General features: G+C 48.4%; 53 protein-coding genes, 1 tRNA gene and 1 pseudogene (1 of these 55 cut by a window edge). 27 read left to right on the top strand and 28 right to left on the bottom strand.

Features of this window, described 5'->3' with window-relative positions:
- A protein-coding gene (locus H6F68_RS22645) for an ABC transporter substrate-binding protein (RefSeq protein ID WP_190562505.1) crosses the window boundary here: on the bottom strand, nt 1-275 show its beginning. 1066 nt of this gene lie to the left of the window's left edge; 275 of the gene's 1341 nt are visible here — the first part of the coding sequence; the start codon lies at nt 273-275; its stop codon lies off the left edge, out of view.
- Between the two features lie 619 nt (nt 276-894).
- On the opposite strand from H6F68_RS22645, the gene H6F68_RS22640 reads away from it, so the two are divergent.
- Genes H6F68_RS22640 through H6F68_RS22625 form a run of 4 tightly spaced genes read left to right on the top strand, consistent with a single transcriptional unit; the run spans nt 895 to nt 4174 of the window.
- The gene (locus H6F68_RS22640) at nt 895-1674 is read left to right on the top strand and encodes a Tic22 family protein (protein ID WP_190562503.1); all 780 of its coding nucleotides are present in this window, start codon (nt 895-897) and stop codon (nt 1672-1674) included.
- 50 nt (nt 1675-1724) lie between these two features.
- Nucleotides 1725-2642, top strand: a complete 918-nt coding sequence (prmC, locus tag H6F68_RS22635) for a peptide chain release factor N(5)-glutamine methyltransferase (protein ID WP_190562501.1) — start codon at nt 1725-1727, stop codon at nt 2640-2642.
- Between the two features lie 47 nt (nt 2643-2689).
- A complete protein-coding gene (locus H6F68_RS22630; protein ID WP_190562499.1) occupies nt 2690-3319 on the top strand; it encodes an L-threonylcarbamoyladenylate synthase in 630 nt (209 codons plus the stop codon).
- 21 nt (nt 3320-3340) lie between these two features.
- The gene (locus H6F68_RS22625; RefSeq protein WP_190562497.1) at nt 3341-4174 is read left to right on the top strand and encodes a sensor histidine kinase; all 834 of its coding nucleotides are present in this window, start codon (nt 3341-3343) and stop codon (nt 4172-4174) included.
- Between the two features lie 37 nt (nt 4175-4211).
- On the opposite strand, the gene H6F68_RS22620 is transcribed toward H6F68_RS22625, so the two are convergent.
- Nucleotides 4212-4676 carry a GNAT family N-acetyltransferase gene (locus H6F68_RS22620; RefSeq protein WP_190562495.1) on the bottom strand — a complete coding sequence of 155 codons (465 nt, stop codon included), beginning with the start codon at nt 4674-4676 and terminating at the stop codon, nt 4212-4214.
- 512 nt (nt 4677-5188) lie between these two features.
- On the opposite strand from H6F68_RS22620, the gene H6F68_RS22615 reads away from it, so the two are divergent.
- A complete protein-coding gene (locus H6F68_RS22615) occupies nt 5189-5821 on the top strand; it encodes a diheme cytochrome C (protein ID WP_190437956.1) in 633 nt (210 codons plus the stop codon).
- 308 nt (nt 5822-6129) lie between these two features.
- Nucleotides 6130-8922, top strand: a complete 2793-nt coding sequence (gene secA, locus H6F68_RS22610; protein WP_190562494.1) for a preprotein translocase subunit SecA — start codon at nt 6130-6132, stop codon at nt 8920-8922.
- Between the two features lie 100 nt (nt 8923-9022).
- On the opposite strand, the gene H6F68_RS22605 is transcribed toward secA, so the two are convergent.
- Complete coding sequence (locus tag H6F68_RS22605; protein ID WP_190562491.1) at nt 9023-11848, bottom strand: GAF domain-containing protein; 2826 nt, start codon at nt 11846-11848, stop codon at nt 9023-9025.
- Between the two features lie 390 nt (nt 11849-12238).
- On the opposite strand from H6F68_RS22605, the gene H6F68_RS22600 reads away from it, so the two are divergent.
- Both H6F68_RS22600 and H6F68_RS22595 read left to right on the top strand, forming a co-directional pair.
- Nucleotides 12239-13402 (top strand): quinone-dependent dihydroorotate dehydrogenase, encoded by a 1164-nt coding sequence (locus H6F68_RS22600; RefSeq protein WP_399314915.1) that lies wholly within the window; start codon nt 12239-12241, stop codon nt 13400-13402.
- 11 nt (nt 13403-13413) lie between these two features.
- Nucleotides 13414-14130: a hypothetical protein gene (locus tag H6F68_RS22595; RefSeq protein ID WP_190562489.1), complete on the top strand. Its 717-nt coding sequence runs from the start codon at nt 13414-13416 to the stop codon at nt 14128-14130.
- A 42-nt stretch (nt 14131-14172) separates the two neighbouring features.
- On the opposite strand, the gene H6F68_RS22590 is transcribed toward H6F68_RS22595, so the two are convergent.
- The gene (locus H6F68_RS22590; RefSeq protein WP_190562487.1) at nt 14173-15126 is read right to left on the bottom strand and encodes a DNA polymerase III subunit delta'; all 954 of its coding nucleotides are present in this window, start codon (nt 15124-15126) and stop codon (nt 14173-14175) included.
- Complete coding sequence (gene tmk, locus H6F68_RS22585; RefSeq protein WP_190562485.1) at nt 15099-15779, bottom strand: dTMP kinase; 681 nt, start codon at nt 15777-15779, stop codon at nt 15099-15101. Before tmk ends, H6F68_RS22590 begins: the two co-directional genes overlap by 28 nt.
- Before the next feature lie 431 nt (nt 15780-16210).
- Between tmk and H6F68_RS22580 the strand changes: the two genes are divergently transcribed.
- Entirely contained in the window at nt 16211-16558 is a 348-nt protein-coding gene (locus H6F68_RS22580; RefSeq protein ID WP_190437942.1) for a hypothetical protein, read from the top strand.
- 78 nt (nt 16559-16636) lie between these two features.
- Here the strand turns inward: H6F68_RS22580 and H6F68_RS22575 are convergent, their stop codons facing one another.
- The 5 genes from H6F68_RS22575 to H6F68_RS22555 all read right to left on the bottom strand — a co-directional run bounded on the left by H6F68_RS22575 (nt 16637) and on the right by H6F68_RS22555 (nt 22651).
- A complete protein-coding gene (locus H6F68_RS22575) occupies nt 16637-17065 on the bottom strand; it encodes an FHA domain-containing protein (protein ID WP_190562483.1) in 429 nt (142 codons plus the stop codon).
- A 169-nt stretch (nt 17066-17234) separates the two neighbouring features.
- Nucleotides 17235-17675: an FHA domain-containing protein gene (locus H6F68_RS22570; RefSeq protein ID WP_190562481.1), complete on the bottom strand. Its 441-nt coding sequence runs from the start codon at nt 17673-17675 to the stop codon at nt 17235-17237.
- 94 nt (nt 17676-17769) lie between these two features.
- Nucleotides 17770-18210, bottom strand: a complete 441-nt coding sequence (locus H6F68_RS22565) for an FHA domain-containing protein (protein WP_190437935.1) — start codon at nt 18208-18210, stop codon at nt 17770-17772.
- A 194-nt stretch (nt 18211-18404) separates the two neighbouring features.
- Nucleotides 18405-20882, bottom strand: a complete 2478-nt coding sequence (locus H6F68_RS22560) for a cation-translocating P-type ATPase (protein ID WP_190562479.1) — start codon at nt 20880-20882, stop codon at nt 18405-18407.
- A gap of 152 nt (nt 20883-21034) precedes the next feature.
- Complete coding sequence (locus H6F68_RS22555) at nt 21035-22651, bottom strand: CPBP family intramembrane glutamic endopeptidase (protein WP_190562477.1); 1617 nt, start codon at nt 22649-22651, stop codon at nt 21035-21037.
- Between the two features lie 389 nt (nt 22652-23040).
- Here H6F68_RS22555 and H6F68_RS22550 point away from each other — a divergent pair, with 389 nt between their 5' ends.
- Nucleotides 23041-24378: a histidine phosphatase family protein gene (locus tag H6F68_RS22550; RefSeq protein WP_399314907.1), complete on the top strand. Its 1338-nt coding sequence runs from the start codon at nt 23041-23043 to the stop codon at nt 24376-24378.
- A gap of 13 nt (nt 24379-24391) precedes the next feature.
- On the top strand, nt 24392-25654 hold the full coding sequence (locus H6F68_RS22545) for a dihydroorotase (RefSeq protein ID WP_190562475.1): 1263 nt from the start codon (nt 24392-24394) through the stop codon (nt 25652-25654).
- 4 nt (nt 25655-25658) lie between these two features.
- On the opposite strand, the gene lepB is transcribed toward H6F68_RS22545, so the two are convergent.
- Nucleotides 25659-26261, bottom strand: coding sequence for a signal peptidase I (gene lepB, locus H6F68_RS22540; RefSeq protein ID WP_190437923.1), 603 nt, complete (start codon nt 26259-26261; stop codon nt 25659-25661).
- Between the two features lie 212 nt (nt 26262-26473).
- On the opposite strand from lepB, the gene H6F68_RS29650 reads away from it, so the two are divergent.
- The 5 genes from H6F68_RS29650 (at nt 26474) to H6F68_RS22525 (ending at nt 30494) form a co-directional block, all read left to right on the top strand.
- On the top strand, nt 26474-26719 hold the full coding sequence (locus H6F68_RS29650) for a hypothetical protein (protein WP_313930215.1): 246 nt from the start codon (nt 26474-26476) through the stop codon (nt 26717-26719).
- Between the two features lie 122 nt (nt 26720-26841).
- Nucleotides 26842-27048 carry a hypothetical protein gene (locus tag H6F68_RS29645; RefSeq protein WP_313930214.1) on the top strand — a complete coding sequence of 69 codons (207 nt, stop codon included), beginning with the start codon at nt 26842-26844 and terminating at the stop codon, nt 27046-27048.
- Entirely contained in the window at nt 27018-27350 is a 333-nt protein-coding gene (locus tag H6F68_RS29640; protein WP_313930213.1) for an amidohydrolase family protein, read from the top strand. Before H6F68_RS29645 ends, H6F68_RS29640 begins: the two co-directional genes overlap by 31 nt.
- Nucleotides 27351-28363: 1013 nt before the next feature.
- On the top strand, nt 28364-29446 hold the full coding sequence (locus H6F68_RS22530; protein ID WP_190562473.1) for a hypothetical protein: 1083 nt from the start codon (nt 28364-28366) through the stop codon (nt 29444-29446).
- A 55-nt stretch (nt 29447-29501) separates the two neighbouring features.
- Nucleotides 29502-30494, top strand: a complete 993-nt coding sequence (locus tag H6F68_RS22525) for a pentapeptide repeat-containing protein (RefSeq protein WP_190562471.1) — start codon at nt 29502-29504, stop codon at nt 30492-30494.
- 20 nt (nt 30495-30514) lie between these two features.
- On the opposite strand, the gene dnaB is transcribed toward H6F68_RS22525, so the two are convergent.
- The 3 genes from dnaB to gloB form a co-directional block, all read right to left on the bottom strand.
- Nucleotides 30515-31870 (bottom strand): replicative DNA helicase, encoded by a 1356-nt coding sequence (gene dnaB, locus H6F68_RS22520; RefSeq protein WP_190562469.1) that lies wholly within the window; start codon nt 31868-31870, stop codon nt 30515-30517.
- Between the two features lie 177 nt (nt 31871-32047).
- Entirely contained in the window at nt 32048-32506 is a 459-nt protein-coding gene (gene rplI, locus H6F68_RS22515) for a 50S ribosomal protein L9 (RefSeq protein WP_190437916.1), read from the bottom strand.
- Nucleotides 32507-32688: 182 nt separating this feature from the next.
- The gene (gloB, locus tag H6F68_RS22510) at nt 32689-33462 is read right to left on the bottom strand and encodes a hydroxyacylglutathione hydrolase (protein WP_190562467.1); all 774 of its coding nucleotides are present in this window, start codon (nt 33460-33462) and stop codon (nt 32689-32691) included.
- A 271-nt stretch (nt 33463-33733) separates the two neighbouring features.
- On the opposite strand from gloB, the gene H6F68_RS22505 reads away from it, so the two are divergent.
- Nucleotides 33734-33940, top strand: a complete 207-nt coding sequence (locus H6F68_RS22505; protein ID WP_190555250.1) for a hypothetical protein — start codon at nt 33734-33736, stop codon at nt 33938-33940.
- A gap of 40 nt (nt 33941-33980) precedes the next feature.
- Nucleotides 33981-35162, top strand: a complete 1182-nt coding sequence (locus H6F68_RS22500) for a glycosyltransferase family 4 protein (RefSeq protein ID WP_199300251.1) — start codon at nt 33981-33983, stop codon at nt 35160-35162.
- A gap of 123 nt (nt 35163-35285) precedes the next feature.
- On the opposite strand, the gene H6F68_RS22495 is transcribed toward H6F68_RS22500, so the two are convergent.
- On the bottom strand, nt 35286-35849 hold the full coding sequence (locus H6F68_RS22495) for an FKBP-type peptidyl-prolyl cis-trans isomerase (RefSeq protein ID WP_190562465.1): 564 nt from the start codon (nt 35847-35849) through the stop codon (nt 35286-35288).
- Nucleotides 35850-35968: 119 nt separating this feature from the next.
- Nucleotides 35969-36292: a phasin family protein gene (locus H6F68_RS22490; protein ID WP_190437905.1), complete on the bottom strand. Its 324-nt coding sequence runs from the start codon at nt 36290-36292 to the stop codon at nt 35969-35971.
- A 284-nt stretch (nt 36293-36576) separates the two neighbouring features.
- Between H6F68_RS22490 and H6F68_RS22485 the strand changes: the two genes are divergently transcribed.
- Nucleotides 36577-36885 (top strand): TIGR03792 family protein, encoded by a 309-nt coding sequence (locus tag H6F68_RS22485; protein ID WP_190437902.1) that lies wholly within the window; start codon nt 36577-36579, stop codon nt 36883-36885.
- Between the two features lie 82 nt (nt 36886-36967).
- On the top strand, nt 36968-37333 hold the full coding sequence (locus H6F68_RS22480; protein ID WP_190562463.1) for a zinc ribbon domain-containing protein: 366 nt from the start codon (nt 36968-36970) through the stop codon (nt 37331-37333).
- 63 nt (nt 37334-37396) lie between these two features.
- Here the strand turns inward: H6F68_RS22480 and nblS are convergent, their stop codons facing one another.
- Together nblS and purD are read right to left on the bottom strand one after the other, a co-directional pair.
- Nucleotides 37397-39352, bottom strand: coding sequence for a two-component system sensor histidine kinase NblS (gene nblS / locus H6F68_RS22475; protein WP_399314899.1), 1956 nt, complete (start codon nt 39350-39352; stop codon nt 37397-37399).
- Between the two features lie 218 nt (nt 39353-39570).
- The gene (gene purD, locus H6F68_RS22470; protein WP_190562461.1) at nt 39571-40863 is read right to left on the bottom strand and encodes a phosphoribosylamine--glycine ligase; all 1293 of its coding nucleotides are present in this window, start codon (nt 40861-40863) and stop codon (nt 39571-39573) included.
- A 425-nt stretch (nt 40864-41288) separates the two neighbouring features.
- Between purD and H6F68_RS22465 the strand changes: the two genes are divergently transcribed.
- On the top strand, nt 41289-42593 hold the full coding sequence (locus tag H6F68_RS22465) for a lipopolysaccharide assembly protein LapB (protein ID WP_199300250.1): 1305 nt from the start codon (nt 41289-41291) through the stop codon (nt 42591-42593).
- Nucleotides 42594-42648: 55 nt separating this feature from the next.
- On the opposite strand, the gene H6F68_RS22460 is transcribed toward H6F68_RS22465, so the two are convergent.
- Together H6F68_RS22460 and H6F68_RS22455 are read right to left on the bottom strand one after the other, a co-directional pair.
- Nucleotides 42649-43095, bottom strand: coding sequence for a pentapeptide repeat-containing protein (locus H6F68_RS22460; protein WP_190562459.1), 447 nt, complete (start codon nt 43093-43095; stop codon nt 42649-42651).
- Between the two features lie 201 nt (nt 43096-43296).
- Entirely contained in the window at nt 43297-44322 is a 1026-nt protein-coding gene (locus H6F68_RS22455) for an ABC transporter permease (RefSeq protein WP_190562457.1), read from the bottom strand.
- 196 nt (nt 44323-44518) lie between these two features.
- On the opposite strand from H6F68_RS22455, the gene H6F68_RS22450 reads away from it, so the two are divergent.
- The gene (locus H6F68_RS22450) at nt 44519-45313 is read left to right on the top strand and encodes a glycosyltransferase family 2 protein (RefSeq protein WP_190562455.1); all 795 of its coding nucleotides are present in this window, start codon (nt 44519-44521) and stop codon (nt 45311-45313) included.
- Between the two features lie 45 nt (nt 45314-45358).
- On the opposite strand, the gene H6F68_RS22445 is transcribed toward H6F68_RS22450, so the two are convergent.
- The gene (locus H6F68_RS22445) at nt 45359-47008 is read right to left on the bottom strand and encodes an ABC transporter substrate-binding protein (RefSeq protein WP_190562453.1); all 1650 of its coding nucleotides are present in this window, start codon (nt 47006-47008) and stop codon (nt 45359-45361) included.
- A gap of 275 nt (nt 47009-47283) precedes the next feature.
- Entirely contained in the window at nt 47284-48300 is a 1017-nt protein-coding gene (locus H6F68_RS22440) for a sulfate/molybdate ABC transporter ATP-binding protein (protein ID WP_190562452.1), read from the bottom strand.
- 334 nt (nt 48301-48634) lie between these two features.
- Between H6F68_RS22440 and chlP the strand changes: the two genes are divergently transcribed.
- The 3 genes from chlP (at nt 48635) to H6F68_RS22425 (ending at nt 51432) form a co-directional block, all read left to right on the top strand.
- A complete protein-coding gene (gene chlP / locus H6F68_RS22435; RefSeq protein ID WP_190562451.1) occupies nt 48635-49858 on the top strand; it encodes a geranylgeranyl reductase in 1224 nt (407 codons plus the stop codon).
- 195 nt (nt 49859-50053) lie between these two features.
- The gene (locus tag H6F68_RS22430; protein ID WP_190562450.1) at nt 50054-51022 is read left to right on the top strand and encodes a hypothetical protein; all 969 of its coding nucleotides are present in this window, start codon (nt 50054-50056) and stop codon (nt 51020-51022) included.
- Nucleotides 51023-51051: 29 nt separating this feature from the next.
- Nucleotides 51052-51432 (top strand): hypothetical protein, encoded by a 381-nt coding sequence (locus H6F68_RS22425; RefSeq protein ID WP_190562449.1) that lies wholly within the window; start codon nt 51052-51054, stop codon nt 51430-51432.
- Nucleotides 51433-51565: 133 nt separating this feature from the next.
- Here H6F68_RS22425 and H6F68_RS22420 read toward each other — a convergent pair whose 3' ends face one another.
- The gene (locus tag H6F68_RS22420) at nt 51566-52306 is read right to left on the bottom strand and encodes a response regulator transcription factor (RefSeq protein ID WP_190438593.1); all 741 of its coding nucleotides are present in this window, start codon (nt 52304-52306) and stop codon (nt 51566-51568) included.
- A 269-nt stretch (nt 52307-52575) separates the two neighbouring features.
- Here H6F68_RS22420 and H6F68_RS22415 point away from each other — a divergent pair, with 269 nt between their 5' ends.
- Complete coding sequence (locus H6F68_RS22415) at nt 52576-53775, top strand: glycosyltransferase family 2 protein (RefSeq protein WP_242065619.1); 1200 nt, start codon at nt 52576-52578, stop codon at nt 53773-53775.
- Nucleotides 53776-53805: 30 nt separating this feature from the next.
- Here the strand turns inward: H6F68_RS22415 and H6F68_RS22410 are convergent, their stop codons facing one another.
- From H6F68_RS22410 to H6F68_RS22390, 5 genes are all read right to left on the bottom strand, one after another.
- Nucleotides 53806-54987, bottom strand: coding sequence for an aminotransferase class V-fold PLP-dependent enzyme (locus H6F68_RS22410; protein WP_190562447.1), 1182 nt, complete (start codon nt 54985-54987; stop codon nt 53806-53808).
- Nucleotides 54988-55014: 27 nt separating this feature from the next.
- Nucleotides 55015-55086 (bottom strand) — tRNA-Asn (locus H6F68_RS22405).
- Between the two features lie 80 nt (nt 55087-55166).
- The gene (locus H6F68_RS22400) at nt 55167-55736 is read right to left on the bottom strand and encodes an NYN domain-containing protein (protein WP_190562446.1); all 570 of its coding nucleotides are present in this window, start codon (nt 55734-55736) and stop codon (nt 55167-55169) included.
- Between the two features lie 140 nt (nt 55737-55876).
- A complete protein-coding gene (locus H6F68_RS22395) occupies nt 55877-56599 on the bottom strand; it encodes an energy-coupling factor ABC transporter ATP-binding protein (protein ID WP_190437872.1) in 723 nt (240 codons plus the stop codon).
- Nucleotides 56596-56859 (bottom strand): hypothetical protein, encoded by a 264-nt coding sequence (locus H6F68_RS22390; protein WP_190437869.1) that lies wholly within the window; start codon nt 56857-56859, stop codon nt 56596-56598. Before H6F68_RS22390 ends, H6F68_RS22395 begins: the two co-directional genes overlap by 4 nt.
- Before the next feature lie 350 nt (nt 56860-57209).
- Here H6F68_RS22390 and H6F68_RS22385 point away from each other — a divergent pair.
- Nucleotides 57210-57322 (top strand): annotated as a pseudogene (locus H6F68_RS22385) (photosystem II D2 protein (photosystem q(a) protein)); the annotation flags it as partial.

The raw sequence follows: 57322 nt of genomic DNA, 5'->3' as shown, positions 1-57322 counted from the left end.
CAGTTGTTGACCGTCTTCACCAGCAACCGAGCACTGTCTTGCATGGGCGAACCATACTGGGCCAAGTCCCCTGTAATTGGTAGCAATGTACCCAGTTTCAGGCCGTTGCTGGATTGAGTAGAGAGCTGACAACTTAATAAAGTCAGCAATAGAGCGATCGCAAATTGGGCTTGTACAATTCTGCTTACAGCCCCATGTCGTATCTCATCTGCGACCCGCTTAACTTTAGACTTCTTGCGATAGGAGCACTCAAAGCTTAACCAGATAAAATTCATAGGGTTAATCTGAGGTTTGTGTCGGTAAAATTTAGTTGCTAACTACAGTTACAATTCAAACGGCACAGTAGTACTAAACGAAAGTTATGTATTTAACCAAGTGTGCACTGATTAAACATCACACTGACGAAGCTAAGTTAGGCGTTTAACCAAGGCAAGGACCTAACTCAGTTTGTGTTAGTATCCTACAAGTCTGCTAGCTCATACCAAGAAAAAGGCTTATTGAACCGATAGAGCCGTTTCCTTACTTTCCCTGGAACCATTTTCTCTAAGGCAAAGTCACCTGTAAATGACATTAGGACCACGCGGATCATTCATCAATGCTTCCGGTTCAACCATTTCTTCTCATGGAGTGAATTAGTGTAGAACTAATCTGTGAAGCTAACTGAGAAACGATAACTTTGCCCGATCTCCAGCTTGAAATTTGGGTGGTGCCAGTGATAAAAGACACCCCAGATTCAGTAAACTTGCAATTGCATAATTAGCAAACAGCTAGCAAACTAATTCATGACAATTGGCAAATAAGCAAACTATCAGCCGCATCTCGATTTCTCACTCGCAAACGCTACTTAAAAGCGTAAATATTAACTCCTTTACAATCTTTTTCCAGGAGCAACTAATGAAGTCTTTTGTCCGTTGGAGTGCAATCCTGAGTCTAGTTGGAGGTGCATTACTGGGCCCCTCTATTGCAGGAAATATGCAAGCCCTAGCACTGCCTAAAGACCAAGTTTTGAAAAAACTTAGTGCAGTGCCTATGTTTACGATCGCTGACGCTCAGGGAGCACCCCTAGTTGCTTCTCCCCCCAATGCTGCGAATGGTCAAAAGAATGCGCCTGTGGCAGGGGTTTTTGTCAGCCAGCAAGATGCTCAAGCTTTTTTAGACCGACTGAAAAGCAAGAATCCTGAGCTAGCCAAGAATGTGAAGGTGATGCCCGTTTCGTTAGCAGAAGTTTATGAATTGGGTCTAGCCAACAAAAATAAACCCAATGGTCTCAACTTTGCCTTTGTACCCACTCAACAGCAAGTTGCCTCAGCTGTAGCACTCTTGAAGCAGAGCGGCCAAAACGTGGAGCGCTTTAATGGCGTGCCTGTCTTTATTGCTAGAGGCGGAAAAAACAAAGGATATTTGACTGTGAAGCGGGGTAATCAACAGATTATTCCTCTGTTCCTGAAAAAAGAGGAATTGCAAAATATGGTGCAGCGCCTCAAGCAGCAGCAACCTGACTTGGCATCCAGCGTGGATATTCAGGTGGTCAACCTTGAAGGTGTGATCCAGACTCTGACAGATAGCAATAACAAGGAGCTGGAAGAAATCGCTATTGTAGCACCGCAAGAGTCAATTGAATTTCTGCGATCGCTCCAGCCAGCCCAGGGTCAAGCTAGGCCCAAAGCTAAGTAACCTCTCAATCTCAACCCCCTTCCCTCGATTGTGATTGTTCCGTGACAAGCATGTATTCCCCCAAGACTTGGGCGGTTTCAGGGCAGGAGCTTTGGCAATGGCGGGATGAAGCTTGTGCCGCAGCGGTAGCTGCGGCAATTTCGTCTGCCGAAGTAGACTGGCTGCTGCAAGAGTTGGCTGGGTTAGATCGTTTAACCTTGCGTCTAGAGTCTTTCAAGCATTGGCCACAAGTTCAATTGCGGCTATCTTTATCAGAACTCACAAAACTGTGGCAGAAGCGGATTGAGGCTCGCGTTCCAGTTCAATATTTGGCTGGAACGGCACCTTGGCGACAGTTCAATTTAACGGTGTCTCCAGCAGTTCTAATTCCACGGCCAGAGACAGAACTAATTATTGACTTAGCAGTTATTGCAGCCCAGTCCTTTAGTCCTGAGCTTGGCAGTTCGGCAGCAGAGATTTGGTCTGACCTAGGCACAGGTAGCGGTGCGATCGCAATTGGTCTAGCAACCGCGTTTCCAAAAGCGACAGTCTATGCCGTAGATTGCAGTCCTGACGCGATCGCTGTGGCACAGCAAAATGCAACTGATCTCGGATTGAGCGATCGCATCCAGTTCTTTCAGGGTGCTTGGTTTCAGCCTTTGAATGGCTTAGAAGGTGAGTTGCGGGGTATGGTGTCAAACCCTCCCTATATTCCTAGTGCGATGGTGTCTAGTCTGCAACCAGAAGTTGCTTGGCATGAACCGCATTTGGCCTTAGATGGAGGGGAAGATGGATTAGACTGCATTCGCCATCTGGTCGCCATAGCCCCCTTGTATCTCAAGTCAGGTGGAATTTGGCTAATCGAGATGATGGCCGGACAGGCAGGGCAAGTCGTGGAATTATTAGAAAGGCAGGGCGACTACGATCGCATTCAAGTTCATGCTGACTTGGCAGGAATCGATCGCTTTGTCTTAGCTCATCGTCGTTAATGCCACTCGTTGTAATTCAGGGTTCCTCGTAGCTCCTCTTCCACGACATGCCTCAAGTTTCCTTAACCGCTTTAGTAACTCATGCCAAAGCGGGCGATCGCGTGATTAGCTTTCCGACCGATACGGTACCCGCTTTAGCCGTCCGTCCAGACTGTGCTGATTTAATCTTTACCGCTAAACAACGGAGCCAAGAGAAGCCACTGATTTTGATGGCAGCAACGCCAAATGATTTGTGGCCGTTTGTCCAGGGTGAGGCAGAAGCGCAACAAATTTGGCAAGAAGTAGCCACCCGATATTGGCCTGGAGCCTTAACGCTCGTTTTACCTGCCAGCGATCGCGTCCCCACCGCCATTCATCCCCAAGACCTAATGAGTATTGGCCTGCGAGTACCTAACCATCCAGTCGCCCAAGCGATTTTGGCCCAAACGGGTCCCTTAGCGACAACCAGCGCTAATTTATCGGGTCAGCCTCCTCTAGAAACCATGACTGCGATCGCCGCTCAGTTTCCAGAAGTGCTGCTGCTCTCACCGGAAGAATTGGCCTACCTAATCCCAGCGGGCCAGGCTGCCGCGAACCACTGGAGCGAATCAGCTTCTGGTGTCCCTTCCACCGTCATCAAGTGGAGTGATTCGACCTGGCAAGTTCTTCGGTCTGGAGCAGTTAAGCTAGAACTTTAAGTCAGTCAGCAGGGCACGTCGATGGCAAACCAAGAGAGTAGCCAAACAATTGCAGCATTGCAACAAGAACTGGAGCAAACACGACTGGCCTATCAAATGGCAGTGGAGATGCACCAGTTTAAGTCTGGCTTTTTGGCTAGAGTTTCCCATGAGCTGCGATCGCCCCTCAACGGCTTGATTGGCATGCATCAACTGATCCTGTCTGACCTCTGCGATGACCCAGCGGAAGAAAGAGACTTCCTTGGCCAAGCAAATCAGTCTGCCCTAAACCTGATGCAGCTACTGGATTTGATTTTGGATGTGGCTCGGTTAGAGCATGGTTCTCGGCAGATGCAGCTTCAGCCGCTAAAACTAGGCCAAATCTTGCAAGAAGTTTACAACCTGACTCATTTACAAGCACGCGATCGCAATATTCGCTTGAAGCTCTTGCCAATTCAGGAAGACATTTATGTCCAGGCTGATCCCAAGTGGTTGCAGCAAACATTAGTGAGTTTGCTGGACACTTCCATTCGTTTAACGCCTGAAGGCACCATTTCGCTGTCAGCGACAGTCCAGCCAGAAACGGAGCAGGTTACGATTTGCATTGAGGCTCCTTACGCTGTAAGCCTCTGGAGTGAACCTGCCCAGCTTTTATCGAATCAGGCTTTACCAACAACGCCCAATACCCCAGCGGCTTTGTCACCCGGTCTTGCTCTCTTGATGCACCAAAGCGTGATTGAGCGCATGCAAGGTCGTTTGGAAATCATCGCTTTGCTCAGTGAACCAGACAGCAACGCAAATCCGACAGACGCGACTGAATCTACTCGTATTCAATGCCTGATGCCCCTAGTGATGCCAGAGACTGATTTAGCCTAATTGCTCATTAGAGCATATAGACCCAGAGATCAAGCACTTACGAGGTTTGAGGCATTTCTACAACTGCAGGAGTGGGTGGTTGCTCCATGGGTTGATTGCACAAAACCATTGTGGTGCTGGCATTGAGTTGAAATCCGATCCGCTCGTAAAACTGTTGTTGATGGGTCGTCATCAAATACACCCGCTCCACCCGATTCATCCGGGGATGAGTTAAAACAGTTTCGACCAACTTCCGACCCAAGCCTGCGCCTTGATAGTCAGGATGAATCACCACATCCCAAATCGTGGCGCGGTAAATGCCATCAGAGGTGGCACGAGCAAAGCCAATCATCTGGTCTTGATCCCAAACACTAATCACGGGGTCGCTGTTGGCGATCGCGATCTCTAGCTCTTCAACCCGTCGGTCCTTGGCCCAGAAAGCTGCGGCTTGAAACAATGCCTGGAGTTGCTGCAAGTTAATGCGAGACCGCTGATGGCAAAACTGAATATGACGACAATCCATCACAACTAAATTTCCTCTCCCTTAGGGAAATAAGTAGTGGTTCTGTAGCGCCTGCAAGAACGGTAGTGGCCTCCGCTGCTTGGGTACGACTGCTGAACAAGGCAGACACCTTGCTGACTTAAGCACGAATGCTTAATCAAAAAGATAATGCCTATTTCCCCAATCTGATGCGGGGCGATTCCTAATTCCGTGGAGAAATGCTGACAAGCCAATCGTGCTGCGCTAATTTGACGGCCCTAATTTGACAACCCTAATTTGACGACCACTTTATTAAGTTTTGCATTTAATTTTAGCAATCGCTCTGCTTAAGCTCTCTATAGCTCTCGGTAGAAATCACCCCGGCCTTTTGGTAGGTTAGTTTTCAGACCGATAGTAGAAATCATTTACCTCTCTAGCCCGCCACATTACTCTGATTGAGGTTCTGGGCTGAGGCAGTCTAGGCACCTGTGAGTTAAAGATAACGTCACGACAACTGTTAACATCCTGAAGTTCTTGGTAGTGAGTTCATAAGCATGTCCCGCCCTTCTCAACCAACCGATGCCAGAGAATCTCATCCCACTTTGGAGGAGAAGCCAAACTCCAAGCGACGACTCCGCAGGCGATCGCCCGTGATTCTCTTGGTGTTAGTTCTATTGTGGAGTGTGGCGTTGGGATGGGGTTTAGCCCAAGCAACAGAAACGCCCCAAGCGGCTCAACTCGCTCAATTTACCCCTAGCGTCGAAAAGCTCACACCTGCCGCAACTCCCGTGGGTACGGTAGACCCAGTACCCGCCAAATACCAACTCGGCCAAGAACTCTATCTAGAAAACTGCGCTACCTGCCATATTGGCTTGTCCCCCGCAGTTCTGCCCACAGAAACTTGGCGGCAAATATTGCAAGACCGCCAACACTACGGCCAGCAGATTAAACCCCTCGTTGACCCACCCCGTCTCTTGGTTTGGGACTACTTACGTACCTTTTCTAGAGTTCAAGATCGAGAAGAAGAAACACCTTATCGCATCGCTGACTCCCGGTACTTCAAGGCTTTGCATCCGCGAGTTCAGTTGCCGCGATCGCTGACGATGGCTAGTTGTGCCAGTTGCCACCCTGCTGCTGCTCAGTTCAACTTCCGCCGCCTGACGCCAGAGTGGGAAAATTCGCCCTAATTTCTTAGGGAATCATCTCTAAACGCGGACTATTTTATAAAGGGTTGAGATTACCACCAAATCAGACGGCGATCGCGCCATGCTATCCCGCCTCAGGCAGGGCCAAAATGATACGATAAATAATGATTTGGGTCGGCAATCTGAGTCTATAAGCACATCGGTTGCTTAGCTGCATAGTTCTGCTGCTTCTATTCACTCAATCAGCCGTTAACTTACAGGTTGGTTGAAACTCCCAGACCTAGCTTTGTTACATTGGACTTTTATCTCGTTAACAAAGCGCTTTCAAGGAAATATCTCTCCCTCCTGCCATGCTTAAGAATCTGCTAGGCGATCCCAACGCACGCAAGCTCAAAAAATATCAACCCATTATTACCGAGATCAACCTGCTCGAAGAAGAAATCCAAGGGCTCTCTGACCAAGAGTTGCGTGGTAAGACAGCAGAGTTTAAACAGCGGGTTAAAAAAGGGGAATCCCTTGACGACCTTCTACCAGAAGCCTTCGCCGTTGTTCGAGAGTCTGGTAAGCGTGTGCTGGGGATGCGCCACTTCGATGTCCAGCTCTTGGGCGGCATGATTCTCCACGACGGCCAGATTGCCGAAATGAAAACTGGGGAAGGTAAGACCCTGGTTTCTACATTGCCAGCTTATCTAAACGCTCTCCTGGGCAGAGGTGTTCACGTCGTCACCGTTAACGACTACCTGGCTCGTCGGGACGCAGAGTGGATGGGGCAGGTGCACCGTTTCTTGGGCTTGAGTGTCGGTCTGATTCAGCAGACCATGACCCCCAACGAGCGGAAACGCAACTACGACTGCGACATCACCTATGCCACCAACAGTGAGTTAGGTTTTGATTATCTGCGCGATAACATGGCTACCTCAATGGTTGATGTGGTGCAGCGGCCATTCCAATATTGCGTCATTGATGAAGTGGACTCGGTGCTAGTCGATGAAGCTCGTACTCCCCTGATTATTTCGGGTCAAGTAGAACGACCCAGTGAAAAGTATATTCGGGCGGCTGAAGTGGCCACTCGGTTGGAAACAGAGACCCACTATGAAGTGGATGAAAAAGCCCGCAACGTCCTATTAAGCGACGAAGGCTTTATTGAAGCAGAAAAAGCCTTAGGGGTTCAGGATTTGTTTGACCCCAAAGATCCTTGGGCGCACTATATCTTCAATGCCATTAAAGCTAAGGAACTCTTTATTAAAGATGTAAACTACATCGTCCGCGATGATGAAATCGTGATTGTGGATGAGTTTACGGGACGGATCATGATGGGTCGTCGCTGGAGTGACGGCTTGCACCAGGCGATCGAAGCTAAAGAGCACGTAGAAATTCAGCCCGAAACTCAGACCCTCGCAACGATTACCTATCAAAACTTCTTCTTGCTTTATCCCAAGCTGGCAGGCATGACTGGCACAGCCAAGACGGAAGAAGTGGAATTTGAAAAAATCTACAAACTCGAAGTTACGATCGTTCCCACCAACCGTAGAACGGGTCGGGCAGACGTGTCGGACGTGGTTTACAAAACGGAAGAGGCGAAGTGGAAAGCAGTTGCGGCTGAATGTGCTGAAATCCACCAGTTGGGGCGTCCAATCCTGGTTGGTACAACCAGTGTAGAAAAATCAGAAGTTTTGTCTCATCTGTTGCATCAGCAAGGCATTCCTCACAACCTCCTGAATGCAAAGCCAGAAAACGTCGAGCGAGAATCAGAAATTGTCGCACAGGCGGGTCGCAAGGGAGCCCTGACCATTGCCACTAACATGGCGGGTCGAGGCACAGACATCATCCTGGGTGGTAACGCGGACTACATGGCCCGTCTGAAAGTACGCGAGTACTTCATGCCTCGGATCGTGCAGCCAGAGGATGAAGATACTTTTGATGTCACCAGAGTTGCAGGCGCGAGTGAGAGCCGAGGCGGCGGCCAAGGCTTTGTCCCAGGCAAGAAAGTCAAAACCTGGAAAGCTTCTCCTCAAATTTTCCCTACTCAACTGTCGAAAGAATCCGAGCAAAAGCTGCGAGCAGCAGTTGACTTTGCGGTGCAACAGTATGGGGAGCGATCGCTGCCAGAACTAGAAGCAGAAGATCTTGTTGCGGTGGCGTCTGAGAAAGCGCCGACTGACAACCCAGCGATTCAGCGTTTGCGAGAAGTGTATAACTTGATTCGCAAAGAGTACGAACAGTTCACCGAACGCGAACATGAAGAAGTGATTCGCCTGGGTGGTCTGCATGTAATCGGTACTGAACGTCACGAGTCTCGCCGGATTGACAACCAACTGCGCGGTCGGGCAGGACGGCAAGGCGACCCTGGGTCTACCAAGTTCTTCCTCAGCTTGCAGGACAACTTGCTACGGATCTTTGGTGGCGATCGCGTGGCAGGCTTGATGAATGCCTTCCGCGTTGAAGAGGATATGCCAATTGAATCTGGCCTCCTGACGCGATCGCTAGAAGGGGCGCAGAAGAAAGTTGAAACCTACTACTACGACATTCGGAAGCAGGTCTTCGAGTACGACGAGGTGATGAACAACCAGCGTCGAGCGATCTATGCCGAAAGACGCCGCGTTCTTGAAGGGCAAGACCTAAAAGAACAGGTGATTAAGTACGCCGAGCGCACGATGGATGACATTGTGGAAGCTTACGTCAACCCTGACCTGCCTTCAGAAGAGTGGGATCTTGGCAGCATGGTGAGCAAGGTGAAGGAGTTCGTCAACCTATTGTCTGACCTAGAGCCTGACCAGTTGATTGACCTAAATATTGGGGAAATCAAAACTTTCCTTCACGAACAGGTGCGGATTGCTTATGACTTAAAAGAAGCCCAAGTCGATCAAATTCAACCCGGTTTGATGCGGCAAGCAGAACGCTTCTTCATCTTGCAGCAAATTGATACGTTGTGGCGGGAACACCTCCAGCAGATGGATGCACTGCGGGAATCTGTGGGACTGCGTGGCTACGGTCAGAAAGACCCCTTGATCGAGTACAAGAGCGAAGGCTATGAACTCTTCTTGGAAATGATGACCGATATTCGCCGTAACGTGGTTTACTCTCTATTCCAATTCCAGCCTCAGGTTCAGCCTGCGGTTGAGGTACCCACCGAAATGGTTTAACCCGTTGCGCTAAACCACTGCATCACTGAACTTAAAGAAAAAGGACAGGTTTAATCGCCTGTCCTTTTTCTTCTCAGAGTTTCTTTAGGAGAATTCGCTTTTAGAGAAAGCCAGTTGTATTGCCTCGATTGGCATAAGTTTTATCTGTGGGCGTTGCAGCCGAAAGGGGAATGACCAGGCGGCTCAAAACGCGGCCATCCTCTAGTTTGTAGAGGTTGAATTCGCCCCCCATTTGCTTAATCAAAGATTGGCATACTAGTAGGTGTAACCCAGGGGGTTGATCCAAAGTAGAGGGAGCCAGCAAGTCTACAGAGCGCCCGGTTTGCAGTTCAGCGACTAACCTCGGCTCAATTACACCATTATCGGTAATTGACAGCTCTAGCCACCGCTCCTCTAGAGTGCGGCACCAGATATCAATGCGCCCACTGGGTTGACAGCGATAGCAAGCCGTCACCAGTAATTCATACAAAATTGCCTCAATTTTGGTGATATCTCCAGCGATCGTGAGGTTGCCTTCGGTGTTATGTACCTGCGACCAAAGCTGGCGTTGCTTGATTAAGTAATCAACCCGTTCTAGCGATCGCTTGAGTAGTGTAGCCAGAGGCACTGTTTCGTAATAGGCCCGTAACCGCCACGGTTCATCTTTAATCAGTTGACCGACAGTATTAAGGGCATCTCCCATCTGGCGGAGGTTTTGTTGCAAGCGAGTGCCCACCAAGGGATCTTTCTGCGTCGAGAGTTCACTCAAGCGCTTAAGGGTCAAGTTGAGCGAACGATACAGTTCTTCAATGCGGCGCTGTTTGTACCAGTTGAGTCGCTCTAAGCTTTCGCGCTGGGCTTTCAAGCTATCAGTGAGCAACAGGTTACGGCGTGACCAGGCTAACTGGCTGACCAGGGTGCCCAAAGCATTCAAATGTCGCTCTGGCCAATGCCGCGATCGCTCATCCGCAACAATCACGATTCCAGTCGGTTCATGCTCTGGTGCGGTGCGGAGTGCTATGACTAGAATTTGACCGATTCCAGACCCAGAGAGCCACTGTCGAGTTTCTGCGGTCAGATCATCCACCGTCAAAGGCAACAGCCCATCGGCTTGAAGCGCCCATTGCACCAGCGTATCTGTCTGCACAGGCACAACTATTTCTGTGTTGAGCATGAACTGACTGTTCGCCATCACTGGAGCCACAATCCGCCCGCCTCGTCGCCCTGGTAGCCAAGTTACCATCATGGCAAAAGGTACTTGAAGAATTTGGGCAATATGTTGTAAAGCTGAGCGCTCCAGTCGGTCTGGTTGGTAGGTTTGCTGGATAGTAGTGAGGCCCCACTGAATCGTTTGAGAGATTTTCTGTTGCTGTTCGGTTTGTCGCTGGAGTTGCCATTGGTGCAAAATCAAACCAATTTGTTGACTCACCACGCGGAGCATCTCTCGCTCTGGACGGCTCCAGGTACGAGTTGCTTCATGGCAAATCACCACCAAACCTTCTAAAGGATGACCAATCGAAGTACTGCACATAAGCAGCGATCGCACGCCAATTTCCAGGAAGACATCCTGCCAAGCCATCAGCTTTAAGTCTTCTTCTAAGTTCTCGATGCCCACCGCCTCAGTGCTGCGCTCCAGCATTTGCCAATCAACATCGTTCAGCATATTTAGCGGTGTGGTTGCAGGCCGACGATTCGCTGGTTGGCTTTGGTAGCAAATTTCAAACTTCTCTTGGTCTTTGTCGTAGAGCAAAACCAGGAAGCGCTCGGCTCGTAACCGTTGGCAGAGCTTATCTGCACAATTTTTTAGCGTACTCTTCCAGTCTTCATCGCTGTAGATGGCATGGGTGATTTCAGCGGTGAGTGCTTGATCCAATCGCGTCTGCTGAATAATCTCCTCCATCTCTTCTAGAGGAGCCGTCAAAGCAATTAGTTGGGCTGCGCCTCGAACATAACTTTTTTCTTCCTCCTCCCAAATTCGAGCTTCATTGCCTTCTACCGCGAGAAACCCCATCAGCTCATTTTGGAATAGGATTGGTGCTGCCAAAAGCGATCGCGCCTTGATTTGCTGCATCAATCGACTCGTTGTATCGGCTTTGAGCGAGCTGTGGGCTTCCCCAATCGACACCAGTTGATCCGCTGCCAGGGCTTGATAAAAACCACTAATCTCTTGAACCGTGATGCCAGAAGCGATTTGATTCGCATCACTAAATCCTGCTGTTTTCTGACGGTTACTGATTCGCCGCCAAAAATAGCGCCGTTCGCGTTCAAACCAGTAAATATTCGTGCGCGAAGGGCCAATAAATTGATGGGTTTCTTCCACCATTGCTTCTAGGCGTTGTCCCAAAGTTGGCAACTGCCGCAACTTAGATAGGAGGGTCAACAATGGCTGTTCTGGACGCTTAGTTTGCTGTCGCTGCCAATCTGCTTCGATTTGATAAAGCGCTGCGGCCAATCCGCCAAAAATCATTGAGAGTCGCGCTTTCTCGTCGGAGCGAGGAGAAACCCCCCAAAGCGTTGACCCTAGTAGAGACACGCCAAAGCAGCGATCTTTGTAGCGAATCGGAAAGAGCATCGTGCCTTGAATATTGAATTTCTGAGCCGCCTTCCGCCACTCTCCGGCTCTTGTTTCTTCTCGCAAATCTGGCACGCCGACGGGACGTTGCTGAATTACCACCTGCTCCAAAAGATCGCCAGGAGACAGCACGAAGCGTTGCCGTAGAAACGAGCTGTCGCCATTGGGCATGACACCGCCTTTACCGAACAGACGATGCTCTAGGCGATCGTAAAGCCCAATCCAAATCAAGCTATAGTCGAATTCATCTTGTAGATAATTGAGCGTGGTTTCAATTAAAACATCGACGCTTTCCTCTTCCCGTAGGGTCTGGAGGACACGACCTAAAGCAACTAATTGTTTTTCGTAGGTTGTCGGCTCTTTCTGCTGACCCATGTTATTTGGACTCCGGTTCCGGGCAGCTTATGCTTTTTGCACCAAGGATGGGAAGAGAGATCCTAGGCACCTTTAGACCTAAAAGGGTACTTGCAGCCTGGATCACCATATTTCTAACTCATTTATCAGGTTGCGACGGATAGTCAACCCATTGTCGATAAGATAGATAGCTGACAACGAGCCAGTTGGTAGACAACAAAAAGAATTATTTTCTCAAGCTCTCAAAATTCTATCTGGTGATGCCCCTTTTCCTCATAGATCTACTCAACCAGTTATTCAAGAGAGCCTGTAATATCTAGGATGCCCATAATATTAATGAGTGTTTGCGTTCGCTCCTAAGCTGGCAATTTTACTCGTCCCTATTTATTTTTGTCGTTCGATCCCTGACAATTGCACCCAAAATTGGACATCTATCAAGTTGGTTTACGTCCCCTTCTTTTCTCTGGACTGAAAGCAGATCCGGAACAGTTGCATCGGCAAGCGCTTCAACTTCTGGGTTGGCTAGACCATACGGGCAACCGTCCACCTGCTAGTTGGGTTCAAGCTCGATTGCAGCAATCTTGTGGCTTCTCGGATTCTCGACTAGAGCGATCGCTGTGGGGGTTAAGCTTCCCTAATCCTGTTGGGTTGGCTGCTGGTTTTGACAAAGATGGCGTGGCCGCCGGCGTTTGGCCTAGTTTGGGTTTTGGGTTTGCCGAAGTTGGCACTGTGACGTTTCAGGCTCAGCCCGGAAATCCTCAGCCGCGTTTGTTTCGCCTACCTCTAGATCAGGCGGCCTTAAACCGGATGGGTTTCAATAACCAAGGCGCAGCGGCGATGGCGGCAATGTTTAAGGCGAGAAGTCAGCGACAAACACAAAAGCCAGGCGCTTCTCAGCTCAAAATTCCTATTGGCATCAATCTGGGCAAGTCTAAAATTACGCCCTTAGAGGAAGCAGCCGCAGACTATTTGGGCAGTTTCCGGTTGCTCAAGAATTGGGGTGACTATTTTGTGGTTAATGTCAGCTCCCCAAATACTCCAGGCTTGCGATCGCTCCAAGCTACCGAACAACTAGAACCGATTTTGGCGGCTTTGCAGCAAGAAAACCAGCGACAAAAGCCGATGTTGATCAAGATTGCGCCTGATCTGGAATGGGAGGCGATCGCGGATGTGATCGCTTTGGCACAAAAACATCACTTAGCTGGGATCATTGCCACCAACACCACCATCCGCCGGGATGGCCTCAAGACAGAAGTGCTGGAAGCTACAGGTAAATCCGTGCAAGACGAAGCAGGCGGCATTAGTGGTGCTCCAGTCAGGCAACGCTCTACAGAAGTGATTCGCTTTATCTATCAGCAAACTCAAGGTCAGTTGCCCATCATTGGGGTGGGGGGCATTTTTACCGCAGAGGATGCTTGGGAGAAAATTACCGCCGGAGCCAGTTTGGTGCAGGTTTACACAGGCTGGATTTATGAAGGTCCGTGGATGGTACGACGAATTTTGACAGGGTTGGGGCAAAAGCTAGAGCAACACGGACTAGCCACTCTAGCAGATGCAGTCGGACAAGAAACCTAGAGGTGTGAAAAATGCCGTTTCTACCTAAAGCGATCGCTAGTCACCGCTACTGGCTCTTACTTTACTTAGCAACGGCAGATGTTGGTTTCACCTTAATTTATCTGGTTAGTAGTCTGCTTCAGAATCAGGCACTGCCTTTATTTAGCTTTGAGCAGAAATTTACGATTCCGGTCGTCTATGCCGCTATTAAGCTATTTTTGATCGGCTGCTTTTTAGTCACCTCGGCTCTTTGGAAATATTGCTTATTTCAGCGCTCCTCTCGCTATCTCCTGCTAACAATGGGAGCAGGATTTCTGTATCTCTCAACAGACAAGCTATTCAAATTTCATCATCTGTTACAGCTTCCTAACTGGATGCCGAGCCTTCCCGGAGGGGGAGGAGCATGGATACTTTTTTACTTATTCATCCAGTTACTCATTGTTACTGTTGGCTTTCGCGACCTCACCAAGCTTTGGCGTTTTTATCCTCAAGGGGCATTAATGATTTGCCTAGGCATTGCTTTGTTTATAGTTGGAGGTCTCGGTACTGAAATTTTCAACCATCTGATCTTACAGCCGCTACTTTGGCACATGGGGCGGGGCGATCGTGCCACTTTCTCAACTCTAAAAAATACAGTCGAAGAGTCCTTAGAACTATTAGGAGAGAGTATTGCGTTGCAAGGCTTGGTTTTATTTCTACTGAAGCAGCAGCATCATTACTTCAACCTGCAAGCTAAAAAACTTAGTTAGCTCCCTGTATTTTTTCAGACAAACTTTTACATCGACTCAATCTTACGCTTGAGCGATCGCCATCAGGGTTACTTCCCAAACTAAGCGAGGTTGGGCATAGCTCAGCAGGGATTGGCGAGCCTTCTCTAAATGTTGCAACAGTTGGGGTTGCCGCCGCGATCGCCAAAGCGCATGTTGCAAATAGTCTATCAACCAGAGTTGCGCCTCTGTATCTAAGGCTTTATCCAAACGCCGGGCCAACTCTAAAGCTTCACGCGCTGCGCGCAGGGGTTGAGTCAGGGTGGCTAGCAGGTCTGGAGGAATCGCTTGCAACTGCTGCCAACTGGCGATCGCTTCTCCAGGACTTCCTTGGGCAATCTCCAATAATTCTGGATGCTGCAAAATCTCGGCATAGCCCGCCTGTTCTAATACTTGCCCTAGTGCTTCCGGGCTCAGCCGATAAAATGGAATCCGCTGGCAACGAGAAACCAACGTCGGCAATAGTACTTCGGCTCCCGGCGCAATCAAAATCAGCGTCGCTGGCCCTGGCTCTTCTAGCGTTTTCAGCAAGCCATTTGCCGCTGCTTCTGCCATCGTTTCTGCCTGCTCAATCACCACAACCGAGCGAGCTGATTCCATCGGTGGACGCCCCAAAAATTGAGCCAGCTGACGCACTTGATCAAGGCGAATTTGAGGAGGGGCTTTGCGTTTCAGCCCTGCTGCGGCTGCTTCCGCTGCTGACAACAATTTTCCCTGATGCAGGTAAGTTGGCTGCACCCAGAGTAAATCAGGATGATTCCCTTGTTCTAGCCGATTTTGCAAGCCCTGTTTTTTAGCGGGGAGTACATCTAGCGCTAACAACGACTCCAGAAAACACCGAGCCGCTAAGCTGCGCCCCACACCCGAAGGGCCTGCAAACAAGTAAGCAGGAGCGACTCGCTGCTGGAGCACCGCTTGATACAGCAATTCTATAGCCTGCGATTGTCCAATTAGGGGTGCAAAAGCGGTTGATACCATTGCGTTAAGCGCTGACTGAGAACCTGTTGAATCTGGTGGGCGACTCCCTGTTCACTCTGACTAGCATCAATGCGAACAATCCGCTCTGGGTACTGCTGATGTAAAGCCTGAAAGCCCTGCTGCACTCGCTGATGAAAGGCTAAATCAGCTTGCTCCATCCGGTCGGCGTTACCTCGCTGTCGCATCCGAGCCAAACCCACGGCGGCATCCACATCTAACCATAAAGTCAAATCACTTTCCAGTCCACCCGTTGCAGCTTGATTGAGTTGATCAATTAAAGCTAAATCTAACTCTCGCCCGTACCCTTGATACGCGATCGTGGAGTCGGTATAGCGATCGCATAAGATCACGGCTCCTCGAGCTAGCTGCGGCTTTAAATAACCATCTACATGCTGAGCGCGATCGGCGGCATACAGCAGCAACTCGGCCCGATTTTGGATTGCTTCTTGACCTTGATAGCCCAGCAATAACTGCCGCAACTCTAATCCCAGCTCTGTCCCTCCTGGCTCCCGGGTTACCAGTATGGGTGGAGCTAAATCTTCTTTGAGTGACTGAAAACATTGATTCTCCAGCAGCCATGCTTGCGATCGCAGCATTTGAGTGGTTTTCCCACTGCCTTCAACTCCTTCAAAAACAATCAATCGACCTTGCATAAGCTGCTATTGAACGACTCCTGCTCCGCACCCAGATTCCGCTCGAAGTGTTACTAGCAGGACCACTCCACGAATTGATTCATTGACCCTTGCCCCGATGCACTCTAACAGAAATTGGGGACCGACAGCGCACGCAAGATCATTCCATCAGAAAAAATTGATTTGATGTTGCTTCGCCTAACCTCGACTTTCTGAATTAGAACCATTCTGTCCGGATCGGAGGCTGGTATGCTAGAAGCTGGTAAAGGCCAAACCAATTCACATTTGGGCTCACTACAAAGCTTCTCGCTTTTACGCAGCCTGAAATCTGAATAGCCCGATTGGCCTTTATGCTTGAGTCTTGTTATAGCTACTAACCTAAGTATGACTTAGCCATGCTTAGCGAACGTTATGATAAGAAGGTCTTAAAACTGCCACGCCTGGGGTTGCCTATGGCTCGCTATACTTGTCTGTTTACCGTTGAAGTTCCTGTTAACAATCTCCAGCATCTGCTGATTGAGATTCTGGAATCCTGCAATCTCGACATCATTTATGACACTGGAGATTACATGATGGCTCGTGAAGTCCCTGGTCATGTTTCCTTCTCTAAATTAGTGACGGTAGAAGTTCTAATTGATAAGTCGGTCGCTGCCGAGCGAGAAATTCGCCTGAATTTTGTAATCAAGAACGAAGAACTACCCTTGCACCTCGACAATCACTGCCACCAAATGTATGAGCTTGTCAGCCGAGCTGTAGCGGAAAATCGGCATTGGCAATTAATTGAAGCCGTTGCTGGGTAGCTTTTCTTAGAGCGGCTAGCCCCAAATCAAACGCTCTGATTAGTCCATTACAACGTCCATTGCGGCTTAGACTCGGCTTCAAGTCAGCTCTTCTGGATCACCGATCATGCCAGGACTAATCAGTGTAATGTCAAACTCATCGGGAGGCACAGTTGACATCCCGTCTTGCTTCAGTAAGTAATAAACGGCTTTAACTTGTGGCCCAAATACAATCTCATCTTCATTTCGCAAATCATGAGCTTGTAGCTTACGACCATTAATTAAGAGGCCATTGGCGCTCGGTTTACCTTTAAGGTTGCCATCAACTACTCGATAATAATAAGTGCCATCTTCATGGGGTAGCTGTACCAAAGTGGCATGACGACGAGAGACAAACTGCGAAATTAAGCGAATGTCACACTTAGCATCTCGACCAATTGAATAAATGGGATTATTAAGAACAAATTCTCGGCGGCCTTTGTCGTCATCAATAATTAATAAATGATTTTGGGGCGGTTCTGGTGCCATTGCCAAGTAAGTGGTGCCGTGAACAAGTGAATAAGTCAGGATTGTGCCTGTATCCTAGCCTATTTTCCCTAATTATCGACCTAATTGAGTCGTAATAGGTCTTTAAGCATGCTGCAACTATAACGAGTCACCGCTGCCAATTTCTTGGGACTACGGCAGCGATCGCCTCTCAATCTTCAGGAGCAACACCCACCATTTTGGGATCAATTAAAGTGATATCAAATTCAGGGATGTCCCAAGTATCGGGGTCAAAACTGTTAATGGTGCCGTCTTCTAGGATGAAGTAGATTACACGGACGCAAGGGCCAAAAACAACCACATCTTCGTTTTTTAGGTCATGGCCTTGAAGCTTATGGCCGTTGATCAGCAATCCATTCACACTAGGCTTACCGTCAAGATCACCATCTACGATTCGATAGTAACAGCTTCCATCCTCATGGGATTTTTGAATCAAGTTCGCATGATGACGGCCTACAAATAAGGAAGAGAGACGGATATCACACCCGACATCTCGACCAATTGAATAAAGAGATTTACCAAGAACAAACTTGCGCCGACCTTTGCCGTCTTCAATGATTAATAAGTGATTTTGGATCGGTTCTGGTGCCATCGCCAAGTTGTGGGTGCAGTGGACGAATTTATTTCAGTTATAACTGGCAAATGACGCCAGGTCCATTCAAAGTGGCAGGGTTTGGAGTTAGCCGTCAATCTTCAGAAGCAACGCCTACCATCCTAGGATCAATCAGCGTCACGTCGAATTCCGGGATCTCTAGATCGTCAGGATCTAAGTTGGCTAGTGCATCTTCTTCCAAAACAAAGTAAATGATCCGAACCGAAGGCCCAAAAACCACTACGTCTTTGTTTTGCAGATCATGTCCCTGTAACTTATGGCCATTGACCAACAACCCATTCACACTAGGCTTGCCTTTGAGACTGCCATCCTGAATCCGATAGAAGTAGCTACCATTTTCCTTGGGCAGCTTTACTAAGGTGGCGTGCCGTCGAGATACAAATAGTGAAGCAAGACAGATGTCACATTTAACATCTCTGCCAATCGTGTATACCGAGCCATCAAGGGTGAAGTGTCTTTGCCCCTTGTCGTCTTCAATAATCAAAAGATGATTTTGCTTAGGTTCGGAAGCCATAACGCTGAATTTCAAATAACTAGAAAAAACTTATAATGCAGAGCCTGACGAAAGTTTGAGAGGTTTGTGCCTAAAAATTACTCATAGTAGCCATGTCTTAATTAGTTTACCCATTTGAATCAATAGATAGAGGTTGATGGCTCTTAAACAAACATTTCAGGTTTTTAACAATCGCTTGTAATATCAGAATTCAATTAAGCTTTGACACCCGTTTCATCCTTGAGAGGAGACTGGGTATAACGAAGTAAAAGCGAATTTGTTACCACACTGACAGAACTAAAAGCCATCATTGCTCCCGCCGCCGCTGGGCTCAGAACAAACCCTGTTGCCACTAGGAAAGTACCCGCAGCGAGAGGAATCCCTAGGATGTTGTAAGCAAAAGCCCAGAACAAGTTCTGACGAATTTTTTTAAAGGTGGCGCGACTCAGGCGAATTGATCTTACAACGTCCATTAGGCGATCGCGCATCAGCACAATTTCGGCGGTCTCGACAGCCACATCTGTACCGGAATACAAAGAAATACCGATATCAGCTTGGGCCAGTGCCGGAGCATCGTTGATGCCATCGCCTACCATTGCAACTTGATGGCCGAGTTTTTGTAATTGAGCGATCGCGGCAGCTTTTTCCGCAGGCTGAATTCCAGACTGTACGTTTTCCGCAGCAATGCCCACAGATTTGGCAATCAGAGCCGCAACCTCGGGGCGATCGCCACTTAAGAGGTGAACCCGCAAGCCCATTTGTTGTAACTGTTTGACAGTGGCATGGGCATCAGGCCGCAGAGGATCAACAGCAGCAATTAAGCCAACTAGTGTGCCTGCGATCGCAACATAGACCACAGTTTTGCCAGCTTGCGCTAATACTTCTGCTTGAGCCTGAGCAACGTCACTCACCACAATCCCTTGGTGTCTCAGCCAGTCGGCATTACCCAACACCACTAAGCGATCGCTGACTAAAGCCGAAACTCCCCGTCCTGGCTCCGTGTAGAAATCTTTAGCGGGTAAAAGATCTAACTTCTGAGTTTGGGCTTGTTGCAAGATTGCGGCAGCTAAGGGATGACGGGCTCCACTTTCCACAGTGGCAGCGAACTGTAATAAATCTTGAGGAGAGAGCGGTTCAAGATTGGCGTTAGCAGTAACTAGAGGTAAGCAATCAGTAACAGTCGGCTGACCCGCAGTCAGAGTCCCAGTTTTATCAAATACGATGGTGTCGAGGTGATGGACTTGCTCCAGAACATCTCCGCCCCGAATTAACAGACCCTGCTCAGCGCCCAAACTAGAACCCACCAAGATTGCTGTAGGAGTCGCCAAACCTAAAGCACAGGGACAGGCAACGACCAACACGGCGATCGCTAATTTGAGGCTTAACAACAATGGTGAGGTCTGCGTCGGCAAGTCTGCTAAGTGGCTCTGCTGCATCAGATGAGCATGAGTCGTGAGGGACGCGATCGCGATGTGGTGGCTTAGCACTTCGGGCCAAACGTGAGTGCCAATCCCGTACCAAAAGACAAAGGTGACAGCCGCGATCGCCATGACTGTATAGGTAAAATACCCAGCCACAGTGTCAGCTAAATGCTGGATCGGGGCTTTGCGAGTTTGAGCCGTTTCTACCAGAGCAATGATTTGCGCCAGCGTCGTGTCCTTGCCTGTGCGCGTGGCTTGGATGGCGATCGCCCCTGATTGATTCAGGGTGCCTGCTGCGACCAGCTCCCCAGGCTGTTTGAGCACGGGTAAAGCTTCTCCGGTCAGCATCGATTCATCGACTGTGGTTTGTCCAGCCACCAACTTGCCGTCTACAGGCATTTTTTCTCCCGGTAGCACTTGCAGCCACTCCCCTACCCGCACTCGCTCCGCCGGAATATCTACACAGGTCTGTGAGGCGATCGCAGTTTGATTGCCCGGATCAATGGTGGGTTGGGGGATCAGGCGAGCAACGCGCGGTTGAAGCGCGATCAAAGCCTCAAAAGCGGCAACGGCTCGGCCTCTAGCTCGCTGCTCTAGCGTACGGCCTAACAAGATAAACCCCACTAACATCACGGGTTCATCAAAGAAACACTCCCAGCCCAAGCTGGGAAAGAACAGAGCAATACAACTAGCGGTGTAAGCAGTGAAGGTGCCCAAACCAACGAGCGTATTCATGTTGGGGGCGTTGCGTCGTAGCCCTCGCCAGCCTTCGACCAAAATGAACCGCCCTGGCCCTACCAGTGCTATTGTTGCCAGTCCCCAATGAAACCAAATATTGCTGAGGATGGGAAGGGTTAACCAGCCCCATTGTCCAACGTGGCCTAACGCAGACAGCAGTAGGAGTAAACCTGCGATCGCAGTTCGGCGGGTTTGTTGTTGAATTTCGAGTTGATGTCGTTCTCTAAAGCTTGTCGAGGTAGAACCAACCCCAGGAGTAGCATCATTCTCGGCGGCTACAAATCTCGGTTGTGTCGGGAAGCCTGCCTCGGTCACTGCTTGAGCCAAAATAGCAGGATCAGCAATGCCTGCTGCACACTCAACTGTTGCGACTTCAGTTACTAAGTTGACTGAGGCAGAAATCACTCCAGGGTGTTGGCTGAGTTGCTGTTCTACCGTTCGGACGCAGCCTGCACACTTCATCCCCGCAACTTCTAAAGTTACAATTTCTGAGGAGTTTGGAGTTGCAACAATTTGGTCTGGAGTCAGTTGCATAAGCTTTTCGATCTACCGCCATCACGGGATACCTAAATGGGTATCTCTTCTTTGAGGGTAGGCGAAGACTCCAAAAATTGCCGTAAAGCCGCTAAGTTTTTTGCTCTCAAGCCCAAATTTGGAATTTTAATTGCTCAGCCGCATGCTTCAGCCTAAGTTGAGCCACTGCCCAGAATAAAGAGACTCAGCAAAGTGCCGCTATTCCAGAGGCTGTGCATCAGCATGGGAGCAAGGAGATTGCGCGATCGCGTGTAGACAAACCCCAGCACCATCCCCAAAACCATCAGCGGTAATATTTCTGACAGGCTCAGGTGAGCCAGGGCAAATAGAAAAGCACTGATAGTAATCGCTCCCCAGACAGGCACGTAGCGGGTCAAGGATGGCAGCAGGAAGCCCCGGAACATCACTTCTTCAAACAAAGGAGCGGCGACCGAGGCGGTCAGGAAAAAGATGATCAAGGCCACATTATCTCGGCCCTCTAACACAATCGGCAAAATGGGATTGCTACCTCCCTGTCCTTGCCAAAACTGTTGGTTGATCAAGGACACCAAAATTACTAGAGGTAGAGCCATGAAATAACCGCCCAATCCCCACCAAAACCAGTTGCCTCCGCCATTGATGCGAAACCAGTCTTCGTAGTCTTCATCAGGCAAGGGTAAGAATGGCTTCAAAGAGCTGTAGAGAACCAGGAGTCCGACAGTTACCAGCAAGGCATACACAGCCAGAATATAAATGGCTTGCGTCCGACTATCAAAGCTAGCAGGGTTGATACCTAAAAGTTGCAGCCCCAAGGGCAAGGCAATTTGACCGACAAAAAATTGCCCTACGAAAAAGAGGACTAAAACTTGCCAAATAGTTTCGCCATTCCAAAGAGTGGGCCAACTCAAGGCTCCATTTTGCACTAACAAGGCTTGCTTACCTTTTACGAGCCATTGCACAACTAAATAGACCAAAATGCCAATGCCAATCAAAAAGCCAAACACTGGAATTCCAGCAATGAGTAACAACTTCAAAGCGGCTTGCTGAGCCAGGTCTTGTTCAGTAGTTTGCAGTTCACTGAGACTCGTTTGGCGTTGTTGCAATTTGTACAATCGCGTCAGAGCTTGGTAGCGAAACCAGCCATCTAATTCTTGTTTGATTTGCAGTTCAGCATCGGGTAGAAGGCTAGAAGGAGTACTCCACAAACCCACTAAAGCCGTTGCTGTCTTACCCAGACTGCTGAATTGGCTACTAGGTTGAGTCCTGTCAATCAACTGATTCCAAGTTGCCAAAGCCGCATCGGTTTGTTCTTGTTGGGCCTGTAAAACCCCTAACCGCAAGTCCAGCTCATGAATGAGGCGAGTCATTTGAGTGATAGGTTCTTGGCTTTGTTGGGCTTGAGTTTTGGGAGCGGGTGTTTCTGTGGCTGGAGCAACTTTAGGCTGCGTTTCTGGCTTCAAGGTGCGGGCTAATGGGCGGCCTTCTAATGTAGGCTGCGATCGCGTTTCCAATTTGGCTAAAGTGCCTGCCACCGATTGGCGAGCTTCTTGGTACTGTTTCAAAGCGGCTTTGACGGGTTCATCGCCAATCAATTTATCTCGTGCGCCTTTGAGATCTACATCGCTATTGGCATCGCCTTGCCACTCGGAAGCGTGCAGCAACAGATTGGTTTGATAGAGTTCTAAACGGCTCTGAACTTGAGGCTGGCTCCAGCTTTGGGCTAAAGATAAGCCAATAAAAGCGATCGCAATAATCGTCAGAACCCCTAAAATCAATTGCTTCAGTTTCATTCCCTTCCCCAGCAGCAAGTGCAGTGATTTCACCCCCAATTTGGAGTGATGAGCCCGTTCAGCTTGATCTAAATGCTTGATCTGAATGTAAGTGCAATGTTAATCAGCCTCAAAGGCATTATCTCATTGCTAGTCCTGCTCCGCGGCCTATCAGCAGTTAGAGCCAGCAGCTTCTCAGGAGAGATAGGCGATCGCGGCTAGTACAAACAGCAGCGTAGACCGTATCTTTCGTGATCCAGCGCGTCTCCTCGACGGGGTAAAATTCTTCTGATCTCTTTTGTATGGGTCTTTAATAAAGACTCTGCATGTTGGCGATCGTTCGCTCTATTTCTGACACCCCTGCCCTGATTTGATTGGAGGATAAAGCCCTGAGTACTCGTGTCATTCTTGTGCGCCACGGCGAGAGTAGCTATAACGTTGAGCGCCGTGTTCAGGGTCATTGTGACCAATCAACCTTAACTGAAGCAGGTCGTGCTGCGGCTCAAAAAGTTGGGGCAGCTTTGAGTGGCCTCACCTTCGATGCAGTGTATAGCAGTCCGCTGAAACGAGCGAAAGAAACAGCTCAGCTAGCGCTTTCCTGCTTTCTGACGGCTACTCATTATCCTCCCGAAATCCAGCTAACCGACAACCTCAAGGAAATTAATCTGGTGCTCTGGGAAGGCATATTGTTTGATGAGGTCGAAGCTAAATTCCCCGAGGATATCCAGTTGTGGCGAGACCAACCGCATAAACTACGGATGGAAATCCCTGGACCGAACGGCACAGTTGATTTCTTTCCAGTCCCAGCGCTTTACGAACAAGCTCGACAGTTTTGGCAAGAAGTTTTACCTCGGCATGGGGACCAAACAATTCTGGTTGTCGCTCATAGCGGCATTAATCGAGCTTTGATCAGCACTGCCATTGGTCTAGATTGCGATCGCTACCAATCTTTGCAGCAATCTAACTGCGGCATCACTGTGTTGAACTTTGCTGGTGGCTTAGACGCGCCTGTGCAGGTAGAGTCTTTGAACTTGACCGCCCACTTTGGTGAACCGTTGCCCAAGCGTCGCTCTGATCAAAAGGGGCCCCGCCTCTTACTGGTGCGGCACGGAGAAACGGAATGGAATCGACAGAAGCGCTTCCAAGGTCAAATTGATGTCCCACTCAATGACAATGGGCGCGAACAAGCTCGACAAGCAGCTGAGTTTTTGCGCTCCATTAGCATTGATGCGGCAGTGAGTAGCTCAATGCAGCGGCCCAAAGAAACAGCAGAAATTATTCTGCAATACCACCCCAACATTGATTTAAAGCTCGACGGTACCTTGCAAGAAATCAGTCATGGTTTGTGGGAAGGCAAGCTAGAGTCAGAGATTGAGGCAGAGTTTCCTGGTGAGTTGCAACGCTGGCAAGCCACCCCCGAAGCCGTGCAAATGCCTGAGGGTGAGAACTTGCAACAGGTATGGGATCGGGCGATCGCAGCTTGGAACGCCATTGTCGAAACAGCGGCTGCATCTCCCACCCCCCAGACCGTATTGGTGGTGGCTCATGATGCCATCAACAAGGCCATTTTGTGTCATGTAGCGGGCTTAGGGCCAGAAAACTTCTGGAACTTCAAGCAAGGGAATGGTGCGGTGAGTGTGATTGACTACCCCAAAGGCCCAGCAGGGCAACCTGTCTTGCAAGCGATGAATATTACGTCTCACCTAGCAGGTGGAGTTTTAGACAAAACGGCAGCAGGAGCTTTGTAAGTACGAAGGCATCATGACTAATGAACTGCTCCAACAAGTCCGGGTCTTAGATCCTGCGGCGATGACCGATCGCGTGGCCGATGTCTTGATTGTCGATGGCAACATTGAGGCGATCGCAGACTCTATCCCTGAGTGGCCCGCCAATACTCAGGTCCGAGATAGCCGAGGCATGATCTTAGGGCCAGGGTTAGTCGATTTATACAGCCACTCTGGCGAGCCCGGATTTGAGGACAGGGAAACCCTACGTTCTTTGCAGCAGGCAGCGATCGCGGGTGGCTTTACGCGCCTAAATATCCTGCCTGACACAACTCCCGCCCTAGATAATCCCGCTGGACTCGCCTGGTTGCAAGACAAACGACAATTTCAGCTTCCAGTCCAAGTTCGGGCGTGGGGCGCTTTGACGCTAGGAGTGCAAGGACAACAAATGACCGAGCTAGCCGAGCTAGCAGCAGGCGTTGTGGGTTTTGCCGATGGCCGAGCTTTATCTAGTTATGGACTTCTGCGGCGACTCTTGGAATATCTCCAGCCATTGCAAAAACCTGTAGCCCTATGGCCTTGTGACCCCAAGCTCGCAGGGAATGGGGTGATGCGAGAGGGACCAGAATCAATTCGCTTTGGCTTGCCTGGAAGTCCTGCGATCGCCGAAACCACTGCGATCGCGGCTCTCCTCGAACTCGTTGCAGCGATCGGCACCCCTGTGCATATCATGCGAGTCTCGACGGCCCGTAGCGTCGAATTGATTCAAGCGGCTAAGGAACGGGGTCTGCCCATTACGGCTAGCACCACCTGGATGCATTTGTTGCTCAATAGTCAGGCGATTCAAACCTACGACCCCAACTTACGGCTGGAGCCTCCATTAGGCAATCCAGCGGATCAAGCCGCTCTAATTGATGGGGTGAAGCAAGGCGTGTTAGATGCGATCGCGATCGATCACACTCCTTACGCCTACGAAGAAAAAACAGTGGCTTTTGCCGAAGCTCCTCCAGGCGCGATCGGCTTAGAGTTAGCACTGCCACTACTATGGCAACGCTTTGGCGCTAGTGGTGAATGGACAGCGCTAGAGCTTTGGCGCGTACTCAGCAGCAATCCAACCAAATGTTTGCAACAGCCTGTCGCTACAGTCGCACCTGGCCAATCTGCTGAACTGGCTTTGTTTGATCCCGGTCAGTCTTGGGTGGTGAACGGGCAGTCTCTTAAGTCTTTATCTATCAACACACCTTGGTTGGGTCAAGAGCTGCTTGGTCAGATTGTGCAAACCTGGTGTCCTAGTTCTTAAAGAATTACTGAGCAGACTTAAGTTCATAAGCTGGCTCTTGGCCTAACTCTCCAACTCGGTTAGGAGGCCAGAAACGCACTACAGCTCGACCAATGATGCGATCGCGAGGGACAAACCCCCAGTAGTGGCTGTCATAGCTGTTATTGCGGTTATCGCCCAGCACTAAATAAGAGTCAGAAGCTACCTGCACTGGTCCCCACTGATAGCTAGGTTTCTCGTCAATGTACTCTTCTCGCAACGGTTGGTCATTGATATAGACTCGCCCTCCCTTAACTTCTACCTTCTCACCCGGTAGACCAATCACCCGTTTGATGAATGCATCCTTAAAGCCTTGGTCTTTTAAGGTTTGAGTTGGAGAGAACACGACAATATCCCCTCGCTCTAAGCTATGGAAGTGGTAGCTTAATTTATCTACAATCAAGCGATCGTTGATTTGTAGCGTTGGCAGCATTGACCCGGAGGGGATATAGCGCGCTTCAGCGACGAAAGTGCGAATTCCCAAAGCTAAAATGACACTCAGCCCAATTGTTTTGAGTCCCTCTAACCAAGGATTTTCAACTTGTGGTTGGGTATTTTCGTCAGACGCTTGATTCTGCACACGAGTCATAGGTGTTTACTTACCAAGGAAAAGAGCGGTATCAATTCAGAGTTATAAGCGTTACTCAGACTACCAGCCTATCAATTCAATCCAACAAATGGGTTTGATACTGCCATGTAACGATGGGGAGCTTGTAAAACTCTGACATAAAAATCGATATTTAGACACGCATCAATTTACGTTATCTTAGCCAGTTGCTTATCTCACAAACGGTTAGCGCCATGCATTCTGCCTCTCATTTACTCATTCGTCAGGCCCAAGTGCTCCTACCCAGCGGTGAACTCATGGTAGGAGATGTACAAATCGAGGGAGGAACTATTGTTCAGGTGGCACCCGACCTCTCCGATACGATTAATAGCGCAGTCAGCCAGGAAATAATAGACGCTCAAGGACTCACTTTGTTGCCAGGAGTGATTGACCCGCAGGTTCACTTCCGCGAACCAGGTTTGGAACACAAGGAAGATTGATTTACCGCCAGTTGTGCCTGTGCCCAGGGAGGCATTACTTCTTTCCTAGAAATGCCCAACCCCCGCCCACTAACTAAGCCGCGCTAGACGATAAACTGCGCCGAGCGGCAGAAAAGTGTTTGGTGAATTACGGCTTTTTTATCGGAGCAACGGGTGACAACCTCACAGATTTACTAGAGGCGCAACCAGCTTGTGGCATCAAGATTTTCATGGGGTCGATGCATGGCCCTTTGTTGGTAGATCAAGAGTCAGCCCTAGAGTCCATCTTTGCTACAGGCGATCGCCTCATGACAATGAGGTGTTATGGCAAGCCTTACTCGATGACGTAATTGACTTTATTGCCACTGACCACGCCCCACACACCTTAGAAGAAAAAGCCCAAACCTACCCCAACACACCTTCAGGCATGCCAGGTGTTGAAACCTCACTGCCTCTGATGTTGACTCAAGCTAAAGCGGGACGCTGTACCGTGGCCCAAGTAGCTCATTGGATGTCCACAGCCGTTGCCAAGGCTTATGGCATTCCGAAAAAAGGCGCGATCGCTCCAGGTTACGATGCTGACCTCGTACTTGTTGACCTCGAAAACTACGCTCCAGTACGGCGTGAAACGCTTCAAACCAAGTGTCGCTAGAGTCCCTTTGAAGGTTGGGAGTTAACAGGCTGGCCTGTAACGACTATTGTGGGAGGCCAAGTGGTTTATGACCACGGGAAGCTGAACACAGAAGTCCGGGGTCAAGCATTGACCTTCAGCGAAACTTAAGAGATTCACTAACAGTCTAATCCAGACAGGGAGCCACAAATTCAGTAGTTGCGGTTTGCACAACCCTGGAAACTTTAAAGAGATGGTGTAGTCAAACTGCAACTGCTAAAGCTGGAGTTAATTCCAGATAAACTCCTATTGGTGACGTACCAAGTTCATCTAAGTAACTGGGCATGCTTAAGGTAAAGAATTCCGTTAAAGTTCTCCCTTGAGCTGTCTCGGCTCGCTTAGGTGCATTTTTCCAAACAGAAATCATGGCAAATACAGAGCTGCTACATTCGATCGCCCATGACCTAGAACAGCATCCAAACTCAATTCGGATTAAAAAGCTAATTTTTTATATTTGCAAAAATGTTTGGGAAAACAATTTAGATATTATCAACTCTCATTCTCTAAAAAATCTCATTCAAGAATTAGTTAGCCTTCATCCGACTTCCAGCGCGCTCAATTCTCATCTAAACAGGGTCGCTCAAGGTTTGAGCAAACCAGCAGAGTACAGTTTAATTGCCAATCTTATTTTCCAAAAAATCAAAAGTCTTTATTCTGAGATTTCATTAGAGTCAAATATTACCTCAAAGCAGCAAGAGGCACTTAGAGTCGCTGATAGGCTTGCTCAAGACAAAAACTCAATTAGAATCAAAAAAATCCTCACTTATATTTGCAAAAATATTTGGGAGAATAACTTAGATCAGCTCCAGCAATATCACTGGCAAGAGTTAATCGAAGAGTCTTTGGAGCTAGCACCAACTCTAGAGAGTCTAGAGTTAATACTTAACAGTATTGTAAGAACCCTTAATCGCCAAACCAAATATTCTCTAGTTGCGAGTAGTATTATTAATTGTTTCAGTACTTTATATCCTGAGAAGTCAGCTTCAACTCAGTTAATGAGTGACAACGGCGATACACAAATAGTTATTCACACTGAGCAGACAAATTTAGTGGTTGAGCCTCAACCAACTCAAAAAGCTTATTCGACAGAGTTAACTTGTTACACACAAGTTTCCTCCCATCTAGAAGCTCAACCGGAGAAGATTCGGATCAAAAAGCTAATTCTTTGCGTCTGTAGGAATTATTGGGAGAATGATCCAAGCAAGCTACAAGCAATACCCCTAGAAGTTTTAATTGGCGAGCTACATGCGATCGCTGCCACCATCACTGATCTAAAACTACTTTTAAGCAATGTTGTTAATACCTTAAACCGGAAAGCAGACTACTTTTTAATTGCTGATACAATCACTCAGACTCTTGAAGCCCTCTACTGCCAATCCATTAATTCAGCCCCAGTAGCTCTGCCTTCAAATAATCAAGCTGAAGCTAGTTTCACTCAACCGATAGATCAACATTCAGCTTCTCAGCTAGCGCGATCGCCAGGAACAGAAGCAGAGCTAGCTCAAAGTGCGTATGATCCCTTTGAACTAAGGCTTGAAATCATGAAATATACCAATCCTCTTCGAGCCAAAATTTTGCTCTTTTCAGTACTTCAGCATAAGTTCTCTTTTAGCGCTTCTGATTGGTCAGCTCTCAAAGCTTGTGAATTTGATTATTTACTACAACAACTATTTGAACAATGTGAAACCCTGTCCACCCTTGAATCTCGGCTAGAGATCATTGCCAGCTGCTTAGAAGATCCTTATGAGTACAATCAGGCAGCGGGAGCCATCATTCAGTGCGTTAAACCCTTTTATTCACTCATACAACGCCAGCCGAAACTAAGTTCAGCTGCGTCTATATCATCACCAATTTACTCAGAGCATTTCTCCCCTGAGCAAACCAGAATTAAGTTCAATTTTGAAGAAACCCTCCTAACTTCTGGCCATGTTGATACCGGTGTGGAGACCGAGCAGACTTGTCAGTTTCTTTCCACAGCAAAACCCGCTTTTAAGAATGAAGCGCGATCGCCAGATGACTTAGATCAAACCTGCGAACTATCGTCTATATTAACTCCCAAAATATCAGCCCAAAGCTGAAATAAAATTGCTAATTAGGATGAGGCTTTGGCATAAATAATTACAAGTAACTTCTATGAACGCAGATGAATTAATTGGGCGATATGCTGCTGGTGAGCTTGACTTTAACGCCTTGAGTTTGAGCGGCATTAACTTAAACGGAGCTGATTTAATTGGAATCAACCTCTCTAAAAGTGATTTGCAGAGTGCATCATTCATTTTTGCGTACCTCAGTCGAGCTAATTTGAGTCAAGCCAACTTAATAGGTACAAAACTGAGTGGGACTAACCTCAACCAAGCAGATCTACACCGAGCTAACCTTCATGATACTGATCTGCATGGTGCTAGCTTGCAAGCTGCGGATCTACGCAGTGCTGACATTACTTTGGCTAATTTACTCGATGCCAATTTAATCGACGCGGATCTACGCAATGCCAACTTAAGCGGTGCGAATCTCACAGGTGCCTGTTTACGAGGAGCTAATTTTCGCCAAGAGAACCGTCAATATGTTGCTAATCTGAGAGGCGCAAACTTAGCTAAAACCGATCTGAGAGGTGTTAATTTAACAGGTGCCGACCTAGCAAGAGTGAACCTGCGCGGCGCAAACTTGAGCGAGGCTATGTTAAGAGGTGTTGATCTGAGTGAAGCAGATCTCACAGGTGCCATTCTCAGTGGCGCTTTTCTCACAGAGGCTCAACTCAGCGGTGCCATTCTAGTCGGAGCAAACTTGGTCAACGCCAAACTGGAGCGAGCTACATTATGCGACGTTGATCTAACAGGCGCAAATCTACACAACGCCATCTTGCCTGATACCAAGCTGAGCAAGGCTAAATTAGAGCAAGCTAATCTCAGTGCTGCGAAGTTGAGTCGAGCCGACTTAAGCCGTACAAACCTTCGCCATGCTAACTTGACTGATGCTAACTTGATTGATGCCTATTTAGCGAGAGCCGATTTGAGTTACGCCAATCTGACAGATGCCAACTTGATCCGGGCCGAGCTCAGTAGCACCAATTTAATGAATGCCAACCTCAAGGGAGCCAAAATGCCTGACGGCAAAGTCAATAGCTAACTTAACTAGAATAGTTGTCCTTACGGGCGGTTAGGGGAAGCCAAGTTACGAAAACAGGTGAACTGCGGCTCAAATAGCAGTTTTACCGTTCCCACCGGACCATTACGATGCTTGGTAATAATCACCTCAGCAATTCCGCGATCGGGCGTATCTGGGTTATAGTACTCATCCCGGTAAATCATCATAATCAAATCCGCGTCTTGCTCAATCGACCCCGACTCCCTCAGGTCGGACATCATGGGTCGCTTGTTAGTTCGAGATTCCACCCCTCGGCTTAACTGCGACAGAGCAATTACTGGAACACCGAGTTCCCGTGCTAAACCCTTTAAGCCACGAGTGACCTTCGACAACTCTTGAACTCGGTTGTCTGAGCCGCTACCCTCCATTAACTGCAAGTAATCGATCAAGATAAGTCCCAAGGGTTTTCCGTTCTCTGCCTGCAAGCGACGGGCCTTGGAGCGCATCTCGGTCACACTGATGTCCGGCGTATCGTCGATGTAAACATTTAGTTGTGACAACGTGCTGATGGCGTGCCCCAAAGGTTCCCATTCAGTCTGGCTGATCCGCCCAGAGCGTAAACGCCCGCTCTCAATGCGAGACTCACTGGAAAGTAAGCGGTAAACCAACTGCTCCTTGGACATCTCCAAACTAAAAACTGCTACAGGTAGCTTGTGAAACGCGGAAATGTTTCGAGCAATATTTAAGACGAAGCTGGTTTTCCCCATTGACGGACGACCCGCCACAATTACCAAATCCGATCGCTGGAAACCTTGGGTCATGGCATCCAGGTCATAAAAGCCACAGGCGATCCCTGGCATCACCATGCCTAAAGAGCGGCTTTCAATGTCGGAGAAAGTGTCTGTGAGAATATCGGAAGTGGGGACTAGACCTTGTTGCGGGCGGTCTTGAGTAATGCTGAAAACTTTTTGCTCGGATTGATCGAGGATCTTGACTAGTTCGCTATTAGTTTCATAACCGAGTTGCGCGATCTCTGTGCCAACTTGAATCAACTTGCGGCGCAAGAACTTATCCATGACCAGGGAGGCATACTGATCAATGTTGACGGCGCTGATCGTGCGATCTACTAGTTGAGCAAGTCGGCTTTGCCCGCCTACTTTTTCTAGCAGGCTGTGATCTTGCAGCCAACTTGTGAGGCTCATGAGGTCGGTCGGCTTACCTTGGCTATGGAGCGTGACCGCTGTTCGATAGATTTCTTGATGCGCACTAATGTAAAACGCCTCAGGCCGCAGAATATCAATCACTCGATTGATAGCTTCTGGGTCGAGCAAGATACCACCTAAGATGGCTTCTTCCGCATCAATGTTTTGCGGGGGCAGGCGATCGCTCAGCGGTTGGAAACTTAAGTCGTGAACCATAACAGGGACAACTGTAAAAAGGTTTGGATCAAATGAGACGGATGAGTAGCTGACTCACCCGTCCTACACTGAAGAACAAAACTGGTCAGTTGCAGCCTCTATGGGGCCTCACACACTAGCCTGTTATGTATATCAGAATTCTACCGACGCCAAGCGGCAAGAATTAGCTAACCAGAATTAGCTAGCAACGACTTCAATCTCTACTACAGCGCTCACATCAGGATGCAGTTTGATTTCTGCTCTGTAAGTTCCAACTTTATTAATGTCGGGTAGAGAAATTTCGCGGCGATCGACATCTTCACCTGTCGCTGCCTGAATTGCTTCTACGACTTCACGAGCTGTAACCGTACCGAAGATGGCATCGCCTTCACCCACCTGCTTCTGAATGGTGAGACGAGTTGCCTTCTCTAGAACTGCTTTTTGCGTTTCAGCTTGCTGCTTTTGTTCCAGCAATAGCACACGCTCTTTCTCTTTACGACGCTCTACTTGCTTAAGAATGCCAGGGTTGGTCTTAACAGCAAAGCCTTGAGGAATCAAGTAATTGCGGGCGTAGCCGGGAGCGACTTCTACCAGATCACCTGTTCTCCCTAGCTTGCTAACATCCCGATTTAAAACTAACTGAACACGTTTCGCCATGATCTTTCCTGTGATTAACTGTGCGTACCTTGGGAGGTGTTGTCGCTGTCGTCAGAACACTTTATCGTATCGAAATGTGAGGAGCGATCGCAAGTTTAGCGACCATCTAATTTCTGTCAACTCCTAGCATCCCCTCACATTTCGTTTTGCCCAGTCACCTTTAGTACAGGTGCCACTATTCTCTAAAACTGCTCCTTAAGTTGCCGTAAACGCGCAAAAGTTTCCACTTGCTCAGCCATCTTGACGGCTTGTTGAATACGGGGCACATCCCAGCGCAGGAAAGGATTTGTGCGTTTTTCCAAACCCAAATTTGAGGGTACAGTCGCTTCCGAACGCTGACGCATTGCTTCGACCTCAGCTAAGCGGGTTTGCAAATCTAAGTTAGCGCTCTCCACGCTTAAGGCAAACTGTAAATTCTTTAGAGTATATTCATGGGCGCACCAAACCCTGGTGTTGTCTGGCAAAGCTCGCAACTTGCTTAAAGATTGCACCATTTGCGCCGGAGTCCCCTCAAACAAGCGACCACAACCGCCTGCAAAAAGTGTATCCCCACAAAATAGCTCTCCTGCGTCCTCGGGGTTGGTAGGTGGAAAGTAATAGGCGATGTGGGCGCGGGTATGCCCTGGCACAAACAACACTTCTGCTTCTTGGTCTCCAAATGGAACACGATCGCCTTCTTGCAGAAACTTGTGTTGTCCTGGAATGCGTCCGCGATCGCCCTCCCCTCCATACACGGTCGAGGTGGGAAATTTGCGTAGCAGTTCTGCATTTCCACCCACATGATCCCCATGATGGTGAGTATTAAAAATCGCTACTAATTCTGCACCAAGCTGAGCCAAGCACTTTAAAACTGGCTGCGACTCTGCTGGGTCTATCACTGCTGCTATCCCCTGGGCAGGAGCATGCAGGACAAAAATATAATTATCGGAGAGGGCTGGGAGTCGATAAACTTGCATCCGTCCATTTTTTCATTGGTTTCCCAGAATTGAAAGACACTTTAGGCTTAAGTGTCCCTCAAGCGACTCAAGGAATTTGACTACTTAACGATGGGCAGCGATGGGCGGCAATTAACTCACACCTTGATGAGAGAGATTTACACAAATTCACTAAGTCTTCATTGTGTGCTCATTGCAGCTTTGCCAAACCGCTGAGATAAAGCTATGACAATAGTTTTATGAGGACTGCCTCAGCCAAACGTTATTAGACGTATCAGGACAAGTCATACTCATGGTGTGGACAGCGCAAAGTAAATCAAGCCTAAGCATAAAAACAATTACAGAGCAAATTATTCAAGCTGGACAGCTAAGCCGCCGAGAGCATTTGCAATTAACTTCTGTAATTCTTTCCGACTCTAAGCTTTCTTCTGAAGACCGACGGCAGATTAACTTAATTTTTGATTATCTGCAAACGGGTCGCCTCAAACTAGCCGACTAAATCTTCTGGTAGCATCACTGTATTCCATCCTTCTACACTCTTGAGCCCCCAACCCGCTAAAAATCGCCAGAAAATTTCTGTCATTACACCCGACCTATCAGGGGGTGGAGTGACAAGGGCTTATTTGTTGAGCCAAGTTCTACAAAAACTTGATTATGACGTAGAAGTTGTTGGGTTTCTCTTTGGTCCATCCATCTACCCCAATCCACCCATTGGCCTCCCAGTTCATGCATTTCCTGGCTGTAATTATCCAAGGCTACTGAGTCCAGCCAAGCAACTGCTTGATCAGGTGAATGGGGATATTATTTACGCCGTCAAGCCCAGGCCCACCAGCTTTGGTATGGCTTTATTGAAGCAATTATTTTCTAAGCGTCCAGTTGTCTTAGATATTGATGACTGGGAGCTAAGCTGGTACGGCGGCGACAAATGGGCTTACCGTCCTACGGTGAAACAGCTGGCGAGGGATGTGTTGAAGCCGGAAGGGGCATTAAGACAGCCAGAACACCCCTTGTATTTGAAATGGAGCGAGAATCTGGTCAGTCGGGCGAATGCCATTACTGTAGACACTCAGTTTCTCCAAAATCGGTTTGGCGGCATCTACCTACCCAATGGGAAAGACACGGCTTTATTTAATCCTGAAAAATTTGACCCTGAGACGAGCCGGGAGCGCTACGGTCTGTCAGGATACCGAGTGTTGATGTTTCCTGGAACACCCCGTCCTCACAAAGGTTTGGAGGATGTTCTCCTGGCCTTAGAGAAGTTGAACGAGCCAGATCTAAGACTCGTGATGGTGGGTGGCCGTAGACCAGACGACTACGATCGCCAACTGGTTGAGCGCTGGGGACAATGGATTATTCAATTGCCGAGATACCCAGTTGAGCAAATGCCTGAAATTGTTGCGGCGGCTCATGTGGTGGTGGTGCCACAGCGGGATACACCAACGGCAAAGGCGCAATTCCCGCTCAAGCTAACCGACGGTATGGCAATGGCAAAGCCAATTTTGTCTACCAAGGTTGGTGATATTCCGACTATTTTGGCTGGAGTTGGATACCTAGTCGAGCCTAATTCTCCAGAACAAATTGCTGAGCAACTTCGAGCCATCTTTCAGGACTGGGAGGCAGCTTGCCAATTAGGTTTGAAGGCGCGGCAAAAGTGCGTAGAACACTACAGCACCGATGCAATGGCCTCTACTCTAGAGGAATTGCTTGGGCAGATGAAGTGATGAAACCAATAGTTTCTCGAAACCTAAAACCTAAACCCCAACCCCTCCCCTAGGCTCGACAGGCTTTTCAGCTTGGGAGAGATTTGGGAAGAGGTCAGCTCAAATGAAAAAACTTGCCAAGAATTAGCTGATTTTCAGCAGCTCAACATCAAAAATCAAGGTGGCGTTAGGTGGAATCACACCGCCAGCACCACGGGCACCATAACCCAACTCGGCAGGAATCACGAGCTTGCGACGGCCACCAACCTTCATAGTGCCTACGCCTTCATCCCAACCCTTGATGACTTGACCAACTCCAATCTTGAAGCGGAAGGGTTGACCGCGATCGCGAGAGCTATCAAATTTTGTGCCGTCTTCTAAAGTGCCTGTGTAGTGCACTACGACAGTTTGTCCAGTCTGAGGAGTTGCTCCAGTTCCTGCTTCTATTTCGGTGTACTGCAACCCTGAAGGAGTTGTGACGACATCATTACTATCCATTACCACCTCAGTATTTTCGGACTTCTCTGCGTTGTTAGATAGGGGATTCTGCGCAATTAAGCTGTTGCTCACTGTTTGTGATACTGCTGGTTGGGGTTGAGTGTTTTGCAACTCCCCAGCGATCGCGGAACTGCGACCACTAATCTGCGTGACGACTAGCAGTACACAGCAAGCTAGCATCAGTCCCAAGCTAATTAAAATCTCTCGCAAAATTCAATTCCTCCTAGCATCGAAAATACAACTAACTTTGCAGCCAGCATCCAGTGCTGTTTCAGGTTAGCGTATGCTTTTCAGTTTAAGCTCTGAGTTGAATACTGCGATCGCCCACTTTAGCGCCACGACTTATTTTCTAAATCCCGCACTTGCCGCTCCAAGCGATCAAGCCGCCCCCGTAGCTCATCCATTTCAGATTGCTTAGGCACACCCAGATCCTGCAAAACGTTACGAAGCTGTCGCTGCATCTGAGCGTCTAAATTGCCCTGCTCCGACTTGAGATGAGTCATCAAGTCATCTGCAAACCTCTTTGCTTGCTCAGGATTGAGTTGTCCTGTTCTCACCCATTCATCGCTGACCTCCCTTAGTTTTTCTGCTACTAGAGAGGTTGTACCTACTCCAATCATCAGTAGCTGCTTAATGAAATTATTGTTGTCCATGCGATTTCTCAGAGTTGTGCGATTGCAAAGTCGTAAATGTAGGCTTTTGTGTAATTAATGAAGTTTTAGTGTTATTCTTCAAACCTGACTGAACCCAGCCTACAGCTTTATTCTGTCAAATCTAAAGCGTTCCTAACCTGCTTTGGCCAACAAAAAACTACTTGCCGTCTTTAGGTGTAGGTTGTGGGACTTGAGTTTGCTAGACTCACTCGTTACTTTGTGGCCATCAACGACGACTTAGATGGATTAAATTACTCTACAGGAAACATTAGACTGGCTTGTTTATGGTGATCGAGTGGCTCAAAATCAAGGTTGCTCCTGAAATGCGAGAGCAGTACATCCAAAAAGATGCCGAAATTTGGACTGCGTTTCTCTCTGAGTATCCTGGGTTTTTAGGCAAGGAAGTTTGGATCAATCCGGATAACTCTACCGAAGTTATTTTGGTGATCCGCTGGGCTAGTAGAGAGGCTTGGAAATCTGTGCCTAGCGATCGCTTAGCAGCCATAGAGCAGCAATTCGCCCAACAACTAGCTGGCAGCTACCCCATCATTGAAGCGGGGGAGTATCAGGTGCGGAAATTTCCGCAGTCATAAGAGACGATCTCCTTCGAATTCCCTCAAGGCGCTGTAGCGCTTAGGCTAGCATACGAAGAAGACCCGAACCTTCTCTGCTCCAATGCCTGAATGCCCTCGCTGTCATCAAACTGTTACTTCACAAGCTATCACCTGTCCTCAATGCCACCTGGCGTTGAAAGCTCACGGACATCCTGGGATTCCGTTATATCGAGCTGATGAAGCTACTTATTTATGTGACACTTGCACTTATCACGACGATGACACTTGCAATTTTCCTCAACGACCTTACGCGAAAGAGTGCACACTCTATCAAGATCGCGCCCAAAGCTATGCCACTCTCAGCTCAAGTAAAAGCTACACCAATCAAACCTCTGGCCTCAGTCAGCTCAAAACTTGGATCAAGCGCAATGCTGGTTGGTTAGCACTCGTTGGTTTAGTGGTGGCTAGCTTACTCCTGTCTTTGTAGGTGATTCAAGATTGAATTCACGTTTCTACGGACAGCACGCTTATCGTAGCCCTAGGAAGGAGTTTAAGGTAGAGTCGCAGGTACAGATGCCACATTCGCATCAGTTGTGTGGTCCACCGCCGGTAAACTTCCAAGTAACGAGGCTGCTTCTTGAAAGACAGCCAAGTCAAACCAGAAGGTCGTTCCCACACCGACTTCACTCACCAGATGTACGGCGCTGTAGTGTTTTTCAATAATATTTCGCACAATCGACAGACCTAAACCTGTCCCTTCCAGAGTGTGAACTCGGTTTTCAACTCGGAAGAAACGGTCGAAAATTGCCTCTTGATCTTCTTGATCAATGCCAATTCCCGTATCAGATATTTCAATCCGAACAGTCCGAGGTTGGTTTTGTAAGGCAACTGATTTCAACCGGAACTGCGACTGAAGCACATAAGCTCGAATCGCGACTTTGCCACCAGATTCAGTAAACTTCAGTGCATTACCGACTAGATTGGCAAACACTTGCAGCAGTAAATCGTAGTTACCCACAACTGCTGGTAGGTCTGGTTCAATTTCGTGGCTGAGTTCGATGCCTTTGTCTCTGGCATTGAGCTGATAAGTTCGTAGGGTCTGCTCAATGGGTTGACTGACATCTACGGCCTCGAAGTGATAGCGTTTACAAGATTCTAGACGCGATAAATCCAACACATCGTTGACCAAACGAGTCAAGCGATCGGTTTCTCGATTGGCAGTTTCTAAGAACTCGCACCGCTCTTCTTCGGTGAGTTCTTCCCCGTACTCATGCAAGGTTTCAATAAACGATTTGATGTTGAATAGGGGGGTTCTCAATTCGTGAGAAACGTTGCTGATGAACTGGCTCTTAGCTTCATTCAGCTCCACTTCACGGGTAATGTCTTGAACCGTGATCGCTACCCCTTTGACAGTCTCACGATATTGATCAAAGACAGTCGTAAGCAAAATCCGAACGGTACGGCTAGTTGGCTCTAGTAGGGTAATGCGGAATTCTGCTCCTTCGCGATCGCCTGCCGTCAACTGATACAGAGGCCGATTTAACTCGACTTGCACCGAAGCTGGTAAATGGTGCAGCACATTAGCCCCAATCAAGTTTTTGCCGTCCCAGCCGAAAATGCGCCGAGCTGTAGGGTTCACTAAGACGACATGCATACTGGAATCGAGCAGAACCGCACCATCGGCAATGGTTGAAACTAGGGTTTCCAGTTTCGCTTTTTCGGCTGTCAGTTCCTCGATATTCTGTTCTTCATAGCGCTCTAAGCGCTCTGCCATGTCGTTGAAGCTGAGAATTAATTCACCCAGCTCCCCGCCTAGAGGCAAATCTATCCGCTGCCTAAAGTTGCCAGCTGCAATATTTTTGACACCTACTAGCAATTCTTTAATGGGTTTTGTAATGGTGAGGGCATTAAACACCGCTCCCAAAATCACCATGACCCAAATCGAGACAAAGACCGCGATCGTCACGTCACGAGTCAGATTGGAAGAAACCACTACAGTCGGGTTGGGGTTAATGCCGATCGCTAGAACTCCCAGATATTTGCCTTCATGCAACAACGGCACAAAGACATCGGTCACTTCCCCGTCAGGGGTGAGGTGTTGCCGCACCATGGGGAGTTCCGAATGTTCAGCATAGTTATCGGGTAACTGAATGCGTCGCCGAATGGTCAGCGAGTTCTGCACTTCCGATTCAGAAAAGGGAATGCCAAAAAAGATGTTGCCATCCTCGTCGGCATAGAGCATGTAGCGAATGCTAGAAGTGCTGCTGTAGAAGCGATGAGTAAAGCGAGCCAGCTCTGTCCGGTTATCGTCTGCAATTAGAGGCGCAACGTTGGCTGCCAGTAATAGCCCTAAATCCCGACCAAAGCGAGTATCATTCAACCGGGCATCTTGCTGAATGGTATTCACTGCCCAGAAGGTGAGGCCACTCATAATTAGTGACACCACCAAGGTAGCAGCCGCCATCAGTTTGGTCTGGAGCGTGAACTCAGACCACCAGCGAGCCAAGACTTCTCTAATTGTTTTACAAAGCGCTAGCAAGGTTAATCTACGCAACGAGGACAGTAGCACTCCTTAAGGCTTCCCAGAACTTCCTGTCTTCACAGCTACAGTTCTAATAGAAGCGCTCAAGTACCTATATTTTATACATGTTCCTTGAGGAGATCTGTTTCTCAAGGTAGCTCTGCCCTCTAGCCAGATTTCTCAGACTGAAATTGGGGAAATTATCAGCTCAGTGAAGAGCTAGCTGTGCGGACCCGATGCCCGATATCGCGACGGTAGTAAGCTCCTTCAAATTGAATTCGCTCTACCGCTTCGTAGGCATTCGCGATCGCTTGATCAAAGGTGTCCCCAATCGCCGTCACACCCAAGACCCGACCCCCATCACTCAAGATTTTTTGGTGCTTGAGTTGGGTACCTGCATGGAAGACCACCGCTCCGATGCTTTCGGCATCATCCATTCCAGTAATCACTTGGCCTTTCTGATAGGTACCCGGATAACCCCCCGCCGCCATCACGACACAGGCCGAAGCACCGGATTTCCAAGCGATCGGAGGCATCTCTCGCAGGCGTTGCTGAGCACAAGCCATCAGCAGATCTTCTAGGGGAGTTTCTAACAGTGGCAGAATCGTTTGAGTTTCTGGATCACCAAAGCGGCAATTAAATTCCACCACCTTAGTTTCGCCCTCAGGGGTAATCATCAGCCCTGCATACAGCACACCTCGGTAGTCAATGCCGCGTTGCCGTAGGGTGGCGATCGCAGGATCCAAAACTTCTTGCTGAACTCGGCGCATCAATTCTGGGGTCATAATTGGCGCTGGGGCGTAGGCTCCCATGCCTCCAGTATTCGCTCCAGTGTCACCATCGCCAATGCGCTTGTGGTCTTGCGCCGGGAGCAGGGGCCGAATCGTCAAGCCATCGGTTAAGGCCAACACAGAGACTTCTTGCCCTGTCATAAATTCTTCAATCACGACGCGATGACCCGCCGCGCCAAACTGACCATCAAAGGCTGCGGCGATCGCGGCTTGAGCCTCCTCGACAGTCATGGCTACCGTGACTCCTTTCCCTGCTGCCAAACCATCTGCCTTGACCACAATCGGGGCACCTTGAGCCGCCACATAGGCCTGGGCAGGTTCTGCTTCCGTAAATACAGCCGCCTGCGCGGTTGGAATGCCTGCCTCGGCCATCAAATCTTTGGCCCAAGCTTTACTCGATTCAATTTGGGCTCCTGCCTGAGTCGGCCCAAATACCTTGATATTTTGTTGTCGTAGATAATCTGTAATTCCTAAAGATAAGGGCAGCTCAGGACCCACTACCACCAGAGAAATATTATGAACTAGCGCAAAGCGAGCCATCCCCGCAAAGTCCTCTACTTGCAAGGGCAGATTTTGACAACGATTTAAGGTCGCAGTACCACCATTTCCGGGAACACAAACAATCTGCTTCACACGGTCAGATTGCAAGAGTTTCCAGGCTAAGGCATGCTCACGCCCCCCATTGCCAACAATCAAAATCTTCACGCTATCCTCACTCGTCACGCTCGTATGTGTGCAACCAAAATTTTCAGTGTTTAAGTCAAGCACCCGTCCTAGAGCGCTGACAACTACCTTTACGGATGGTAACTATATCTGCATTCGTGGATTATCTATCCAGGTCTTTGAGTCGTAGTCCTCAGTGATTAGGGTGTCAAGAATTTCAACTCTTCAGGAAATAGCATGACCTGTAGCACGAATAAGTGCCCATTATCCCATGCCATCCCAGCACTTTAAGGCGTTTTGTTAAAAATTCCTACAGCTTACCTAAAGATAGCTGAACTTAACCACGCTAAATTTAGCTGTCTCCGGATTGAATCAAGTGCCAAAGCTGAAACTTTCAGGCCAAAATTAGATTCTGCTCTTTATATAGATGCGTGCTTTAACTTAGGATGCGGCAACACAATTCAGCCATGACTTTACCCTTCGGTTCCCTCAAGCGGTTAGCCAGCCTTACTGTATGGCTGCGATCGCCCAAACTATTGCAGCGTGGCAGCATCATTGCAGCTCTAGTTGTGCTTGGTCTGAGTAGCTATGCCCCTAGTGCCACCGCCAAGAAAGCAACCCAGCCTGATGAATTTCCGCCGAATCCTTTAGAGCTGAAACTTGCCGATCCTTTGTTACCCACAGCCACGAGCGATCGCCCTCTGACGGATCAGGAGCAGCAAACCCTAAGAACGGCCTTGGATGAACTTAACGCTCAAGCCACTGCGCAATTCCGCTCAGGACAACTGGAAAGCGCTTTTGAAATCTGGTACCGAGAGTTACGCCTGCGACGAGCGTTGGGTTTATTGGAAGAAGTAGCAGCGTTGAACCGAGTGGGTAGCATAGCTTGGGAAGAGAACCGCACCACCGATGTCAGACAAATTTCTGAGCGACTGCAAGCCATTCAACAGCAAGCTCAATCTTCTAATAATTTGGAACTTTTGCGATCGCTGGGGCAAGCTTATCAGCAGCTGCGAGCAAAAGATTTAGCTGTGACTGTGCACGAACAAACTTTGGCGATCGTGCGCCAGCAGCAAGACTTAGCGGCAGAAGCTAGTACCCTCGATACTATTGGTCAGCTTCACGTCAACTGGTTTTCCTACAACAATGCAGCTACTACCTATCAACAACTCCTGACTTTGGTTCGCAATCGAGGAACCCTCCCAGGAGCCACTCCTAGCCGAACCTTGACTGAAACTAGCCTACTCCAACAGCTTGCCTACATCTACGAACAAGGCAAACAACCAGAGCCCGCGATCGTTGTTCAGCAAGAACTGATTAATCTTTACCAAGCTCAAGATGCCACTCAAGTACCCAGATTAAAGCTAGCGATCGCTGCCAATTATCAAGCTCTAGGGCAACTTAATCAAGCCATAGAAAACTATCAAGCCACTTATCTTCTAGCCCAATCCCTACAACAATTCGCTCATGCCAGCGAAGCTTTGAAACGTTTGGGCGAACTTTACCAAGCGCAAAATGAGCTAGACAAAGCCCTACATATCTATGGGTTTTTAGTAGATGTAGAAGCCCAGTCCTACAATGTCTACGGCAGAATGAATGCTTACGACAAGCTGGGCCAAATTCACACAGCTCGTAAAGAATACGCCCAAGCAGTTGCGGCCTTCCAGCAAGGTCTCACCCTAGCTCAGCAACTTAACCACCAGCAAGATTATTTCACTAAGCAAATCGAGCTAGCTAATCAGCCTCAACCTGAATCACAAACGAATCCGTAAGGCTAAGGCATGAGGAACTAGGGTTGGCAAACGACTAACCTGATTGAGGTTCGCCTTATTCACCACCAATGTTGAGGTTGGTGCCAAAGAGCTGCGTACCAGCTAAGTTGGCTCCATTAATCGTGGCACCTTGCATGTTGGCGTGATGGAGCTGAGCACTGGCAAGGTTCGCGAGATTCAAATTGGCTTGGTCAAAGACAGCATCACTAGCAAAGGCTCCTGCCAAGTTAGCTCCTTGCAAATTAGCGCCTGTGAGGTCAGACCCTTCCAAATTGGCACGGTTCAGCAATGCCCTTTGTAAGTTTGCACCTCTTAGGTCAGCGCCTAGTAGATGAGCACCTGTCAAATTGGCGCCTCTCAAGTCAGCACCCGTGAGATTACACCCACTGCAAACTTTGGTGCTTAGGAGTTGCTTAACATGGTCAGGGTCTTCAGCTTGGGCTGGCATAGCCATCCACAAAGTTGTCAATAATGCAGTGGCTGCTAACAGTTCTCGTTTCATATTCCTTGCCTCCAAGGAACGCTTGGCTCTATATCTAATCTCGCTTAACTGCCAAACTCTTGCCTCCTGCAACAGGACGAGCTGCAAGGGTGAAATTACTGCGGTCTCGGCCTGGCAGAATGATGTTTCTACCTACTTCAGTTGTAAATCTAATTCGACTTAGTTCAGCCATTTGAGGGAGATTCTTAACTCAGACGAACCCTAGTAGCGAATCCGAGGATCAACATAGGCATTTAAGAGATCGATCGCGATACTAGCCAAGACAACGATCGCCGCAAAAAATACCACAATGCCTTGCACTGTAGGATAATCTCGCTGATTGATCGCCTCATACAAGCGGTTGGCTAACCCTGGCCAAGAGAACGTCACTTCTGTCAAAATGGCACCCCCTAGCATCGCAGCGAGAGTCAATCCTAAGACCGTGATCACAGGAATCAAGGCATTTTTGAGGGCGTGCGACCACAAAACTTTACCTTCAGAAATCCCCCTAGCTCTGGCAGCTTCTACATAATCTGCTTTCAGGGTTTGCTTGAGATTCACTCGCACCATCCGCTCAAAAATACCACTGAGTAAAATTCCTAAGGTGAGGCAAGGCAAAGTGAGATAGTAAAGCGCAACTCCAAACTGCGCGAGGTTGCCGCTGAGAAGACTGTCCACTGTGTAGAGTCCAGTTGGCCCTTGTGGTACTGGTACCGTGATTGGAAAACGGCTCCCAATCGGAAACCAACGGAGTTGCACTGCAAAAATAAGTTGCAACAACATGCCTGCCCAGAACAGGGGCACCGAATAGGTAATGATGCCGAACAACCGCCCACCCGCATCAAACACAGTATCTGGCTTGGAAGCTGAGAGAATGCCAACGCTAACGCCAACTAGCAACGCGATCGCCATGCTAAAGACCGCTAACTCCACCGTGGCGGGGAAATAAGCTTGAATGATTTCCCATACCGATTGGCCTCGGACAGTTAACGAAGTGCCCAGATCTAGACGTAGCAAATCGCCTAAGTAGTTGAGATACTGCTGCCAAAGAGGCAAATCCAACCCTAACTGTTGCCGTAAGGCTACTTTTGCGGCCTCTGGTGCTCTCGGCCCCAAAATCACATCTACGGCATCACCAGGAGTAGCCCGTAGCAACAGAAACACAACTGTAGTGATGGTCCAGAGCATCAAAGGAGCTAAAAACAAACGAGCAGCAACGTAATATTGCAGCGCTTTCGAGCGAGACATAGAGATTTAGTACTAGGTACCAGAGTTTTGTGGGTTGATACTGAACATAAATCGAGAATGTAACAAGGGCAACTAAACTTTTTAAATGGTTTGCTCTTTAATAATCAGTATCGCTGCCTAAAAACTACAGTTAACAAGCAGAAAGCTGACACCGGGTGCTGGTTTTAAGAGATGCCACTTAGAAAACTAAGTTCTTATGCTTGTTTTTGTTGTTCCTCTCAAAAGTTCAAGCGTTTCTAATTCGTGGGAAAGAGTTTCTCAGCTTTTTGAAAGATGTATAAAATCAATCTGCAACCAAACATCACCCAACTTCAAAGTGGTGATTGCTTGCCATGAGATTCCTGACATTAAGTTTAGCCATAGTAGCATTGAATATGTGCCAGTAAGCTTTGATCCACCCAGATTGGATGTTTTGGATGACAAACTTCGAGATAAGCTACAAAAGGTTTCATTTGGGCTGACCTATGCTGAGAGATTTGACCCTTCACACACCATGCTTGTAGATGCTGATGATTGTGTGAGCAAACACTTGGCAGCCTTTGTGACCCAGAATCCTCAAGCTAACGGATGGTTTATCAATCAAGGTTACGAGTATGAAAATGGAAGCCGATTAATCTATCGAAATCGCAGCAGCTTCCATCTTAAATGTGGTACTTCAAATATCATTAAATACAGCGCCTATAAGCCATCAAAGTTCTCTGGAGAGACGAAAGAGCAGGCCTATTGGATTGGGCATAGAAATGTAGAGAAATCTATGAAAAAAAGAGATATGCCTATTGATCCTTTACCATTTTCTGGAGCAATCTACAATGTTTTCAATGGAGAAAACATTTATTATCAGAAAAATCTAAGCGATCCTAACAATCCTAGAAAAGCTCACAATTCTGATAGCTTTTTCCTACGTAGTACCAAGCGAGCAGGCAAGCTACTAGCATCTCAATTGTTAACAAACTCAATTCGCGACGAATTTGGTTTGTATCCAATCCATTAGTCTTGCTAGTAGCTTGAACTAGGGTAAAACAATTAGCTAACGGAATTATCCTTTTTTAAGGGAGCTAAACGGAACTTTTTGGGTTGCTTCTAGACGGGCTCCTGAAATGCCTTTTTGAACAAATAAGTACTCTTTATTTTGCCAAAGGGGAATAAAGGGTACGTCCTTCACCAAAAGCTCTTGAATTTCTCCAAAGATTTTTTGGCGGGCCTGGGGATTTCGTTCTTGACGCTCTTGGTCAATTAGTTGATTGATGCGATCGCTGTAGTAGAAAGAGCCTTGACCTTTACTAGCACCCTCTTGGCAACCTGTGGTTTCTGAGCCTTTAGCACAAGCTAAGAAGGGCTGAATATAGTTATCTGCATCTAAAAAGTCAGGGGCCCAGTCCAAAATAAACATGGGATAAGCGCCTTTATCCAAGTTTTGGTAAGCAGTCGCCGACTCTACACTTTTTAGGTCAATCGTCATGGCTCCACCCAGTTTTTGGGCAGCTAAAGCCTTGAGGGTGGTAGCAACCAACTCATTGCTGGTCAGGTTAGAACGATACCAAAGTTCTAGTTGGAGCGGCTTGTCTTTGGAGTACCCCGCCTTTGTCAACAACTCTTGCACTTTCGCAATATTGCCATCTCCATAAGCCTGTTGAAACACAGGGCTGTAGGAATCTAAGGTGGTAGGAATTAAACTGTAAAGCGGCTCCACCTGGCCTTGAAATACCCGTTGTTGCAGAAGCGGGCGATCAATTAGGGCGGCGATCGCTTGTCTGACCAAGGCTTGATCCAGCGGTTTGTCTTGCAAGTTCAAGGTTAGGTAGTAAATGCCATCACCTCGGCCTTCAATCACCTGCCAACCCGATCGCTGTGCTCCCTGTTGTAAACTCCGGACCTGATCTAAATCTAGGTTTTGGTAAGCAACATCCACCGAGCCTGTCTGAAAGGCGTTATATAAATTGGCTGGACTCGAAAGATTCTGGATATCTACACCTTGATTCGCAGGTTTTTCACCCCAATACTGGTCAAATACATCCAGCTTTAAGGAATCGGTGCCGTACTGAGCCAATTTATAAGGTCCAGTCCCAATAAAAGTAGCAGGCTTAAATTTGCCTTGGCCGACCTCGTAAGCTTTTGGGGATACAGCCACCGTCCCTGAGAAGGCCAACAAATTGGGAAAAGCAGCAAAGGGCTTCTTCAGTTGAATGGTTAACTCACTTTCTCCTGTGGCTGTGACTGACTCCACCGTGTCACTAAGCAAAAAGGAAGGCTGTCCCCCATTCTCAATAAAGCGACGCAGCGAGAAAGCCATCGCTTCGGCGTTAAAAGGGGTGCCATCGTGGAAAACCACGCCTTGCCGCAAAGGAATTTTGTAGGTCATGCCATCTTCACTCACCTGAGGCAGGGCAGTTGCCAGTTGCGGCTTCAGGTTGGTTGTGCCCGCTTCATAGGTGTAGAGGCGATCGCCTAGGTTGTAGAGTAAATTGCCCGCCCAAATATCGTAAGCATCGGCTGGGTCGAGGGTCCGCACTTTGGCAGTCGTCCCTAAAACGATACGATCGCCAGTGCTATTGGCCGCAGGAGAACCAGTTGGCTGAGTGGCTTGTCGAGAAGCACAACTGATGGCGAGAAAGCAACACAAACTGAACAGACCCAAAAACTTGCCCAGCGATCGCCACTGCCGGACGGACAAACTCAACCAGTTCATAGCGTACGATTCCAAGTTATGAGGCGTAGGATAGGCACCCTAGCACTGCCACTCTCTAGTAGCAATCACTATTAGCCCTCTTAGATTAAAGCCGAAAGTAGGACCATCAGGTGAGGTACTGAGGACCACCACTGCATCCCTTCGCGATCGCCACAGTGAATCAGGAAAGTTTCGGATAGCTTGACTGATTGAATTTAAGCTCAGGCCAGAGCAATTACTTAGGCAATCACTTGGGCAATTACTTGTGCAAACTCAAAGCCTTAGAACCGCAAAATTTAGATGGAGTAGTAAATGGGGAACGATTTTGCCTCCTTAGGCTTCACGTAGACCCGCTGCTCAGGCTCCAGGTTTAATTCATTAAAGCGCTCTCGTGTTAGGTGCGCTGTCACCACTTGGCCATCATCCAAGGTCAGCTCGGCTTGAACTTCCCAACCCAAGTGAATTAAGCGACTGACTCTGGCAGCTGCCGTCACGCCATTCGGGGACGTTTCAATCAGCACATCCTGAGGCCGCAGGAATACTTCTGGGTGAGCTGAGTCGAAACCATTGTCTTGGAAAATGCGAGAACTGCTGGGCAGCACATTGACCGGACCAATAAAACTCATGACAAAGGCGCTAGCAGGATGATCGTAAATCTCGGCGGGTGAGCCCATTTGCTCAACACGGCCCTTATTCATCACCACAATCTCATCTGAGACTTCCATTGCCTCTTCTTGGTCATGAGTAACAAATACTGTCGTCACATGCACTTCATCATGCAGTCGCCGCAGCCAAGCTCGCAAATCTTTCCGTACCTTGGCATCTAGCGCCCCAAAAGGTTCATCTAGCAGTAGCACTTGCGGCTCCACTGCTAACGCCCTTGCCAAGGCAACCCGCTGCCGTTGGCCCCCAGAGAGTTGAGATGGATAGCGATCGCCTAGCCCTCTGAGTTGAACTAGGTCTAGCAGTTCTTCCACCCGATTTGTGATCTTTGACCTGGGAGTTTTGCGAATCTCTAAAGAGAAGGCAATATTTTTCCGGACGGTCAGATGCTTGAACAAGGCATAGTGCTGAAACACGAAGCCAATATTGCGGTCTTGGACACTTTGATAAGTCGCGTCTCTACCCGTTAGCAAAATTTTTCCGCTGTCTGGCGTTTCTAACCCTGCTATCAAGCGCAGTAGCGTGGACTTGCCTGACCCTGATGGCCCCAGCAAAGCCACCAATGAGCCGGTTTTTACTTCCAAGCTCACCTGATCTACCGCTTGAAAGCTACCGAACTGCTTAGATACGTTTTCGACTACAATGCCCATTGCTACTGACCTAGGAAGGGTGAAAGCGACAGGATCAGCGATGAGTCGCGCTTAAAATCCCGGTTCACCGATGAGATTACTGTAGTTTTATACCATGAACTGTATCTAATTCACTTAAATTCTGTACTTGAATTCCGCAGATTACAGATAAGTCTGTTACGAACTGTGCTTTTGCCAAAGTGCTTCAGGGCATAAGTCAAACCACCCAAATTCATGTCGGTATATTAAGGTCTGTTGCATTTCAGTCATATCTCTTCTGTTGAGTCTGCTGGAGAGAAAAAGTCCGTGATACCATCTCCTCTTGTAGCCGTAGAAGAGATTGGGAGAAAGACCTTTGGCACTAAGGGTTGCTGTTGTTGGAGGCGGTCCAGCAGGTTCTTCCGCTGCTGAGACATTAGCAAAAGCTGGTATCGAAACTTATTTATTCGAGCGCAAATTAGATAACGCCAAACCCTGCGGTGGAGCCATTCCCCTCTGCATGGTGGAGGAATTTGACTTGCCCCTCAACATCATTGATCGGCAGGTGAGAAAAATGAAAATGATCTCACCATCCAACGTTGAGGTCAGCATTGGCAGCACGCTCAAGGAAGGCGAATACATTGGCATGTGCCGTCGGGAAGTCCTTGATGGTTTCATGCGCGATCGCGCTGAAAAGCTTGGTGCCAAGTTGATCAATGGCACAGTTCATAAACTTGAGATTCCCGGCAACAACAAGGACCCTTACACCCTGCACTATGCTGACCACTCGGATGGCAGCTTAGAAGGCACTGCTAAGACTTTGCAAGTTGACTTGGTCGTCGGGGCAGATGGGGCCAACTCCCGGATTGCCAAAGCCATTGACGCAGGAGACTACAACTATGCGATCGCCTTCCAAGAGCGGATTCGCTTGCCGGAAGACAAAATGGCTTACTACCAAGACCTAGCAGAAATGTATGTCGGTGATGACGTTTCTACCGATTTCTACGCTTGGGTTTTCCCCAAATACGACCACGTAGCGGTGGGCACGGGCACAATGCACGTGAACAAAGCTGACATCAAGAAGCTGCAAGCAGGGATTCGCGCCCGTGCTGCTAAGCGTCTAGAAGGTGGCGAAATCATCAAGGTAGAAGCTCACCCCATTCCTGAGCACCCCAGACCTCGCCGTGTCGTGGGTCGTGTGGCTCTGGTCGGTGATGCTGCGGGTACTGTCACCAAGTCTTCGGGTGAAGGAATCTACTTCGCGGCGAAGTCCGCTCGGATGTGCGCTGAAGCCATTGTGGAATTTTCTAACCAGGGTCAGCGAATTCCCACCGAAGCTGATTTGAAGGTGTACATCAAGCGTTGGGATAAAATGTACGGCCTCACCTATAAGGTGTTGGACATCTTACAATCTGTCTTCTATCGCTCGGATGCCACCCGTGAAGCGTTTGTAGAAATGTGCGCCGACATGGATGTGCAGAAGCTCACATTCGACAGCTACCTCTACAAAACCGTTGTGCCTGCTAATCCCTTGGTACAACTCAAAATCACGGCTAAAACGATTGGTAGCTTGCTGCGCGGTAACGCCCTCGCTCCCTAATTGATTTAGCGCTAAGTTTCTCAATTCGCAATTACTCCAATCGCGATCGCTTGACTTAATAGTTGGGCGATCGTTTTTTTATGTTCTTGAAATCCTCACAACTCATTCATTACGTCCTCATCATTTGCAGGCTAGAGTCCTACTCATCAAGGGCAGTCTAACCAAAGCATTTATTTACTTTCTGGAGAACTTAGCATGATTCCCCTTATCCTCGGCGCTGTTGCATTAGGGACTGCGGCTTATGGAGCTTTGAAGGGTACAGAAGGCGTTAGCAATATGAGCGAGGCCAGTAAAATCGGGGAGAAGGCCCAAAAACGTCACAAGTTTGCAGTTGAACAGTTAAAACAGGACGGAGAAGCCACTAATAAGCTTGCGGAAGAGTATGGGCAGCTTCAACTTGATGTAATGATGCGAACGATTGGCCGTTTTGTCGCCTTTATTGAACGTAGTGGTCAACAAGCATCCCAAGCTAATAAGGAATTTTTGGGAGGATTAGAAATTTCTGTTCAGCAAATTGAAGAGTATAAAACCGCAGCTTTAGAAGCTCAACAATTTTTTCAGGGCGGTGCAAAGGCAGTCGGAGCCGCTGCCGCTGGTTATGGAGGTGCGATGGGATTAGCTACCTCTGTAGGTGTGGCCAGCACTGGAACTCTCATAGGTAGCCTAAGTGGAGCTGCCGCTTGGAACGCAACTTTGGCTTGGCTAGGTGGCGGGTCACTAGCTGCCGGAGGCGGTGGAATGGCTCTAGGTTCTCTGGTTTTAGGAGGTATTACCGTTGGCCCAGCCGTATTTATTGGCGGTTTTGTACTTGCTGGTGAAGGAGAAAAGGCTTTAACCAAGGCTAGAGAGTATGAAGCTGAAGCCAATGCTGCTATTGCTAAAATTCATGCTGCAAAAGCATTTATGGGACAGGTAAATCAACGCATTAATGAGCTAAGCAAGTTAGTCTGCACTTTAAACGATCAAGCTGTTTTAGGTCTCAACGAGCTTGAATCTTACAAATTATTTAACACGGCTAGGGATGCCCATAAATTCCAGCAAGTTGCACTGCTAATAAGAGCACTTGCGGAAATTATGAAGACACCCGTCTTAGATAGCCAGGGGCACTTAAACCCTAGCAGTATTAGCATTCAAGCCAAGTACTGCAACTTAAGAAATCAGTAAGTATATCCTTAAATCGAACGGTGCCAGAGATGTTTACACAAATCATTAGCCCTGCTGAATATTTGCAGCAAATTCTATCGGCCTATGCTGAATGCACTCAAATTACCGAAGAGGAGAGAACTAAACGCAGAGAAATTGAAGCTAACGAGAAAGCAACGATCGCTAAAATTCATGCTCAACGCGATTTGCTCATGGCTTATCTCGATCGCTCCTTTGATGAACGAGCAGAAAATTTTCGTTCTTTGTTCGAGGTTGTAGATCAAGCGATCGCCAACCAAAATAATGAGCAGCTAGCGATCGCCTTATCCTCAATTGTCGAGATTGCGAAATCTTGTCCTTTCAAAGATCTGGCTAACTTAACCTCTGTTCGCACATCTCTAAACGATCCCAATCATGTGTGGGAGTTTTAGAGAGGTACATAATTAACGGTCAAGTTTGAGCGATCGCGCCAAAAAACAACTAGCCTGCATTCAACGAGTGAAGAGAAGCAATCGCAGGCTGAGCTGTTATCAGTGGCAGAATAATTTTTAGAATTGCGGGGAATTACTCCACCAACAGTTCCTCTGAATTTTCTGATTTTTCATTACCAGGTAGCTCTAAGCAATAGCCTGCGCCATAGACAGTTTTGATATAGCGCGGATGCCGAGGGTCGGGCTCCAGTTTGGTTCTCAGATGTCTCACATGCACCCGAATCGTCTCAATGTCATCATCTGGGTCATAGCCCCAAACTTCCTTGAGGATTTCGCTGGGAGAAACCGTCTGGCCGTGACGCTGCAACAAACAATGTAATAGCTCAAATTCTAGATGGGTTAACTTGACGGTGTGGTCAAACCAAATCGCTTCAAACCGCTCCGGTACAAGGGTAAGAGGGCCGTAGTTAAGAATCTCACTGTGCTTAGCAGCTTGGGGAATGCGATCGGTCCGACGGAGCAAGGCCCGCACCCTTGCCAGCATTTCTTCTAGCTCAAATGGCTTCGTCAGGTAATCATCGGCCCCTGCATTAAAGCCCTCTACCTTGTCCTGAGTTTGGCTCAAAGCAGTCAGCATCAGCACTGGAATATCAGCAGTGCGTTCATCTCGGCGCAGTCGCTGGCACACTGTAAACCCGTCCACCTTAGGCAGCATCAGGTCCAGCATGATTAAATCTGGCTGCAATTGCAGAGCTATAGCTTGACCTTTAATGCCATCCGGCGCTTGGCTGACGTCATACCCAGCCATTTCTAGGTTGACTGCCACTAGCTCTGAAATTGCAGGATCGTCATCAATAACAAGTATCCGGGGCATCATTAAGAAGTCTTCTCTACAGTGATTTTTTAAGGTTCCATACGAACCACTTGAGGAATGCGAAGATTCCTGTACAGATTATAAGCAAGGATTCTAAATCCTTCCTAAAGGATGATGTAAGTTCTTCTCAACAATTATTTTTAGAATGAATTTCACAATTTAGCTGCATATCTCAGCTCGGCGCGGCTTAATCCTAAATTTTCCTTAAATTCGCGATAACTAAGATGAAATGATAGGTGAGCGCCTTTTAAGTAGGTAAAACATTGATATTGTCAGCGCTGCTACTCCTATCTTTGGTAGGAATTATTCTTTTTTCATCGAAATTTCGGCAATCAATTAAGGCTGCGCCGAAACTGTCAGTTCTACCAGTCGACGCGATCGCTACTGAGCAACTACCGCGCCTCTCGGTGATTATTCCAGCCTATAACGAGGCAGAAAACATCCAGGACTGCGTTACAGCAGTGCTAAACAGCACTCAGATGACCCCAGAGCAATTTGAACTGTGGGTAGTGGATGACCAATCTTCCGATAATACGCTTGCGATCGCTCAATCTCTACAACTAAGTCTGGGTGATCCCCGGCTTAAAGTTTTAGTGGGGCAGCCTCGGCCAAATGGGGAAGTGTGGGCGGGCAAAAACTGGGCTTGCACTCAAGGCGTTGAGCAGGCAAGCGGAGACTTTTTATTATTCATTGATGCTGATACTCGCTTGCAGCCAAACGGCATCGAGACAGCCCTCCAAGCCGCGGTTCAAGAGCAGACTGACTTGTTAAGTTGTGGTCCTGGTTTAATCTGTGGTTGCTTAGCAGAATGGCTGGTGCAACCCTTAATGTTTAACCAACTCATTGCTGCTTTTAACTTCGCTGAGGTCAACGATCCAGCCGCGACAGCAGCATTTGCAGCGGGGCCATTCATGTTGTTTCGTCGTACGGCTTACGAGCAGCTTGGTGGCCATCGAGCAGTGGCAAATCAAATCGTTGAGGATGTGGAGCTGGCTCGACTGACCAAACGAAGTGGGCTGAAGCTGCAATATGTAATTGGTACCAATATCGTCAAAGTGCGGATGTATCGCTCTTGGGCAGCTTTGTGGGAAGGTTGGACCAAGAATTTGTATTTAGGAGCGCACCGTAGCGTTGGGTTGATGCTGTATCTGGCTTTGATTGTTCTAGTGGTTTACTCACTGCCTTGGCTAGAACTGGCGATCGCCCTTTACGAGACCTGGAGTAGCCCTTACACTTGGCTCCCTTATATAGATATTGGTTTAGCCCTCATCATCATTGCGCTCCAATATCAGCTACGGCGCATTGGTAGCCAAGTCTCGGGCAGCTCGACCCAGTATTGGTGGCTGAGCGGGGTGGGCGGTGCTTTAGTGGCCGCGATCGCCATTGGCTCAATTATTAAGACCGAAACAGGCTGGGGCTGGACCTGGCGAGGTCGCGTATTGCAGTTGCCCGAAGAACCTATTTCTTAAACTTTTCCTTTGCCAAAGGCTGCTGTCCTTTTATCCTGCTTCTGCTGCTAGCAACTTTACTAGCGCCTGAGCCAAATATTCATATTGCGACACTGTGTTGTAAATCTGCGCGGCTACCCGGACTAAGCGCTTTTGTCCTCCAGGCCAAGGCACAATGGGCACTTCGATGCCGTATTGGTTAAGGAGAGAGATTTGCAACGCCTGGTAAGAGCCATCCGGTAGCGGCACCACAGCTAAAGCCGCAATCATTTCATCGGGGCAGGGGGGCGAGACGTTTAGGGCTTCACACAAAACCTTTCTAGCTGCTAGAGCCTTGGCACGATTGCTCGCCATCAATTCTGGCCATCCTCCAGGCAGCAATCCCCCCAGGAATTCGATCGCTGTAGGTACAGACAGATAAGCACTGGGATCGTAGGTACCAGGCCAGTCAAACTCCAAACGAAATCGTGAGCGATCGGTGCGGGGAGAGTTGGCTCCGTGACTGATGGTCAAAGGGCGAATCTGGGCTTGGCGATCGCGCTGTACATAGAGAAATGCGGCTCCCTTGGGCGCACACAACCATTTATGGCAATTTCCGGTATAGTACGTAGCCCCAATCGTAGGCAAGCTCAGTGGTATGGTTCCTGGCGCATGCGCCCCGTCTATGAGAGTATCAATCCCCCGTTGGCTCAATTCTCTGACTAACGCCTGAATTGGCATCACCAAGCCTGTTTGACTGGTGACATGATCTAGTAGCGCTAGCCGAGTTTTAGGCGAAATCTTAGCAACAACTGCTTCAATCACTTGCTGCGGCGATTGGATGGGCAAAGGAATTTCCGCCACTACTACCTGAGCGCCAGAACGAGCCGCGACAAAATCTAAGGCATTACGGCAAGCATTGTACTCATGGTTTGTCGTTAGCAGCTCATCGTCAGGCGTGAAATGAAGCGATCGCAAAACTGTGTTGATGCCTGTCGTAGCATTCGGTACAAACACCAAATCTAATGGATCTGCGCCAACAAACTCAGCTAATACCTGCCGAGCCGAATCCAATAAACCTTCTAGATCTTGAGCCAGGAACCGTAGCGGCTGCTGCTCCAAGCGCAAGCGAAATTGCTGTTGGACTTCTAGGACTGGTTTAGGACAAGCCCCAAAGGCCCCATGATTCAGAAAGGTAACATCCGGTTTCAACCACCAGAACTTAGACCAATCTTTGTCAGGCTCAGGTCTCACCTAATATATGTCCTATCTTTGATTAAACTCCCCAGGCAGGACTCGAACCTGCGACCAATCGGTTAACAGCCGACCGCTCTACCACTGAGCTACTGAGGAACGTTTCAGCGCGCGAAACCTATAATAACCAGACTCGTCCTACCTTTGCAACCCCTTTTGAAAACTTTTTTTGGGGAAATTTAGTATTTTCTGAATTTTTTCGGTTTCACACCCATGCGTAGCTCTGCCAAACGCTGTTGAGCAGCGGGATCGAGGGAATTAGCCAAAAACCGCTGAGGCGATCGCTGCGTGTTACGTTGCTTGCGATGGATGCGATGAGCAGCCGTCTCTACCTCAAAAGCTAACTGTTGCGACGACATCCATTCGGCTCCATACCCAACCACTGTCAACTGTTGAGCCCGATCAGAAGTCGCCACAATCAGCCGACTATGAAATTTACGAATATCATGGCGAAACAAAGCACAGGCTCTTTCGATAAAAGTATCTGCGGTCTGACCAAAATCTGTGTAGTGAACAGATAAATTTTGGGTGACAATTTCGCAGTTACTGGCGGTATCGCGATATTGAGCGTCGAAGACAACTTGGGTGTCGTAGCCCTGAAAAGCGCTGTAGTTCGTTAAAGCTTCAATCAGTTTCCATCTGGCCGCCTCTAAGCCATCACAATCACGCGCTTGTTTCAGCTCAGGCCAAGTTCCGACTACGTTGTAGCCATCCACTAATAAAACAGCCTGCAGCAAAGAGCGGGGCATTGTTGAAAAAAGTTTTAGGTTTGCATAAATATATAGTCCGTACTGCCAATCATGGCATTTTTTGTTGCGTTCTGTTGCAAAAACGGCGACAGAATCACTCCTATCGCCGCTGACTATTGATTCATATTTGACCAGCAAAACTAATTGCTGACTCGGTTGCTTTCAGAGGCAACTTCCTGAATTTGCATTAGACGCTGCTTGAGGCGCTCTGGCTCACCCGCATCAATCACGCTGCCTTGGTCCAGCAGAAAGGCACCATCGCAATAATTCAATTCATCTAGACGATGCGTCACCCACAAAGCCGTTAGCCCTCGACTTTTGACCAAGCGTTGCACTTGAATGACTAAATCCAGTTGACTATCTGGATCGAGTAATGCCGTTGGTTCGTCGAGTAGCAACACTTCACAATGCCGGGCGATCGCGCCTGCAATGGCAACCCGTTGTTTTTGTCCACCACTCAAGGCATAGATGGGGCGGCGCTGGAACGCCAACAAATTAACCGCGGTCAAGGCCTCCTCCACCCGTTGACGCACCTGCATCGGCGAAAGCCTTTCTTCTACTAAGCCGAAGGCAACATCAGCTCCAACCGTTGGCATTACCAACTGATGGTCAGGATTTTGAAACACAAAACCCACAGGTTGTGCGGTGCGAATCTCGCCTGACTGAGGGCTGAGTAGACCTGCCAGCAATCTCAGCAAGGTCGATTTTCCACTACCATTGGTACCCAAAAGCATCCAAAATTCGCCTTCAGGTACTGCTAGCGAGCAACCTTGTAGCACCGTATCCCCTTTCGGCCATTTGAAGACGAGCTGCTCAACAACTACGGCTGCATCCGTTGTTTCGGGCTGAGTAGCTGCGTTCATTCAGCGATCGCAAAGAAACCAGGGGTTTTACCCGAACCTGCACCGGATTTTTCCGAAATCTGGACACCGGAGATTTCGCTGCTGAGCACAGCAATCTTTTTATCTGGCTGGCGATCGCAAGACAATTCCAGCACTTGACCACTCCCAGATTTAATTGCGTCCAGGACCTGTCGGTAAGTAGTCTCAGCATCCTCGCTTGACTTGCGCTGGATGGACAGCGTTAGGGGCGTGTTTTTCAGAATCAAATCGATGATGAACATGTAATTCAGAATTTAATGGAAAGTTGACTTCAGTATCTCAACTATAGACAGATTCCGGATTAGGTGAGGTGTCGGGGCAATTACAGCTTTTGCCTAGATTTTCTTAGAGGCCAGATTCTGGGCCATCCAGGATGCATGGAGTCCGGATTTAAGAAAATTGGGGATCAGCTCTCAGCAACAGGGGGATGAAATTTCAAAAAGTTACTCATATAATGAAATGCATAGTAAAGAAAAGTAAACTCTACTCACATTTCAACGTTGCTGCTTTCATTTTTTAGATAGGAACTGTTGATTTGTTAGTAAAGTACTTTCTTTAAGTACTCATAACTTAATCTTTGGAGATTTGCGCTATGACCATAGCAATGGGACGCGCGCAGGCAGAGCGGGGGTGGTTCGACGCCCTCGACGACTGGCTGAAACGCGATCGCTTCGTCTTCGTTGGCTGGTCCGGCTTGCTGCTGTT

Origin of the sequence: Trichocoleus sp. FACHB-262, assembly GCF_014696035.1 — a bacterium.
In the GTDB taxonomy this organism is placed as follows: Bacteria; Cyanobacteriota; Cyanobacteriia; order FACHB-46; family FACHB-46; genus Trichocoleus.
The sequence above is the reverse complement of the archived record's forward strand: the minus strand, read 5'-3'. Positions and strand labels throughout refer to the sequence as shown.

Excerpts from the sequence above, each read along its gene's own strand:
- H6F68_RS22445 (WP_190562453.1), bottom strand. The coding sequence starts at position 47,008 with ATGAACTGGTTGAGTTTGTCCGTCCGGCAGTGGCGATCGCTGGGCAAG.
- H6F68_RS22570 (WP_190562481.1), bottom strand. The coding sequence starts at position 17,675 with ATGGCACCAGAACCGATCCAAAATCACTTATTAATCATTGAAGACGGC.
- H6F68_RS22460 (WP_190562459.1), bottom strand. The coding sequence starts at position 43,095 with ATGAAACGAGAACTGTTAGCAGCCACTGCATTATTGACAACTTTGTGG.
- H6F68_RS22390 (WP_190437869.1), bottom strand. The coding sequence starts at position 56,859 with ATGTTCATCATCGATTTGATTCTGAAAAACACGCCCCTAACGCTGTCC.
- H6F68_RS22565 (WP_190437935.1), bottom strand. The coding sequence starts at position 18,210 with ATGGCTTCCGAACCTAAGCAAAATCATCTTTTGATTATTGAAGACGAC.
- H6F68_RS22400 (WP_190562446.1), bottom strand. The coding sequence starts at position 55,736 with ATGCCCCGCTCTTTGCTGCAGGCTGTTTTATTAGTGGATGGCTACAAC.
- lepB (WP_190437923.1), bottom strand. The coding sequence starts at position 26,261 with ATGACTCGTGTGCAGAATCAAGCGTCTGACGAAAATACCCAACCACAA.
- H6F68_RS22560 (WP_190562479.1), bottom strand. The coding sequence starts at position 20,882 with ATGCAACTGACTCCAGACCAAATTGTTGCAACTCCAAACTCCTCAGAA.
- H6F68_RS22575 (WP_190562483.1), bottom strand. The coding sequence starts at position 17,065 with ATGGCACCAGAACCGCCCCAAAATCATTTATTAATTATTGATGACGAC.
- H6F68_RS29650 (WP_313930215.1), top strand. The coding sequence starts at position 26,474 with ATGCATTCTGCCTCTCATTTACTCATTCGTCAGGCCCAAGTGCTCCTA.
- dnaB (WP_190562469.1), bottom strand. The coding sequence starts at position 31,870 with ATGGTTCACGACTTAAGTTTCCAACCGCTGAGCGATCGCCTGCCCCCG.
- H6F68_RS22430 (WP_190562450.1), top strand. The coding sequence starts at position 50,054 with ATGATTCCCCTTATCCTCGGCGCTGTTGCATTAGGGACTGCGGCTTAT.
- H6F68_RS22640 (WP_190562503.1), top strand. The coding sequence starts at position 895 with ATGAAGTCTTTTGTCCGTTGGAGTGCAATCCTGAGTCTAGTTGGAGGT.
- gloB (WP_190562467.1), bottom strand. The coding sequence starts at position 33,462 with ATGCAAGTTTATCGACTCCCAGCCCTCTCCGATAATTATATTTTTGTC.
- tmk (WP_190562485.1), bottom strand. The coding sequence starts at position 15,779 with ATGCAAGGTCGATTGATTGTTTTTGAAGGAGTTGAAGGCAGTGGGAAA.
- H6F68_RS22440 (WP_190562452.1), bottom strand. The coding sequence starts at position 48,300 with ATGGGCATTGTAGTCGAAAACGTATCTAAGCAGTTCGGTAGCTTTCAA.
- prmC (WP_190562501.1), top strand. The coding sequence starts at position 1,725 with ATGTATTCCCCCAAGACTTGGGCGGTTTCAGGGCAGGAGCTTTGGCAA.
- H6F68_RS22595 (WP_190562489.1), top strand. The coding sequence starts at position 13,414 with ATGCCGTTTCTACCTAAAGCGATCGCTAGTCACCGCTACTGGCTCTTA.
- H6F68_RS22450 (WP_190562455.1), top strand. The coding sequence starts at position 44,519 with ATGCTTGTTTTTGTTGTTCCTCTCAAAAGTTCAAGCGTTTCTAATTCG.
- H6F68_RS22455 (WP_190562457.1), bottom strand. The coding sequence starts at position 44,322 with ATGTCTCGCTCGAAAGCGCTGCAATATTACGTTGCTGCTCGTTTGTTT.
- H6F68_RS22555 (WP_190562477.1), bottom strand. The coding sequence starts at position 22,651 with ATGAAACTGAAGCAATTGATTTTAGGGGTTCTGACGATTATTGCGATC.
- H6F68_RS22505 (WP_190555250.1), top strand. The coding sequence starts at position 33,734 with ATGGTGTGGACAGCGCAAAGTAAATCAAGCCTAAGCATAAAAACAATT.
- H6F68_RS22485 (WP_190437902.1), top strand. The coding sequence starts at position 36,577 with ATGGTGATCGAGTGGCTCAAAATCAAGGTTGCTCCTGAAATGCGAGAG.
- H6F68_RS22530 (WP_190562473.1), top strand. The coding sequence starts at position 28,364 with ATGAGTGACAACGGCGATACACAAATAGTTATTCACACTGAGCAGACA.
- H6F68_RS22620 (WP_190562495.1), bottom strand. The coding sequence starts at position 4,676 with ATGGATTGTCGTCATATTCAGTTTTGCCATCAGCGGTCTCGCATTAAC.
- H6F68_RS22490 (WP_190437905.1), bottom strand. The coding sequence starts at position 36,292 with ATGGACAACAATAATTTCATTAAGCAGCTACTGATGATTGGAGTAGGT.
- H6F68_RS22580 (WP_190437942.1), top strand. The coding sequence starts at position 16,211 with ATGGCTCGCTATACTTGTCTGTTTACCGTTGAAGTTCCTGTTAACAAT.
- H6F68_RS22420 (WP_190438593.1), bottom strand. The coding sequence starts at position 52,306 with ATGCCCCGGATACTTGTTATTGATGACGATCCTGCAATTTCAGAGCTA.
- secA (WP_190562494.1), top strand. The coding sequence starts at position 6,130 with ATGCTTAAGAATCTGCTAGGCGATCCCAACGCACGCAAGCTCAAAAAA.
- H6F68_RS22590 (WP_190562487.1), bottom strand. The coding sequence starts at position 15,126 with ATGGTATCAACCGCTTTTGCACCCCTAATTGGACAATCGCAGGCTATA.
- H6F68_RS22395 (WP_190437872.1), bottom strand. The coding sequence starts at position 56,599 with ATGAACGCAGCTACTCAGCCCGAAACAACGGATGCAGCCGTAGTTGTT.
- H6F68_RS22525 (WP_190562471.1), top strand. The coding sequence starts at position 29,502 with ATGAACGCAGATGAATTAATTGGGCGATATGCTGCTGGTGAGCTTGAC.
- H6F68_RS22605 (WP_190562491.1), bottom strand. The coding sequence starts at position 11,848 with ATGGGTCAGCAGAAAGAGCCGACAACCTACGAAAAACAATTAGTTGCT.
- rplI (WP_190437916.1), bottom strand. The coding sequence starts at position 32,506 with ATGGCGAAACGTGTTCAGTTAGTTTTAAATCGGGATGTTAGCAAGCTA.
- H6F68_RS22545 (WP_190562475.1), top strand. The coding sequence starts at position 24,392 with ATGACTAATGAACTGCTCCAACAAGTCCGGGTCTTAGATCCTGCGGCG.
- H6F68_RS22425 (WP_190562449.1), top strand. The coding sequence starts at position 51,052 with ATGTTTACACAAATCATTAGCCCTGCTGAATATTTGCAGCAAATTCTA.
- H6F68_RS22630 (WP_190562499.1), top strand. The coding sequence starts at position 2,690 with ATGCCTCAAGTTTCCTTAACCGCTTTAGTAACTCATGCCAAAGCGGGC.
- H6F68_RS22625 (WP_190562497.1), top strand. The coding sequence starts at position 3,341 with ATGGCAAACCAAGAGAGTAGCCAAACAATTGCAGCATTGCAACAAGAA.
- H6F68_RS22615 (WP_190437956.1), top strand. The coding sequence starts at position 5,189 with ATGTCCCGCCCTTCTCAACCAACCGATGCCAGAGAATCTCATCCCACT.
- H6F68_RS22480 (WP_190562463.1), top strand. The coding sequence starts at position 36,968 with ATGCCTGAATGCCCTCGCTGTCATCAAACTGTTACTTCACAAGCTATC.
- H6F68_RS22465 (WP_199300250.1), top strand. The coding sequence starts at position 41,289 with ATGACTTTACCCTTCGGTTCCCTCAAGCGGTTAGCCAGCCTTACTGTA.